Source organism: Enterobacter sp. DC4 (genome assembly GCF_000568095.1).
Taxonomy (GTDB): domain Bacteria; phylum Pseudomonadota; class Gammaproteobacteria; order Enterobacterales; family Enterobacteriaceae; genus Enterobacter; species Enterobacter pseudoroggenkampii.
Genome location: NZ_AZUB01000001.1, coordinates 914,092 through 970,995, shown reverse-complemented (window position 1 = coordinate 970,995; position 56,904 = coordinate 914,092). Strand labels below are relative to the sequence as shown.

The 56,904-nt window shown below is 56.4% G+C and carries 54 protein-coding genes and 1 pseudogene (1 of these 55 only partly in view); 34 read left to right on the top strand and 21 right to left on the bottom strand.

Annotation, left to right across the window (positions count from 1 at the left end):
• Positions 1–345: 345 nt before the first annotated feature.
• Positions 346–894, top strand: coding sequence for a hypothetical protein (locus tag P349_RS25180; RefSeq protein WP_238550758.1), 549 nt, complete (start codon positions 346–348; stop codon positions 892–894).
• 112 nt (positions 895–1,006) lie between these two features.
• Here P349_RS25180 and P349_RS19400 read toward each other — a convergent pair whose 3' ends face one another.
• A complete protein-coding gene (locus P349_RS19400; RefSeq protein WP_032651132.1) occupies positions 1,007–1,843 on the bottom strand; it encodes a MipA/OmpV family protein in 837 nt (278 codons plus the stop codon).
• 203 nt (positions 1,844–2,046) lie between these two features.
• Here P349_RS19400 and P349_RS19405 point away from each other — a divergent pair, with 203 nt between their 5' ends.
• The 3 genes from P349_RS19405 to P349_RS19415 all read left to right on the top strand — a co-directional run bounded on the left by P349_RS19405 (position 2,047) and on the right by P349_RS19415 (position 4,729).
• Entirely contained in the window at positions 2,047–2,724 is a 678-nt protein-coding gene (locus P349_RS19405; protein ID WP_032651131.1) for a response regulator, read from the top strand.
• Positions 2,724–4,112, top strand: coding sequence for a sensor histidine kinase (locus tag P349_RS19410; RefSeq protein WP_032651130.1), 1,389 nt, complete (start codon positions 2,724–2,726; stop codon positions 4,110–4,112). Before P349_RS19405 ends, P349_RS19410 begins: the two co-directional genes overlap by 1 nt.
• A gap of 137 nt (positions 4,113–4,249) precedes the next feature.
• Positions 4,250–4,729 (top strand): RrF2 family transcriptional regulator, encoded by a 480-nt coding sequence (locus tag P349_RS19415; RefSeq protein ID WP_032651129.1) that lies wholly within the window; start codon positions 4,250–4,252, stop codon positions 4,727–4,729.
• A 67-nt stretch (positions 4,730–4,796) separates the two neighbouring features.
• Here P349_RS19415 and oqxB read toward each other — a convergent pair whose 3' ends face one another.
• Both oqxB and P349_RS19425 read right to left on the bottom strand, forming a co-directional pair.
• Positions 4,797–7,949, bottom strand: a complete 3,153-nt coding sequence (gene oqxB, locus P349_RS19420) for a multidrug efflux RND transporter permease subunit OqxB (protein WP_032651128.1) — start codon at positions 7,947–7,949, stop codon at positions 4,797–4,799.
• Positions 7,950–7,972: 23 nt separating this feature from the next.
• A complete protein-coding gene (locus P349_RS19425) occupies positions 7,973–9,148 on the bottom strand; it encodes an efflux RND transporter periplasmic adaptor subunit (RefSeq protein WP_032651126.1) in 1,176 nt (391 codons plus the stop codon).
• Between the two features lie 336 nt (positions 9,149–9,484).
• Here P349_RS19425 and P349_RS19430 point away from each other — a divergent pair, with 336 nt between their 5' ends.
• Complete coding sequence (locus P349_RS19430) at positions 9,485–9,835, top strand: helix-turn-helix domain-containing protein (protein ID WP_032651124.1); 351 nt, start codon at positions 9,485–9,487, stop codon at positions 9,833–9,835.
• Here P349_RS19430 and P349_RS19435 read toward each other — a convergent pair.
• Complete coding sequence (locus P349_RS19435; protein ID WP_202963022.1) at positions 9,759–10,673, bottom strand: LysR family transcriptional regulator; 915 nt, start codon at positions 10,671–10,673, stop codon at positions 9,759–9,761. The two genes, P349_RS19430 and P349_RS19435, sit on opposite strands and share 77 nt — an antisense overlap.
• A gap of 100 nt (positions 10,674–10,773) precedes the next feature.
• Here P349_RS19435 and P349_RS19440 point away from each other — a divergent pair, with 100 nt between their 5' ends.
• The gene (locus P349_RS19440; RefSeq protein WP_032651123.1) at positions 10,774–11,754 is read left to right on the top strand and encodes a nitrilase family protein; all 981 of its coding nucleotides are present in this window, start codon (positions 10,774–10,776) and stop codon (positions 11,752–11,754) included.
• A 76-nt stretch (positions 11,755–11,830) separates the two neighbouring features.
• Positions 11,831–12,148 (top strand): YebG family protein, encoded by a 318-nt coding sequence (locus P349_RS19445; RefSeq protein WP_032651121.1) that lies wholly within the window; start codon positions 11,831–11,833, stop codon positions 12,146–12,148.
• A gap of 358 nt (positions 12,149–12,506) precedes the next feature.
• On the opposite strand, the gene P349_RS26200 is transcribed toward P349_RS19445, so the two are convergent.
• A complete protein-coding gene (locus P349_RS26200; RefSeq protein WP_152540100.1) occupies positions 12,507–13,460 on the bottom strand; it encodes a hypothetical protein in 954 nt (317 codons plus the stop codon).
• A gap of 3 nt (positions 13,461–13,463) precedes the next feature.
• Positions 13,464–14,084 (bottom strand): TauD/TfdA family dioxygenase, encoded by a 621-nt coding sequence (locus P349_RS26195; RefSeq protein WP_071995272.1) that lies wholly within the window; start codon positions 14,082–14,084, stop codon positions 13,464–13,466.
• Positions 14,085–14,399: 315 nt separating this feature from the next.
• Here P349_RS26195 and P349_RS19450 point away from each other — a divergent pair, with 315 nt between their 5' ends.
• Positions 14,400–14,801, top strand: coding sequence for a YybH family protein (locus P349_RS19450; protein ID WP_032651119.1), 402 nt, complete (start codon positions 14,400–14,402; stop codon positions 14,799–14,801).
• Between the two features lie 53 nt (positions 14,802–14,854).
• On the opposite strand, the pseudogene P349_RS19455 reads toward P349_RS19450, so the two are convergent.
• Positions 14,855–15,309: pseudogene (locus P349_RS19455) on the bottom strand (hypothetical protein).
• A 329-nt stretch (positions 15,310–15,638) separates the two neighbouring features.
• Positions 15,639–16,523 (bottom strand): LysR family transcriptional regulator, encoded by an 885-nt coding sequence (locus P349_RS19460; protein WP_032638201.1) that lies wholly within the window; start codon positions 16,521–16,523, stop codon positions 15,639–15,641.
• Between the two features lie 113 nt (positions 16,524–16,636).
• Here P349_RS19460 and P349_RS19465 point away from each other — a divergent pair, with 113 nt between their 5' ends.
• The 4 genes from P349_RS19465 to P349_RS19480 all read left to right on the top strand — a co-directional run bounded on the left by P349_RS19465 (position 16,637) and on the right by P349_RS19480 (position 20,599).
• The gene (locus P349_RS19465) at positions 16,637–17,764 is read left to right on the top strand and encodes an alpha/beta hydrolase (RefSeq protein WP_050597466.1); all 1,128 of its coding nucleotides are present in this window, start codon (positions 16,637–16,639) and stop codon (positions 17,762–17,764) included.
• Positions 17,765–17,813: 49 nt separating this feature from the next.
• Positions 17,814–19,010, top strand: coding sequence for an MFS transporter (locus P349_RS19470; RefSeq protein ID WP_032651118.1), 1,197 nt, complete (start codon positions 17,814–17,816; stop codon positions 19,008–19,010).
• Positions 19,011–19,082: 72 nt separating this feature from the next.
• Positions 19,083–19,706: a glutathione S-transferase family protein gene (locus tag P349_RS19475; protein WP_032651116.1), complete on the top strand. Its 624-nt coding sequence runs from the start codon at positions 19,083–19,085 to the stop codon at positions 19,704–19,706.
• A gap of 101 nt (positions 19,707–19,807) precedes the next feature.
• The gene (locus P349_RS19480; protein WP_238550757.1) at positions 19,808–20,599 is read left to right on the top strand and encodes a YoaK family protein; all 792 of its coding nucleotides are present in this window, start codon (positions 19,808–19,810) and stop codon (positions 20,597–20,599) included.
• Here the strand turns inward: P349_RS19480 and P349_RS19485 are convergent.
• On the bottom strand, positions 20,549–20,998 hold the full coding sequence (locus P349_RS19485) for a MerR family transcriptional regulator (protein ID WP_032651115.1): 450 nt from the start codon (positions 20,996–20,998) through the stop codon (positions 20,549–20,551). The two genes, P349_RS19480 and P349_RS19485, sit on opposite strands and share 51 nt — an antisense overlap.
• Before the next feature lie 92 nt (positions 20,999–21,090).
• Here P349_RS19485 and P349_RS19490 point away from each other — a divergent pair, with 92 nt between their 5' ends.
• From P349_RS19490 to clcB, 6 genes are all read left to right on the top strand, one after another.
• Positions 21,091–22,038, top strand: a complete 948-nt coding sequence (locus P349_RS19490) for an NAD-dependent epimerase/dehydratase family protein (RefSeq protein WP_032651114.1) — start codon at positions 21,091–21,093, stop codon at positions 22,036–22,038.
• A gap of 275 nt (positions 22,039–22,313) precedes the next feature.
• Positions 22,314–23,024 carry an osmoprotectant ABC transporter permease OsmY gene (gene osmY / locus P349_RS19495; RefSeq protein WP_032651113.1) on the top strand — a complete coding sequence of 237 codons (711 nt, stop codon included), beginning with the start codon at positions 22,314–22,316 and terminating at the stop codon, positions 23,022–23,024.
• Positions 23,025–23,042: 18 nt separating this feature from the next.
• Positions 23,043–23,942: an osmoprotectant ABC transporter substrate-binding protein OsmX gene (gene osmX, locus P349_RS19500; RefSeq protein ID WP_032651112.1), complete on the top strand. Its 900-nt coding sequence runs from the start codon at positions 23,043–23,045 to the stop codon at positions 23,940–23,942.
• A gap of 8 nt (positions 23,943–23,950) precedes the next feature.
• Entirely contained in the window at positions 23,951–24,598 is a 648-nt protein-coding gene (gene osmW, locus P349_RS19505) for an osmoprotectant ABC transporter permease OsmW (protein ID WP_023311514.1), read from the top strand.
• The gene (osmV, locus tag P349_RS19510) at positions 24,598–25,746 is read left to right on the top strand and encodes an osmoprotectant ABC transporter ATP-binding protein OsmV (RefSeq protein ID WP_032651111.1); all 1,149 of its coding nucleotides are present in this window, start codon (positions 24,598–24,600) and stop codon (positions 25,744–25,746) included. The genes osmW and osmV overlap by 1 nt, the downstream gene beginning before the upstream one ends.
• A gap of 102 nt (positions 25,747–25,848) precedes the next feature.
• Positions 25,849–27,159 carry a voltage-gated ClC-type chloride channel ClcB gene (gene clcB, locus P349_RS19515; protein WP_071995271.1) on the top strand — a complete coding sequence of 437 codons (1,311 nt, stop codon included), beginning with the start codon at positions 25,849–25,851 and terminating at the stop codon, positions 27,157–27,159.
• On the opposite strand, the gene bioD is transcribed toward clcB, so the two are convergent.
• The 3 genes from bioD to P349_RS19530 all read right to left on the bottom strand — a co-directional run bounded on the left by bioD (position 27,094) and on the right by P349_RS19530 (position 30,167).
• Positions 27,094–27,789 carry a dethiobiotin synthase gene (bioD, locus tag P349_RS19520; RefSeq protein WP_024909130.1) on the bottom strand — a complete coding sequence of 232 codons (696 nt, stop codon included), beginning with the start codon at positions 27,787–27,789 and terminating at the stop codon, positions 27,094–27,096. The genes clcB and bioD overlap by 66 nt on opposite strands.
• A 130-nt stretch (positions 27,790–27,919) precedes the next feature.
• A complete protein-coding gene (mlc, locus tag P349_RS19525; protein ID WP_024909131.1) occupies positions 27,920–29,140 on the bottom strand; it encodes a sugar metabolism global transcriptional regulator Mlc in 1,221 nt (406 codons plus the stop codon).
• A 94-nt stretch (positions 29,141–29,234) separates the two neighbouring features.
• Positions 29,235–30,167, bottom strand: coding sequence for a LysR family transcriptional regulator (locus P349_RS19530; RefSeq protein WP_024909132.1), 933 nt, complete (start codon positions 30,165–30,167; stop codon positions 29,235–29,237).
• 121 nt (positions 30,168–30,288) lie between these two features.
• On the opposite strand from P349_RS19530, the gene P349_RS19535 reads away from it, so the two are divergent.
• Positions 30,289–31,542: an MFS transporter gene (locus P349_RS19535; protein WP_032651109.1), complete on the top strand. Its 1,254-nt coding sequence runs from the start codon at positions 30,289–30,291 to the stop codon at positions 31,540–31,542.
• Between the two features lie 64 nt (positions 31,543–31,606).
• Here P349_RS19535 and P349_RS19540 read toward each other — a convergent pair whose 3' ends face one another.
• Positions 31,607–32,998, bottom strand: coding sequence for an APC family permease (locus P349_RS19540; RefSeq protein WP_032651108.1), 1,392 nt, complete (start codon positions 32,996–32,998; stop codon positions 31,607–31,609).
• A 354-nt stretch (positions 32,999–33,352) separates the two neighbouring features.
• Complete coding sequence (locus tag P349_RS19550; protein ID WP_024909135.1) at positions 33,353–34,771, bottom strand: glutamine synthetase family protein; 1,419 nt, start codon at positions 34,769–34,771, stop codon at positions 33,353–33,355.
• A 214-nt stretch (positions 34,772–34,985) separates the two neighbouring features.
• On the opposite strand from P349_RS19550, the gene puuD reads away from it, so the two are divergent.
• The 9 genes from puuD to P349_RS19590 all read left to right on the top strand — a co-directional run bounded on the left by puuD (position 34,986) and on the right by P349_RS19590 (position 44,581).
• Complete coding sequence (gene puuD, locus P349_RS19555; RefSeq protein ID WP_032651105.1) at positions 34,986–35,750, top strand: gamma-glutamyl-gamma-aminobutyrate hydrolase; 765 nt, start codon at positions 34,986–34,988, stop codon at positions 35,748–35,750.
• A 25-nt stretch (positions 35,751–35,775) separates the two neighbouring features.
• Positions 35,776–36,333, top strand: a complete 558-nt coding sequence (gene puuR / locus P349_RS19560; RefSeq protein ID WP_008502454.1) for an HTH-type transcriptional regulator PuuR — start codon at positions 35,776–35,778, stop codon at positions 36,331–36,333.
• 157 nt (positions 36,334–36,490) lie between these two features.
• Positions 36,491–37,984, top strand: coding sequence for an aldehyde dehydrogenase PuuC (gene puuC / locus P349_RS19565; protein WP_032651103.1), 1,494 nt, complete (start codon positions 36,491–36,493; stop codon positions 37,982–37,984).
• Positions 37,981–39,261 carry an NAD(P)/FAD-dependent oxidoreductase gene (locus P349_RS19570; RefSeq protein WP_032651101.1) on the top strand — a complete coding sequence of 427 codons (1,281 nt, stop codon included), beginning with the start codon at positions 37,981–37,983 and terminating at the stop codon, positions 39,259–39,261. The genes puuC and P349_RS19570 overlap by 4 nt, the downstream gene beginning before the upstream one ends.
• Before the next feature lie 25 nt (positions 39,262–39,286).
• Positions 39,287–40,558, top strand: coding sequence for a 4-aminobutyrate transaminase (gene puuE / locus P349_RS19575; RefSeq protein WP_032651100.1), 1,272 nt, complete (start codon positions 39,287–39,289; stop codon positions 40,556–40,558).
• Between the two features lie 150 nt (positions 40,559–40,708).
• The gene (locus P349_RS19580; RefSeq protein WP_032651098.1) at positions 40,709–42,196 is read left to right on the top strand and encodes a carboxypeptidase M32; all 1,488 of its coding nucleotides are present in this window, start codon (positions 40,709–40,711) and stop codon (positions 42,194–42,196) included.
• Positions 42,197–42,367: 171 nt separating this feature from the next.
• Complete coding sequence (locus P349_RS19585) at positions 42,368–42,892, top strand: thioredoxin fold domain-containing protein (RefSeq protein ID WP_238550756.1); 525 nt, start codon at positions 42,368–42,370, stop codon at positions 42,890–42,892.
• A gap of 174 nt (positions 42,893–43,066) precedes the next feature.
• A complete protein-coding gene (gene asr, locus P349_RS0124090; protein WP_032651095.1) occupies positions 43,067–43,480 on the top strand; it encodes an acid resistance repetitive basic protein Asr in 414 nt (137 codons plus the stop codon).
• 279 nt (positions 43,481–43,759) lie between these two features.
• Complete coding sequence (locus P349_RS19590; protein ID WP_032651094.1) at positions 43,760–44,581, top strand: trypsin-like serine peptidase; 822 nt, start codon at positions 43,760–43,762, stop codon at positions 44,579–44,581.
• Position 44,582: 1 nt separating this feature from the next.
• Here P349_RS19590 and P349_RS19595 read toward each other — a convergent pair whose 3' ends face one another.
• The 4 genes from P349_RS19595 to P349_RS27000 form a co-directional block, all read right to left on the bottom strand.
• A complete protein-coding gene (locus P349_RS19595) occupies positions 44,583–46,745 on the bottom strand; it encodes a bifunctional diguanylate cyclase/phosphodiesterase (RefSeq protein ID WP_032651093.1) in 2,163 nt (720 codons plus the stop codon).
• An 83-nt stretch (positions 46,746–46,828) separates the two neighbouring features.
• Positions 46,829–47,158, bottom strand: a complete 330-nt coding sequence (mdtI, locus tag P349_RS19600; protein WP_024909144.1) for a multidrug/spermidine efflux SMR transporter subunit MdtI — start codon at positions 47,156–47,158, stop codon at positions 46,829–46,831.
• Positions 47,145–47,507: a multidrug/spermidine efflux SMR transporter subunit MdtJ gene (gene mdtJ, locus P349_RS19605; RefSeq protein WP_029739354.1), complete on the bottom strand. Its 363-nt coding sequence runs from the start codon at positions 47,505–47,507 to the stop codon at positions 47,145–47,147. Before mdtJ ends, mdtI begins: the two co-directional genes overlap by 14 nt.
• Before the next feature lie 117 nt (positions 47,508–47,624).
• Complete coding sequence (locus P349_RS27000; protein ID WP_085930315.1) at positions 47,625–47,795, bottom strand: protein YdgV; 171 nt, start codon at positions 47,793–47,795, stop codon at positions 47,625–47,627.
• Between the two features lie 133 nt (positions 47,796–47,928).
• On the opposite strand from P349_RS27000, the gene P349_RS19610 reads away from it, so the two are divergent.
• Positions 47,929–48,963 carry an AI-2E family transporter gene (locus P349_RS19610; protein WP_032651092.1) on the top strand — a complete coding sequence of 345 codons (1,035 nt, stop codon included), beginning with the start codon at positions 47,929–47,931 and terminating at the stop codon, positions 48,961–48,963.
• A gap of 3 nt (positions 48,964–48,966) precedes the next feature.
• Here the strand turns inward: P349_RS19610 and P349_RS19615 are convergent, their stop codons facing one another.
• Positions 48,967–49,914, bottom strand: a complete 948-nt coding sequence (locus P349_RS19615; RefSeq protein WP_032651090.1) for a zinc-dependent alcohol dehydrogenase family protein — start codon at positions 49,912–49,914, stop codon at positions 48,967–48,969.
• Between the two features lie 25 nt (positions 49,915–49,939).
• Entirely contained in the window at positions 49,940–50,965 is a 1,026-nt protein-coding gene (locus tag P349_RS19620) for an LLM class flavin-dependent oxidoreductase (RefSeq protein ID WP_032651088.1), read from the bottom strand.
• 178 nt (positions 50,966–51,143) lie between these two features.
• Between P349_RS19620 and yajD the strand changes: the two genes are divergently transcribed.
• The gene (gene yajD / locus P349_RS19625) at positions 51,144–51,491 is read left to right on the top strand and encodes an HNH nuclease YajD (RefSeq protein ID WP_003857471.1); all 348 of its coding nucleotides are present in this window, start codon (positions 51,144–51,146) and stop codon (positions 51,489–51,491) included.
• 35 nt (positions 51,492–51,526) lie between these two features.
• Here yajD and P349_RS19630 read toward each other — a convergent pair whose 3' ends face one another.
• On the bottom strand, positions 51,527–52,312 hold the full coding sequence (locus P349_RS19630) for a MipA/OmpV family protein (RefSeq protein ID WP_032651087.1): 786 nt from the start codon (positions 52,310–52,312) through the stop codon (positions 51,527–51,529).
• A 124-nt stretch (positions 52,313–52,436) separates the two neighbouring features.
• On the opposite strand from P349_RS19630, the gene P349_RS19635 reads away from it, so the two are divergent.
• The 4 genes from P349_RS19635 to P349_RS19650 all read left to right on the top strand — a co-directional run.
• On the top strand, positions 52,437–53,132 hold the full coding sequence (locus tag P349_RS19635) for a response regulator (RefSeq protein ID WP_032651085.1): 696 nt from the start codon (positions 52,437–52,439) through the stop codon (positions 53,130–53,132).
• Positions 53,129–54,325 (top strand): sensor histidine kinase, encoded by a 1,197-nt coding sequence (locus P349_RS19640; RefSeq protein WP_032651084.1) that lies wholly within the window; start codon positions 53,129–53,131, stop codon positions 54,323–54,325. Before P349_RS19635 ends, P349_RS19640 begins: the two co-directional genes overlap by 4 nt.
• A gap of 78 nt (positions 54,326–54,403) precedes the next feature.
• Positions 54,404–55,552, top strand: a complete 1,149-nt coding sequence (locus P349_RS19645) for an efflux RND transporter periplasmic adaptor subunit (RefSeq protein ID WP_032651082.1) — start codon at positions 54,404–54,406, stop codon at positions 55,550–55,552.
• Positions 55,549–56,904 carry the 5' end (the start) of an efflux RND transporter permease subunit gene (locus tag P349_RS19650; RefSeq protein WP_032651080.1) on the top strand. The gene runs 1,722 nt beyond the window's last position, so the window shows 1,356 of its 3,078 coding nt (coding positions 1–1,356); the start codon lies at positions 55,549–55,551; the stop codon falls past the right edge of the window. Before P349_RS19645 ends, P349_RS19650 begins: the two co-directional genes overlap by 4 nt.

The window sequence follows — 56,904 nt, the reverse complement described above, 5'->3', positions numbered from 1 at the left end:
AACAAGGAAAGTGACAATTTTTCGTCTGTAAACGTAACGGCTTCAGGAGAATAATGCTGGCAAACGTATGCCAGTTTATGCTCGTCAGGATCGCGCAGATAGGCAATATAAAAATCGGGACCGTACGCGGCTCGTGTCCCTGGGGCACCTTCGCTTTCCCCTCCCGCAAGGAGGTCTGCTGCATGGAACCGTCTGACAAGGTCCGCATTATCTGCACTGAAAGCAAACATTGTTCCGTTTCCGTGACGTAAGATCTCAACTTTCCGTATGTATGCTAAAATTTGTACAGCTACAGGCCGAAAATTACTTCTTATAAATTCAGTACGTTAGCCAAAGTGAGCGAATATGGATAATATTCCACGTAAGCAGACAGCCCGTAAAAGATATCCCGCATGGCTGTGGTGCGGAAGTTTTTATCTGGTTACATTACATTGCTCTGCAGATGAAATAAATCTGTATTCAATAAACACTGGCTCATACGTTTATCATCTGACGCATAATCACGGACAATACACGGAGAACTTTGAAAATAAATTTGTTTCCGTGGAGAGGAAATTCTCGGATACGTCGAAATATAGTGTTGTGCTGGGCACAATGAAAAACAGCTTTAATGACAGATGTCTGGCTGCCGGCGTTAGACGAGACTGGGTTGGGTGGGATAACGGTTGGGTTTTTAAAGGAATCTATGGATATGTAGGTGAATTTTTCTTTGATACTTTCGATGACTGTGGCGACCATGGTTCATACCATGATTTTAAAAAAGCAACCGGGATAGGATTTTCGCCCTACATCTATCATGGATTCCAGTATAATTTTACGTCTTATTTTGGAATGGATGTGGGTCTTATCATACCCTCCGTGTTTGTCATCACAGCACAATGGAGCTTTAGATAAATCCGTCAACCACGTGTGCAGTGCTGTAACTGTCAGCACGGGGAACCGCCCCGCCATCTAAACCGGAGCGGCTTATATACGGCTCAAGACCACCAGCCGCCGTAACCCACAATCAAAAACTGTACGTCACCTTTAAACTCCCGGAGGGTGACGTTTTGCGTTGCACAATGGGACTATCACCCGCATCCCCCGTCAGCTGCGTCACCCCCGCTGAGGCAAGCACGCTCCAGCGCGAGGTGAGCTTGTGGGTCCAGTCCAGATTCATCGACCAGGCATAAATCCCGGCCCCGGCGTCATGTCGGGCAAAGCCTGATGCGGCCGACTGGGCGGCGTTGACCCCGTAATACGTCTGCATATACTTGTCGGATCCCCAACTGCCGGTCACCGCCAGCGTCACCGCATTTGTTGGTGAGGTGTAGAACGGGCTGGAAATGCCGAAATGTACCGCTTCACCGTTGTCCCTTTCAGAAACCGGTACCTCAGCCTGCAGCTGTAGATGAAGCCAGTCGGTCACCTTGTACTCCAGCCCAGGCACAACAATAGCCGAGCCTTTTATCTCGCCCATCCCTCGCAGCTCGTCGCTGCCGGAGCTGATCGAATCGCTGCTCACGTCTTTATCTTTACGACCAACTCGATAGCTCAGCGCTGCGCTGTAATCCAGGTTACCAATGTTGTTGCCGTAACCGATCCCTCGCGTGGTGCCGATAAAGAAGCCATTTGCCATGGAATAATCCACTACCTGAGCCGCTGAGACGCGAGTTTTATCTGAACCCGAGTAGCGTGGCGCGACGTCCACGCCGCCCCCCAGGGTTAAGACGTTTTCGTGACTCTGTTCTGCCGCCAGTAAGGGCGTGGCCAGTAACGCCAGAACGACGCCCGGCGCGATGTTTTTCAGGCTGCGGCCCGAAAGTAAATGGGGGAACGTATGACGCAGTTCGATGTTTCTCATTACAGAAGCCCTTTTGGATTCAAATGATGACGATGCATGCGGTTAACCGCCAGAACGCCCATTTTGAATACTGACCCTAAGGTTCTGATGAGCCGAAAATGAAGAAACACTGAAGCGTGAGCAGATGCTGTAACCCGGACAGATTTCCTGATACCGTTTTTTTCTTAAGATGTTCTTCATTCACGGTTGATACAGTTACCAGTGTGAAAATTCTACTAATCGAAGACGACCTCGATCTCGGCAATGGCGTACGTATCGCCCTCTCAGATCAAGGATTTGACGTCATATGGGTACGCCGTAAAGAGGATGCGCTGCATCAGCTGGACGTCTGCGTGCCGGAACTTATTTTGCTCGACCTGGGACTGCCCGACGGCGATGGCATGAGCCTGATGACGCGTTTGCGTCAGCAGCTCAAGGGGATCCCGGTCATCATCCTGACGGCGCGAGGCACGTTGCAGGATCGGCTGAGCGGGCTGGATGCCGGTGCGGATGACTATCTCGTCAAACCCTTCATTCTCGCTGAGCTGCTGGCGCGAGTCAGAGCCCTGGCGCGGCGCAGCTACGGTTTCGAGAATGAGGCGATAGAAATTCGAGGCTTATCTCTTCATGTCCCGACGCGTCGCGTGAAGGTAAGTGCACGCCATATCGATCTGACGGCCAGTGAATACGCGCTACTGGAAACGCTGATGCTGCGCGCTGACCGCGTGATTACGCGACGGTTTCTGGAAGAACGAATATTCGGCAACAAAGAGAACCTCAGTAATGCGCTCGACGTGCATATGGGGAATTTGCGGCGAAAGATCGGCGACGGCTATGTGCGAACGGTGCGGGGCGTCGGGTACGTCATTGATACCGTATCCATTCAGAAGGTGACCGGTTGATGCAAAACGTCTGGTATCACCTGAGACGCCCAACGCTGGTACGGCGAATTATTATCGCCCAGCTGCTGCTGCTTACCCTGCTGTGGTGTCTTTTTGTCACCTTCATTCTGTGGGAGGACCTGCGCAGTCCTCCTATCCTCACGGGCAGTAATACCTACGAAACCCTTTTTACCCTGGTCGAGCGTATGGACGGACGCCCGCAGGATCGCACCGCAGTGCTGGAATCCTTCAGTAAGGCGCTACGTGAGGGCTATGGCGGCGGGGACGATCCCGTGCTGTCGATTAACCTCATCGTTCGCAAGAATAATGCCGTTATATTTTCATCAAAAGGGGCACCTGGCGGAGTAGCAAACACCCGGCCCGGAGAACTGGAACACGTTCAGAGTGGAGGTCGCGTCTGGACCAGCCGCACCCTCAAATCCCCTCACTCCGATGTGGAGGTTACCCTTTTCACCCCAGCCAGCGGCTGGAACTTCTTTATCTATCTGAACTCACGTGGCTACTACATCCTGCCGCTGCTGGTCTGCTTCCCTTTTCTACTGTTTCCCGCATGGCTGTCAATACGCATTGCGATGCGCCCCTGGAATAAGGTGGTCAATGAAATTACGTTACGCACGCCTGACGATCTCTCCCCCTTAAAAGCCGTTCCCAGGCACAGGGAGCTTCGTCAGATGGTGGACGCGATCAATGACTTCCTTGCCAGAGTCCGTGAAAGCGCGGAAAGGGAACGGGTTTTCATTGCGGATGCCGCGCACGAGCTGCGTACCCCCCTCGCGGCGATGCGCATCAACGTGGAAGCGCTGCAGTCCTGGGTCATCAGCGAGAACCAGCAGGAGCTGCTTGCGGGAGTGATTCGCAGCAACAGCCGCGCCGCGCGTCTCGTCAACCAACTGCTGCTGATGATGCACAGTGAAGCGCGTATTGATACGGCTATGGAGCCCGTGCCGCTGACAACGCTTATTCAGGAACGAATGGCCGAGCTGGAGCCGCTAGCGTCTGCGCGCGACATTGAGCTGGAATTCTTCGCCGAGGATGAAATCTTGATCTCAGGCGTCAGGGAACGTCTGGTGTCACTCATTGATAATCTTATTGAGAACGCCGTGAAGTACAGCCCCGAGGGCGGGCGGATTCAGGTCGATGTCCGTGTAGTAGATAGCTTCGCGCGGCTTCGCGTTTCAGATGCAGGACCCGGCATTCCGACCGAGCTGCGGGAGCGCGTGTTCGACCGCTTCTTCCGCGATCCCAATCAGGTGCAAAGCGGCAGCGGGCTAGGGCTTGCCATCGTCAAAGCGGTGGCGCAGCAACACAGCAGCAGCGTAAACCTGAGCACTTCCGCTGAAGGAGGCCTCATGGTGACGGTTGACTTCCCGAACCGCACGTTTAGCTAAAGCAGAACAGGGGGTTTGATCGCAAATGCCGCAGATTGCTTCAAAATAATTACCGTATTTGTTATATTGTTGTTTATTGCTTATTCACCTCTGCGGTGCCAAAAAGAACAAGATTCACCGCAACCCAGGACAGAGAAATGTTAGATTACCGCTTCCCGACAGCTTTGCAGATGGTTCTCAGCGTAGCGATGGCGGAGCAATTGGGTGAACGTTCGACGAGTGCGATTCTGGCCTACGGTCTGGAAGCGAACCCGAGCTTCATCCGTAAATTGATGGTTCCGCTGACGCGTGACGGCATTATCGTCTCAACGCTTGGCCGTAACGGCTCAATTCACCTTGGTCGCCCGCCGGAAGAGATCTCCCTGCGCGACATCTACCTTTCGGTCATCGAAGATAAAAAGCTGTGGGCGTCGCGCCCTGACGTACCGGCCCGCTGCGTTGTCAGCGCGAACGCCTGCTGGTATTTCAAATCGATTTCCGAAGAAGCTGAGCAGGCGTCGTTAGCAATACTGGCCCGCCATACCGTGGCAAGCGCCCTGGAGGCGGTCAAAAACGCCGACAGCAGCGGATGGGATCCGCTCCCCGACCTCATTGCCCAGTATCAAAAAACGTCATAACGTTTTATCTGATGCGAAAAAAAACCGCCTTCACTATGAAGGCGGTTTTTTATTATCTGCAATATCCCTAGGCAGGCAGAACTTCCCTTTCCTCTTTACCACGCGTCACTAACTTACGCAGCGTCACGTAAAACACCGGCGTCAGGAACAGACCAAACAGCGTCACGCCCAGCATCCCGGAGAAGACCGTGATCCCGGTGACGCCGCGCACTTCTGCACCCGCGCCGTGACCAAGGATCAGCGGAATGGTCCCGGCAATAAAGGCGATGGAGGTCATCACAATCGGGCGTAAACGCAGGCGACACGCCTCCAGCGCGGCCTCCATGATGCCTTTGCCCTGAATTTCCAGCTCGCGGGCAAACTCCACGATAAGAATGGCGTTTTTACAGGCCAGCCCCATCAGCACCACCAGCCCTACCTGCACGAAGACGTTGTTATCGCCCCCGGTCAGCCAGACGCCAAACAGCGCGGAAAGCATCGTCATCGGCACGATGAGGATCACCGCCAGCGGCAGCGTCCAGCTTTCATACAGCGCCGCCAGGACCAGGAACGCCAGCAGCACCGCGACCGGGAAGACGATCAGCGCCGTATTCCCCTGGGTGGCCTGCTGGAAGCTCAGGTCCGTCCATTCAATGTTCATCCCGTTCGGCAGGATCTGCTTAGACATCGCGTCCAGCTGCGTCATCGCCTGCGCAGATGAAAGCACGCGCGGGTCGGCATCGCCAATCAGGTCCGCCGCCGGGTAACCGTTGTAGCGGATCACCGGATCCGGCCCGTAGGTGGTCGTGATGTTCACCATGCTGCCAATCGGCACCATTTCGCCCTGGCTGTTGCGGGTGCGCAGATTCGCAATATCTTCCACGCTGTCGCGGAACTGCCCGTCGGCCTGCGCCATCACGCGCCAGGTGCGCCCGAACTGGTTGAAGTCGTTCACGTACGACGAGCCCAGATAGGTTTGCAGCGTCCCGAAAAGATCGGTCAGCGATACGCCCTGCGCTTTCGCCTTGTCGCGATCAACCTGCACGTCCAGCTGCGGCACGTTAGCCTGGTAGGTTGAGATCGGGAAATGCATTCCCGGCGTCTGCATAATCGCACCGGACATGGTGTTCACCGCGTTTTGCAGCGCGCCATAGCCCAGACCACCGCGGTCCTGAATGTACAGGGAATAGCCCGACCCCTGACCCAGTCCTAAAATCGGCGGCGGCAGAATGGAGAAGCCAAAGCCCTGCTGAATTTGGGCGATTTTCGCGTTAATCTCCGCATTAATTTCCGCCGCAGTATGTTTACGCTGGTCGAACGGCTTCAGGCCGAAGAACACCGTCCCGGTATTCGGCGTGTTGGTGAACTGCAGCGCATTCAGCCCCGGAAACGCGACCGCGTAGTCCACGCCTTCGGTATTCATCCCGATTTCGCTCATTTTGCGGATCACCGCGTCGGTGCGGGCCAGCGAAGAGCCTTCCGGCATTTTCACGCCGCCGATCAGGTAAAGCTTGTCCTGGGTTGGAATAAACCCGCCGGGCACCGCTTTAAACATGACGCCTGCGGCACAGAGCAGCAGCAGATAAACCACAAACACCGCCCCGCGTCGTCCCAGCGTTTTGCCCACCAGCCCCTGATAGCCGTTCGAGCTGCGGAGGAAGAAACGGTTAAACGGACGGAAAATCCAGCCGAACAGACGATCGATAAGCCGGGTCGGGAAATCTTTCGGCGCGCCGTGCGGTTTTAACAGCAGTGCCGCCAGCGCCGGAGAGAGCGTCAGCGAGTTAATCGCTGAAATCACCGTAGATATCGCGATCGTCACCGCAAACTGCTTGTAGAACTGGCCGGTAACGCCCGACAGAAACGCCATCGGCACAAACACCGCGCACAGCACTAGCGCGATAGCGATAATCGGCCCGGACACTTCGCGCATCGCCTGATGCGCCGCCGGAAGTGGAGCAAGTCCCTCTTCAATGTTTCGCTCGACGTTTTCCACTACCACGATGGCGTCGTCCACCACGATACCGATGGCCAGCACCAGCCCGAACAGGCTGAGGGTATTCAGCGAGAAGCCCAGCAGGTAGAGAATGCTGAAGGTACCCACCACCGACACCGGCACCGCGATCAGCGGAATGATCGACGCGCGCCAGGTTTGCAGGAACAGAATGACTACCAGCACCACCAGCACCACCGCTTCCAGCAGCGTTTGCACCACCGCACGGATCGAATCGCGCACAAAGACCGTCGGATCGTAAGGTGCCGCCCACTTCATGTCCGCCGGGAAGCGCGTGGACAGTTCGTCCATTTTCGCGCGCACCGCGTTAGACAGATCGATGGCGTTCGCCCCCGGCGACTGGAAGATACCAATCCCGACCGCGTCTTTATTGTTCAGCTGGGAACGCAGCGCATAACTGCCGGACCCCATTTCGATACGCGCCACGTCGCGCAGGCGGACGACCGTACCGTCCTGCGTCGTTTTCAGGACAATATTGCCGAACTCTTCTTCGGTATGCAGACGCCCCTGGGCGTTAATGGAGATCAGGAAATCGCTCTCTTTCGGCAGCGGCTCGGCGCCAAGCTGTCCGGCGGAGACCTGCACGTTCTGCTCCTGCATCGCCGTGACCACGTCCGAAGCGGTCAGCCCGCGGGCCGCCACCTTGTTGGGATCCAGCCAGACGCGCATCGCGTATTCACCCGAGCCGAAAATCTGGATCTGGCCGACGCCGGGCAGACGCGCCAGTTCGTCCTTCACCTTCAGCGTGGCGTAGTTACGCATATACAGGGAGTCGTACTTACCGTTAGGCGAAAACAGATGCACCACCAGCGTCAGCGTCGGGGACTGTTTCTGGGTGGTGATGCCCAGACGCCGCACGTCTTCCGGCAGACGCGCTTCGGCCTGCGCGACGCGGTTTTGTACCTGAACCTGCGCCTGATCCGGATCGGTGCCCGGACGGAAGGTGACGGTAGTGACCAGCACGCCATCGGAACCCGCGACGGACTTCATGTACATCATGTTCTCAACGCCGTTGATCGCCTCTTCCAGCGGCGTCGCCACGGTCTCGGCAATCACTTTCGGGTTGGCGCCCGGGTACTCCGCACGCACCTGCACGCTTGGCGGCACGACGTCAGGATATTCGCTCACCGGCAGCAGCGGGATGGCGATTAACCCTGTGATAAAAATCAGAATCGACAGCACCGCGGCAAAAATCGGCCTGTCGATGAAAAAGCGGGAAAAGTCCATGGGTGGATTCTCAGGTCAAGGGATCAGTTGAGGGCGGCGCTGGCGGTCATGGCAACGGTTTTCGCGTTAACCGGCATGCCCGGCATAAACACTTTCTGTAAACCCTCGACGATGACTTTATCGCCAGGGTTCAGCCCCTGCCGCACGATGCGTAAACCGTCTGCCAGACGTCCCGGCGTGATGTCACGACGCTGCGCTTTCCCCTCTTTATCCACGATATAGACGTATTTACGATCCTGATCGGTCAGCACCGCTTTGTCGTCGACAAGCGTAGCTTTGAACTCGGCGCTGCCCGGCAGGCGTACGCGGGCAAACAGTCCCGGCGTGAACTGACGCTGCGCGTTATCCAGCAGCGCGCGCATACGGATGGTGCCGGTACCTGGCGACAGTTGGTTATCAAGGAAGTCCACTTTGCCCTGATGGGGATAGCCCTCCTCGCCCGTCAGGCCAATCTCAACCGGCAGCGCCGTATGATTGCTGGACGCCCCCTGCCCGCTGCGGGCCAGGTTTTGGTAGTGAAGGTAGGTTGACTCGTCCACGTCAAAGTAGACGTAAACGGTTTTCTGCGAGACCAGCGTGGTGAGAACGCTGGCGGTGTCGCCCGCAGTCACCAGGTTCCCGCTGGTGATCAGCGCCCGGCTGGCGCGACCATCGATAGGCGCGGTGACTTTGGTGAAGTCCAGGTTGAGCTGCGCGGCGTCCACTGCCGCCTGCGCGGCGCGAATATCGGCCTGCGCCTGAGTGGCGGCCGAACGACGCTGCTCCCACTCTTCACGGGAGACAACGTTGGTGTTGACCAGCTTATCGGTACGGTTAGCCTCACTTTGCGCCAGGCTGGCCTGCGTTTTGGCTCTCGCCAGGTTCGCCTGCGCCTGTTCCAGCGCGGCGCGATAGGTTCGGTCATCAATCGTGAACAGCACCTCGCCCTTCTTCACTTCCTGACCGTCGGTGTAATTCACTTTATCAATGTAGCCGGAAACGCGCGGGCGCAGCTGAACGCTCTCCACCGCTTCAATCCGTCCGTTAAAGCTATCCCACTGGCTAATAGATTTCACCACCACGTCAGCAGCGCTGACGGCGGGCGCAGGCGGCGCGGCATTTTGCGCGACGCTGTTATCGCATCCGACGAGCAGCACGGAGAGCAACATTGCCCCCAGCGCGTTCAGATGAAAGTTACCCCAGGTTTTTTGCAGGCTCATTATTTTTATTCCAGTCATTATCGCCGCCGGGCAAGACGCAGCAGGAGGCACCGCGCCACTTCCTTTGTCCGGTGGCTGTCTCAAGGCCATTTGTGTCGTTCATCGCCACAAAACTGTAACAGTTGCGAGTACACTATCGCGGCGATTGTAGGAAGGCGCCTAACTAAGTGCAAGAATAATTGTTGCACTTTATGTGCTATTTGAGCGGATGTGAAAAGACCCGTTTCGCTCAGGGTTTTAAATGCAACAATAAAACTTGCAATTACTACAAAAACGCGCCACCTTTTAATGCAACAGACAAAGATACTTTTATACAAGCAGCGTGAGGGCAACCAGATGAACACTGGCGCATTTATGCATGATTTACTCGACTGGATCGACAACAACCTGGATAGCCGTCTGGACATTGAGTCCGTCGCCAGGCGTTCCGGCTACTCAAAATGGCACCTCCAGCGCCTGTTCAAAGAGCATACGGGCTATCCCCTCGCCGGGTATATTCGCGCGCAAAAGCTGCAAAAATCAGTTGAGCGATTATCACATAGCGACGAACCGATTCTGAACGTGGCGATAGCACTTGGCTTTGACTCCCAGCAGTCTTTCAACCGCAGCTTTAAGCGTCAGTATGGTCAGGCGCCTGGGGCATGGCGGCGGAGCATGGGTGGCCCGGAAACGCAGCAGCTACGCTAGCAATGAAATTGTCACGGATGACATCCTCCCTGCTTGCGTCCCAGGCAATACCCACCTCCCAGCTGATTGACTCCCCCGTTAGCGTAATAATCGCCAGCTCCGGCGGCGCGATATGCGTCACGCTGGTGGGCAAAATGGCCACGCCGATACCCGCAACCACCATCGCGACGATAGTTTGGATATCGTCAGTCAGCTGAGTCGAAGAGATGAAAAGACCGTTGTCATGCAGGAAGCGGTCAATCTGCGCGTTTAAACCCCGCCCTCGCTCATCATACAGCCGCAACAGAGGGCGTTTCGTGAGCCACTCTGCAGCAGACATTGCTGGCGACGCGGCGGGCGTAACCAGAACCAGCCGATCGGTAAATAACGGCAGGTATTCGAGCTCCACGGGAGGAGGAACCCTGACAAAACCGACCTGTAGCTCATCATTTTGCAATCGCTCGTACTGCTGGAAGGAAGGCAGATCCGTCAATGACATCTCTACTTCCGGATAGTCTCGACGAAAGTCAGCGATACAGCGTGGCGCCAGATAAAAGCTTGAGAGTCCGAACCCGACGGCGATATGCCCCTCCACACCTTTTGATACCCGCTCAGCATGCTGCATAAATTGCCGGGTCTGCCTGACCACTTTTTCAGCTTCTGGCAGCAAACGTCTGCCGCTGGCCGTCAGTATTGCGCCGTGACGACCTCGTGAAAAAAGCGACATCTTCACCAGGGATTCGAGGAGATTGATCTGTTTGGTCAATGCCGGCTGCGAGATAAACAGCGCCCGCGCCGCATCGGCATAATTTCCCTTTTCAGCCAGTATCAAAAAGGCCTTTAGCAACCGGGTGTTCATTTTTGCATTCCAGATGGTTATCGAATTCGGAAATGATTTGATTATACAGTTATCGGCAATCGTTATGTAATTCAGTCTCAATGACTACCGGAGACGCATCATGAACGAACTGACATCCTTAAAGGCGGCAACCGTACAGTTTCAGCATCAGGCCAGTAACAAAAAATACAACCTCCTGATAATGGAGAAATTTATTGAACAGGCGGCGCTTGAGCAGGTGAACATTCTCACTTTCCCTGAAATGTGCATCACCGGTTACTGGCATGTCCCTAAGCTCAGTGCAGCGGAGGTGTCTGCGCTGGCAGAGCCGGTTGCCGACAGCCCTTCCCTGACGCTAATACGCTCCCTGGCGATAAAACATCAAATGCTGATTGGCGCCGGGCTTATTGAACGCGCCAACGATGGTCGCCTCTACAATGCGTATGTTGCCTGTATGCCGGATGGCTCAATCCATACGCATCGTAAACTCCATGCTTTTGAACATCCGGCCATCAGCAGCGGGGACAGTTTTACCGTCTTTGATACGCCGTGGGGCGTGAAGGTCGGTATCCTGATTTGCTGGGACAATAATCTGGTCGAAAACGTGCGCGCGACGGCGCTGCTGGGTGCCGATATTCTTCTCGCACCGCATCAAACTGGCGGTACCGATTCCCGCAGCCCTCACGGGATGAAGCCTATTCCGCTGGCGCTCTGGGAGGAGCGGGAAGCGCGCAAGGAAGAAATTACCGCGGCATTCAAAGGGCCAGGCGGTCGGGAATGGCTAATGCGCTGGCTGCCTGCCCGCGCGCATGACAATGGGTTATTTCTTCTCTTCAGCAACGGTGTCGGTGCCGATGATGACGAAGTGCGCACAGGCAATGCGATGATCCTCGACCCCTATGGCAGGATCGTGAATGAAACCTGGGCGGCTGAAGATGCGATGGTGAGCGCTGAACTCGATTTAAGCCTGCTTGCTATGAGCACCGGACGCCGCTGGATCCACGGTCGCCGCCCTGATTTATACCAGATACTGACGCAGCCGCAGGGCTATGAACGTGATGCGATCAGCGCACGCTTTTCGAATGAGCCCCCTGCTCGCTAAAAGGTGAGCAATTTTTAGCTGCAACATTAATCCGGAACTGTTACACTGTATATAATTACAGTATGAGGTGCGCATAATGGCTGTTGAAACAAAATTTGTTGTCGTTAGAAAAGGTGAAGAGAAAATGACATTTGCCAGTAAGAAAGAGGCTGACGCTCACGACAAGCTGCTCGATATGGCAGACGCGTTCACCGACTGGCTGTTGCAAAGCGGAATGCAGATGGATGAAACGCAGGCTGAAAATCTTGGCCTGTATCTCGCCGAGCAGAAAGAGACCGTGCAGCATATTCTGCGTACCAGCAAGCTTCCCGATCTCAATGCCCCAGCTGCAGCGGATAAAACTGAATCCGACGTGGCTGACACGAAAAACATCAGGGCTGTGAAAGCGGCCTGATTGTCAGAAAAATCATCACCGATCCGTAAGCCGTAAGCAGATAACTGCTTACGGCTTTTTTGGCTATTTGTAGGATTCGCGACTGTTTGATGTTATCACAAGTGTACGCTCTAACACGCATATAACACCTTTATATATCTTAATGGTCAATGCCATGTACAAATGACTCGGAATTGGACGAAACGAAGAAAGTGGTTTGGTGTCGAATAGTGGCTTTTGAAAAAAAGCGCTAAAAATTTTTAGCTTTGGAATAATGAATTAACTAACAACAATTAATATTGCAAACAGATTAGACAATACAAAATTAATTAAAAAATCCTGCCATAATAAGGCAGGATGGATGTAAACAATTGACGAATTAATCATTACTAAAGTGATAAAACCCATGATCTTCTGCATATGATGCAATTGATTCATGATCATTAGGGTCGATTAGTTCATAAAATTCTTGTGGAGTGTGATGTGTTCTGTTTGTATAGTGATCTGCAACTCCAGCAGCAGCTAACTGAGCATAACCATTTAGCTTTAGCCCACACGCTGGGCATGAAAAAGTAGTTGGAATCACTGATCTTCTGGTTACTATTTCATCTTCCCTATTTTCGACTTGTTCTTTTCCATATTCATTTCCATGAACTGTAGCTATACAAGCGCATGCTGGACATTTTACCTTATGATGCTTATTATGGGAAAGGGTTTCCCCTTGTTTTTCAGCAAAACTCCTCAATGCCTCTCGTTCATCCTCCGGTTTATCATTAAAGACTTTTTCATAAGCATTAATTTGACTTTTCACATACTGCATAACTTTTTTGTCAAGCTCAGAAATTATTTCTTGAGCTACAATTGCTTCATCATCACCAAATAAGTCTTCTAAACTTTTACCTTGCGCTTCTGACAAAACCTTACAACATTTATAAAATGGCCCTAACCATTGTTGTGGTTTATATTCAACAAAAGCAGCACTCCCAGTATGTACCTCTTCATTCCTTCGTCCGGCTAAAGCCAAAGCTAAAGCTAGTTCTTCATCATTAAAGTCTGGGATTAAATCTTTACAAAGTTTTAGTACTTGTGCAGTAGATATAGACTTAGCCTGAGATAGGTTAGCATTAAATCCAAGTGCTGTTAGAAGATGTTTTTGATCCTTATCTGGCTCGGCTAAAAGGCATGGGCTAAAATGTGAAACGGTTGAACGCGATAGTAATTCGAGTCCCATTGCACACCATAAGCCAAAAACGTCTGATGTTCTATCTTCACTAAAAGCACGTTGAAAAAAAACTTTACTCTTTGACCATAAAGAATCGTTATCCCAACTCATTTTTTACCTCACGTAAATTCTAAAGATTGTTCTGGGCTCATGCATATTCTCTATACCTTTTCTGCCATGTAGCATATTCCAATTATTTAAAACCAAAGCATTCGAACCATACCAATGAAACTCAGTTAACTTTACGTAATTAATGATCTCATTATAAACCTTTACAAATTCATCTGCTGGTCCATTTGCAGGGACCATTATATTAGGATCATATCTGAAACCTCGACTACCTGCAGAAATAAAATTAAGACCAGAGTACTTTATGCGTTCGTATGTATGCACTGTGAATATAGCGTTCTGAATATTCTTTTTGTCACATTCGGAAAAAAAGGCTAATATATTTCTCCATGACAACATGGTTGTTGGTGTATTGCTGGCTTTAGGTGACCACATTATTAATAATCTTGCAGGTATTCCCCAAAAAGCAGTGTCAGTGTGTAAGGGAAATTCTTGAAAGCCAAACCGTTGACTAAAAGAACCTCTTTTAGCACTGGTACCATCATTTGCAGTCACTATATCATATAACTCACCATTTGGATGATGTAATATTTCACCTAAACTTCTAGCTAGCGCTAAGAAGCCTTCAAGTGAAGTGCAACCCTCCACTCTACAATATTCTTGCATATATAACACTCGTGATGGTATTTGTTAAATCAAATAACGACAAACCTTTTGTGGCAATTAACCCAATAAAAACAAATACATTTAAAATGTGTCAAAGCTTGTTATTGATTTTACATTTTTCATCCTATCATGATTGTAAAGTTGGTCAATCTCAAAAACATATCATTTTTGCAAAACCAAAGTCTGTTTCACACTCTTGGCAGGCGTACCTTCAATTGATCGCTCCCACCGGTTAACCCTATAAAACCTGGCAGCTTTACAGTTACAGCTGACTGTTATGCAATTACCCATTCCCCCATCAACGAGGAATCGCACATGACCCCACATCCACTACGCCAGATCATCGAATCCTGTGACCACGCCATCACCACCAAAAACTATGACGCCCTGATGGAGTATTACGCCGACGACGCGGCTCTGGTGGTCAAGCCTGGCATGACGGTTAAAGGCAAAGAAAACATCCGCAGCGCATTTATTGCCATCTCTGATTATTTTCAGGACCAGTTGATCGTTGAACAAGGCGAGATGCAGGTAATTGAAGGAGGTGGTAATGCCCTCGTTATCATGGAAACCGTTCTGCGTTTTCCTGATGGTCAGGGTGGGATAACGGAATTGTCGCGCCGCGCGACCTATGTTTTTCGGCAGGAAAGCGACGGTCGCTGGCTTTGTACCATCGACAACTCCTACGGTACCTCGCTTCTGGATACCGTGAACTGAACACGCTAATCACGGCTTCAAAGGGGCGCTACCGCCCCTCCACACCAGCGCCCTTAATGTGTAGTGATGCGCGGTTCCCTCACAAACTCAGCCAGCAGCCACACCTATCGTGCAGCAGGCCCGTCAGCTCTTTCGCGACGTGAGCGGGCAGCGTTCCACCCAAAACCGCCTGCGTCAGCGCCAGAACATAGTCCACCTGAGTCAGGGTATCCTGCCAGCAGTCCGGCACGCAGGAGTTCAGTTTCTCACCCATGATCAATTGCGCGATCAGGTCAGGCGGCAGATCGACATCGCAGAGTTCTCTTAGCTTACGCAGGGCGTGCAGCAGACGCTCGCAGAGTGCCGTAAACATCTTCGCATCTTCGATTTCGACCAGCACGCTCACCAGCGCGGCGCAGTTGTCGGCGACGACAAACAGATCGGCATCAGCCGGAAGCGGACGGGAGATAAGTTGCAGAATGACGTTTTCGTCAGACGGGAGATAAGTCAGGGTTGGGATAGTAGCCATAGTAAGGCATCCTCAGTGTGTAAATTGGGTGAACCACCCGATGAGTTCCTACGCTCGAGGGGGTAGCGCTGACAGAGGTAGGAATGCCGCCCACAGAGAAAACGGCCAGCCTTGCGGCTGCTCCGCCAGCGCCACCGCAATTTTAACGAGTTCGGCGCTGCCGCGACATATAAATATCGCTCTGTAGATGCGGGTTCCTACGCCCGATTGCGGATGTGCCGCAACGCAGGCACTTTACGACCCCGATCGGTCGAAGAAAAGACATAACCCTGAATTTCACGCGGTTAATTTGCGGTTTGCGAGGCGCCTTCCAGAATGTCAACGCCGCCCTAAATTTTAAGCGTATCAATCACCGCTCTAAGCGCAGGCGACACGTTACGGTGCGGATAATAGAGGTACAGCCCGTCCATGCGCAGGCTATAGCGCTGCAACACCCGGATAAGCGTTCCGCGCTCCAGATCGTCAGCCACCAGCTCCACCGGGACATAGGCCAGCCCAAGCCCCAGCCTGGCGGCTTCGGCTTCCATGTAGCTGTCAGACAGCGCCCATTGCCCCTCTGGCCGATGGGTGATTTTTTTCCCGTCCTGCACCAGCTCCCACTGATAGTCACTACCGTCGGCAAGCTGGTAGGCAATGCACGGATGCGCCACTAAATCCGCAGGCGTCTGGGGAAAACCGTAGCGTCTGAAGTGTTCCGGGGCAGCCACTGCGGCCATTTCCATATCAGGCGTGATACGCACTGCAATCATTCCCTGCCCCACTTCCGGCCCCAGTCTGACACCCGCATCGAACCGCTCGGCGATAATGTCGACGAAGCGGCTTTCATTCATCAGTTCCAGCCTGATGTCCGGGTAACGCTGTTTAAAAATGGCGAGCTTTGGCAGCAGACATTTGTCGATAGCGTGCTGGCTGGCATTAATACGCACCGTGCCGGACGGCGTCTGACGATAGTGTGCCAGGGTCGCCAGGCCCGTATCGAGCGTATCGAACGCGGACTCGGCGGTCCGGTAAAGCTGTTCCCCGGCGTGGGTTAGCGACAGCTTGCGCGTGGTGCGGACCAGAAGCTGAACGCCCAACCGCTCCTCCAGCTCGCGAACCGAGCGGCTGATCCCGGATTGCGCCAGCCCAAGCCGCTGCGCAGCCGCCGTGAAGCTCCCCTCCCGTACCACCTGCATAAACAGGTACAGCTCATTGTAGTTTTCCCGCTTCGCCATCACGCCCCCAATTTATAACAATATGATATGAATCCTAGCAGCTTTCGGCCTCTAATCAGCACTATTTCTGCTAACTATAATGTCCGCAACACAACACCACAGGGTCTATTTTCATGAAAACATTCACCCAAAAACTGTCCGTTGCGATGCTGCTATGCGCATCATTAAGTGGAGTGACAACAATGAGTTATGCAGAAACCACCAACCCAAACGCACCCGTTTCGATGGTGACCACATGGGATAAAACCTTCGCCGAAAGTGACAAAGTCGATCACCGTAAGGTGTCCTTCCAGAACCGGTACGGAATCACCCTGGTAGGCGATCTGTATCTTCCTAAAAGCCGCGGTGACCGCAAGCTGGCGGCGATTGCGGTCAGCGGGCCGTTTGGCGCGGTCAAAGAGCAGTCCAGCGGCCTGTATGCGCAGACCCTGGCGGAGAATGGGTTTGTGACCCTGGCGTTCGATCCGTCCTATACGGGCGAAAGCGGTGGCCAGCCGCGCAACGTTGCGTCTCCGGATATCAACACCGAAGACTTTAGCGCGGCGGTGGATTTTCTGGGGTTACAGAAAGAGGTTGATCGTAACCGCATCGGTATTCTCGGCATCTGCGGCTGGGGCGGTATGGCGCTGAATGCGGCCTCCATGGACACCCGCGTGAAAGCGGTCGCCACCAGCGTGATGTACGACATGAGCCGGGCGATGGGCCACGGCGTGGGCGACGGGAAAGATCGCTATTCAACGTCTGACCGCCGTGCCGTTCTGCAGTATCTGAACGCACAGCGCTGGAAAGATGCTGAGAACGGTACCTTCGCGCACGGCGGCCATGACATTTATGTCGATGAGAACGGCAAGGTGACGGCGGCTGAACGTATTCTGCCAGAGACGCTGCCAGCAGACCCGCATCCGGTACTGAAGGAGTTCTATGACTACTACCGCATGCCGCGTGGCTTCCACGCGCGTTCCGTCAACTCCACCGGCGCGTGGACCGCAACCACGCCATTATCCTTTATGAATATGCCGCTGCTGAGCTACGCCGGGGAAATTACTATCCCGACGCTTATCGTCACCGGTGAAAAAGCGCACTCCCGCTACTTTGCGGAAGATGCGTTTAAAGCGGTCGGCAGCAAGCAGAAGGAACTGGTGATTGTTCCGGGCGCAAACCATGTCGATCTCTACGACAATGCTGCCGGGAAGATCCCGTTCGGCCAGTTTGAACAGTTCTTCAAAACCAGCCTGAAATAAACCTCTCCGCCGCCCGTGTTGAGCGGGCGGCCCTTCGTGAAAGATGACTATGTCCACTCTGAACCCTGCCACCTCACAGAATGATGAACGCGCGCACTGGGGCGGTATTTTTGCCATGACCCTGTGCGTATTCGTCCTGATTGCTTCGGAATTTATGCCCGTCAGCCTGCTTACCCCTCTTGCCAGAGATCTGGGCGTTACGGAGGGGCTCGCTGGCCAGGGGATCGCCATCTCCGGCGCGCTGGCGGTTCTGACCAGCCTCTTCCTTTCCCGGCTTGCCGGGAATATGAACCGCAAACACCTTCTGCTGGGCATGACGCTCCTGATGGCGCTCTCGGGGATGATTATCGCTTTCGCCCAAAACTATCTGGTTTACATGACCGGCCGCGCGCTGATCGGTATCGCTATAGGCGGGTTCTGGTCCATGTCTGCCGCAACGGCCATTCGCCTCGTTCCGCAGCATCAGGTCTCTCGCGCGCTGGCGATATTCAACGGGGGGAATGCGCTGGCGACGGTAGTCGCCGCCCCGCTCGGGAGCTATCTCGGCGCCACAATTGGCTGGCGCGGCGCCTTCCTGTGCCTGGTTCCCGTGGCGATAGTGGCGTTCCTCTGGCAATGCTTTAACCTGCCCGATATGAACGGCAATAAAAATACAGCGTCACGTGCATCCGTCTTTGGGTTATTCCGCCAGCCGGTGGTTTCCATCGGTCTGCTGGCCTGCGGCCTGTTCTTTATGGGACAGTTTGCGCTGTTTACCTATGTGCGTCCGTTTCTCGAAACCGTCACGCAGGTCAGCCCCTCCGGCCTATCGCTGATTTTACTCACCATCGGCGTCGCGGGTTTTGTTGGCACACTGTTCGTTGCTCTGGTCCTGAACGCCGCGTTTTACCTGACGTTAATCGCTATTCCCCTGCTGATGGCCGTCATTGCAGGCGTATTGATACTGACCGGTCACAGCGTGTGGATCGTTGCCCTGCTGTTAGGCTTCTGGGGGATGCTGGCGACGGCGGCGCCAACGGGATGGTGGACATGGATTGCGCGAACGCTGCCGCAAGATGCCGAAGCCGGTGGCGGGTTAATGGTCGCCGTGATCCAGCTTTCTATTGCGCTGGGTTCAACGGCCGGTGGCCTCGTATTCGACCATCTCGGCTGGCAGAGCACGTTTGCATTGAGCGGCATGTTGCTCCTGGGCGCGGTTGTATTGACGCTTCTGCTTTCGCGTCGTCACAAATCACTCGCCGGATGATTTGTTGACGCTTTTCTTCACCGCTGGTGTATTGTTTTTAAACGATTCATCACTCTGAAGAGAAGCGGCGGCATGATTAACATCCTCGGCAAAACCACCTCCATAAACGTTCGAAAAGTACTCTGGACCTGCGAAGAAGCAGGCATAGCCTATCAACAGGAAGATTACGGCAGTGGTTTTGCCTCAACGGAAACGGATGCCTTCCGCGCCCTGAACCCCAACGCCATGGTGCCGGTGCTGATTGATGGCGATTTCGTGCTGTGGGAGTCCAATTCCATCTGCCGTTATCTGGCGCGCAAGGCCGAACGTCACGATCTGCTGCCCGCAGAACCGCAGGCCTGCGCCAACGTTGAGCGCTGGATGGACTGGCAGGCAACCGAGTTTAACAACGCCTGGCGCTATGTCTTCCCGGCGCTGGGGCGTAAAAATCCGGACTTTAACGACCCTGAGCGCATTGCGGCGGGAATAAAAGAGTGGAACCACTGCATCACCATTCTGGAAAACCAGCTGCAGCGCACCGGCGCCTTTGCGGCAGGCGAGACGTTTACCCTTGCGGACGTGGTGCTTGGGCTGTCGGTGAATCGCTGGAAGATGACGCCGTTTGATAAGCCAGACGTGCCCGCCATTGAGGCCTGGTTCGAGCGTCTTAACCAGCGCCCGGCGTTTTTGCGTCACGGCAATAACGGCATGGTGTAAAGTCTTCACGCCCCTGGCTTGAGCAAGGATATTTTATTTAATTACTTAACCCTGAAAGCCGTCAGAGGGAATAATAATTAAGCCATATCCTGGACTGCCCGATGCACCGCTTTGCTAGCCTGACTATTCAGGCAAAGCTCAACCCGGAGGTATTCTTGCTGATTAGACTCAAGAAAGAACGAACGCATAAGGAGGATCGCCGGCTTGCTCTCTGGCTGGCGACCTCGGCAGGTTTGCTGAATGCCATCGCCCTCGGGGCATTCGGTTTTTTCCCCTCACACATGACCGGCAACACCTCACAGTTATCCAGCGAAGTCTCTTCCACTGACCTGAGCGATATCATTTTCTTCGGCTCGATTATTCTCTCCTTTGTCGCAGGCGCCATTCTTGCCCGCATGATTGTAATATGGGGCATTATCCATAACGTCAGGCTGGTTTTTTGTCAGATCCTGTTTGTCGAGGGGATATTGCTGACCGGCGTCTCCTTCTACGAGATGTATTTTCATGCCCTCACCAGCAACCGCGAGATTATTCTTTTCCTGTGCGGCCTGATGGGCATTCACAACTCCACCTCCACGCAGCTTTCCGGCGGACGGGTGAGATCGACGCACATTACCGGCACGCTAACGGACGCGGGGATTTCCCTGGCCTCCGTAATGGTGGCGATGCTGCGCAGGGATTACTCCAAAGATACGGCGGCGCAAAAAAGTCAGCTGAAAACCCACTTAACCACCCTGTTTTCGTTTATTACGGGCGGTATCGCGGGGCTGCTGCTTTTCCGATGGATTGGCTTTAACGCCATGCTGGCGCTCGGACTGATGCTCGCCGTGGTCGCTATCGTTTCAATTATCACCGTCTCGACGCGCGTTCGACGGGTTCGCGCTACCGTCTGAGCGTTGCAGCTGCCCCAGCAGGCGCTGCATGTTGTCGTCGCAGGAGATCCCCTCCGGCCGGTTGGTGATACTCGCGACCAGCGTCAGCAATTCCCTGCGGTTTTCCTCAAGCTGCTTTTGCATCGCTTCTATTTCGGCAATACGCGTCTTCAGGGACTGGATCAGTCCCTCATGATCCCAGCGTTGTTGCGGCTGCGGCAGAAAGCGGCGTATTTGCTCGAGTGAGAACCCGGTACGTTGCGCGCTGTCGATGATGTTCAGCAGCGCTGCCGTCTCTTGAGAATACGACCGGTAGCCGTTCCCCTGCCTGACAGGGCGCGGCAGTAAACCTTCCGCCTCATAAAACCGAATACGCGACGGGGAAATACCCGTCATTTTCGACAGCTCGCCAATTTTCATTTCATCTGCTCTTACGCCTTGACCTTAAAGTTAACTTTAAGCTTAAACTTTTTATACGGTCAACCGGATCGTCATTTCATCAGGGAGCTCATATGCAAACTATTCTGGGTGCCAGCGGGCAAATCGCCCGTGAACTGACCCGCGAATTAAAACGCGCCTATACCGACGATATCAGGCTGGTCAGCCGCCATCCGCAGAAAGTCCACACCAGCGATATCACGGTTGCGGCCAATCTTCTGGATGCGCAGCAGACGCAGGAGGCGGTTAAAGGCAGCGACACAGTCTATTTTACCGCCGGTCTGCCGCCTGATTCCGCGCTGTGGGAGCGTCAGTTCCCAACCATGCTGGACAATGCCCTGGAGGCCACGCGAAAGGCTGGCGCAAGATTCGTCTATTTTGACAATACTTACATGTACCCCCAGAGCGACGTGCCACAAACTGAAGAGACGCGCTTTGCGCCCCGGGGACGAAAAGGCAACGTTCGTGCGATGATGGCCAACCGGGTGCTTGCCGAAATGCAGCGGGCCGACATTCCCATCCTCATCGGTCGGGCCCCGGAGTTCTACGGGCCTGAGAGAACGCAGAGCTTCACGAACACGCTCATTATCGACAGGCTGAAGCAGCACAAACGTCCGCGCGTTCCGGTACGTGACGATACGCTTCGCACCCTCATCTGGACGCCGGATGCCAGTCGCGCGCTTGCCCGGCTGGGCAATACGCCTGAGGCCTACGGGCAGACGTGGCATTTGCCCTGCTGTGACGAAAGGCTGACGTATCAACAGTTTGTCACTCACGCCTGCGATATCTTCGGCCAGAAGGCGGACTACGCCGTGCTGGGCAAGCTGGCCTTCGCCGCGACGGCGCTGTTTTCGCAGGGCGCGCGCGAAATGCGGGAGCTGTTGCCCAGATACGACGTTGACAACCTGTTTGATTCGACGAAGTTTAAGCGGCATTTTCCCGACTTTCCCGTCACTTCATACCGGCAGGGTCTTGAAAACATCTGGCAGGAATGGAGATCAAAAGCGCACAAAACAGCGTAAATGCACTGCCGCACCGACAGAGGTGCGGCCATTACTCGTGACAACGTCACTTTCACTTCTCGTCTTTAGGACTATTCTGTCTGCCCCTCAATCAGCCCTTACGCCATAAGGCTTAACCCGAGGTTGTCACTGTTTTCATAGGGTTACTGATTTTTCCCCTTCGCTGGAACCCTTCCCAAACGCTTGCTATAGGTCATCTACCCCTGCCGAAACATGGCATAACAACAGGCAACCGGTGGTTGCTATAACGCATGCGCACAGGGAGACACACCGCAATGCACCCATTACTCAAACGCTCGCTGCTGTTTGTCGGCGCCATTATTGTGGTTCTCGCCCTCCTCGTCTGGGGTATCGGGATGGAGACGATAAAGGCGCGTCAGGTTGACCTGATCTATCTCGGGCAACAGCATATGATTCTGGTTTTCTCGTCGATGTTTTTTGCCCTGCTGGTGGGTATTCCAGCCGGTATTCTGCTGAGCCGCCCGGCAGCGCGGGGTATCGCCGAATATGTGATGCAGCTCTTCAACGTCGGCAACACGCTGCCGCCGCTGGCCGTTCTGGCGCTGGCGATGGTGGTGATTGGCATTGGCGATACGCCCGCCATCATCGCCCTGTTCCTCGCCTCGCTGCTGCCGATCGTGCGTAACACCTACGCCGGGCTGTGCTCAGTCCCGCCGTCGTTGCTGGAAGCGGCAAACGGCATCGGGATGACCAAATGGCAGCGTCTGCGTCAGGTTGAGCTGCCTGCCGCCTGGCCGGTCATGCTCTCGGGGATCCGCATCGCCACCGCCATTAACGTCGGTACCGCGCCGCTGGCGTTCCTGATTGGCGCCAGCAGCTACGGCGAGCTGATTTTCCCCGGCATTTACCTGAACGATTTCCCGACCCTGATCCTCGGCGCGGCGGCCACCGCCCTGTTCGCCCTGATCCTCGATACCCTGCTGGCGGCGCTGGGTCGCGTGATGAGTCCACATCTCGCTCAATAACAATAACAAGGAGCTTTTATGAGACTGTTTTCCGGCCTGACGGCGCTGTGCGCCGCGGCGCTGTTCACCAGCCAGGCGATGGCGGCCCCGCTGATTCTGGCGACCAAGAGCTTTACCGAGCAGCATATTCTCTCGGCGATGACCGTGCAGTACCTGCAAAAGAAAGGATTCCAGGTGCAGCCGCAAACCAACATTGCCACGGTGATTTCCCGTAACGCGATGATCAACAAGCAGATTGATATGACCTGGGAGTACACCGGCACGTCGCTGATCATCTTTAACCACATCAACAAGCGCATGTCGCCGCAGGAGTCTTACGAGACGGTAAAACGCCTGGACGCGAAGCACGGTCTGGTCTGGCTCAAACCCGCCGACATGAACAATACCTACGCTTTCGCCATGCAGCGCAAGCGCGCCGAGGCGGAACATATCAACACCATGTCGGAGATGGTGGCGAAGATTGAGCAGGTCCGTAAAACCAATCCGGACAAAAACTGGCTGCTGGGCTTGGACCTGGAGTTTGCCGGGCGCAGCGACGGCATGAAGCCGCTTCAGGCGGCCTATAAGATGGAGCTGGACCGCCCGCAGATCCGTCAGATGGACCCCGGTCTGGTCTATAACGCGGTGCGCGACGGCTTCGTTGACGCCGGGCTGATTTATACCACCGATGGTCGCGTGAAGGGCTTCGACCTCAAGGTGCTGGAAGACGATAAAGGCTTCTTCCCAAGCTATGCGGTCACCCCGGTGGTGCGTAAGGACACGCTGGAGGCCAACCCCGGTCTGGAAGAGGCGCTCAACACCCTCTCGACCCAGCTCAACAACGACGTTATCACCGAGCTGAACAAGAAGGTGGATATCGACCATCAGTCACCGCAGCAGGTCGCCCGCGATTTCCTGCGTAGCAAACAGCTGCTGTAGGAGGCGCTATGGAGACGATTCACTACATTCTGGACAACTGGGATTACCTCTTAACCCTGACGCTGCAGCACCTGTGGCTGGTGGCGCTGGCCGTAGGCTTAGCCATCATCATCGGCGTACCGCTGGGCATTCTGATTGTCCGCCACAGGTGGCTGGCAACGCCGGTGCTGGGGATAGCCACCATCGTGCTGACCATTCCGTCTATCGCCCTGTTTGGCCTGATGATCCCGCTGTTTTCGCTGATCGGTCAGGGGATTGGTGCCCTGCCCGCGATCACGGCAGTGTTTCTCTACTCGCTGCTGCCGATTGTGCGTAACACCCATACCGCGCTCGACAGCCTGCCGCCGGGCCTGCGTGAAGCCGGACGCGGCATCGGCATGACCTTCTGGCAGCGGCTGCGCTGGGTCGAAATCCCGATGGCGCTGCCGGTGATTTTCGGCGGGATCCGCACCGCCGTGGTGATGAACATCGGCGTGATGGCGATTGCCGCGGTGATCGGCGCGGGCGGTCTGGGCCTGCTGCTGCTCAACGGCATCGGCGGAAGCGATATTCGCATGTTGATTGCGGGCGCGCTAATGATTTGTCTTTTAGCGATTGTGCTCGACTGGCTGCTGCATCGTCTGCAGGTGGTTCTGACTCCAAAGGGGATTCGATAATGATAAAACTGGAAAACCTCACCAAACAATTTTCACAGAAGCACGGCCAGACCTTTAAGGCCGTGGACAACGTCAACCTGAACGTGCCCGAAGGGGAAATGTGCGTCCTGCTCGGCCCGTCCGGTTGCGAGAAGACCACCACCCTGAAGATGATTAACCGCCTCATTACCCCCAGCAGCGGGACAATCCTGATTAACGGCGAAGACACCAGCGGGATGGACACCGTCACCCTGCGCCGCAACATCGGCTACGTGATCCAGCAGATTGGCCTGTTCCCGAACATGACCATCGAAGAGAACATTACCGTCGTGCCGCGCATGCTGGGCTGGGATAAAGCACGCTGTAAAACCCGTGCCGAAGAGCTGATGGATATGGTGGCGCTGGATCCGCATAAGTTCCTCAACCGCTACCCGCGCGAGATGTCCGGCGGCCAGCAGCAGCGTATCGGCGTGATCCGCGCCCTGGCGGCGGATCCTCCGGTACTGCTGATGGATGAACCCTTCGGCGCGGTGGACCCGATCAACCGCGAGGTGATCCAGAACCAGTTCCTGGAGATGCAGCGCAAGCTGAAAAAAACCGTCATGCTGGTGAGCCACGATATCGACGAAGCCCTGAAGCTCGGCGACCGTATCGCGGTATTCCGTCAGGGGAAAATCGTGCAGTGCGCCAGTCCGGATGAACTGCTGGCGAAACCGGCGAACGAGTTTGTCGGCTCGTTTGTCGGTCAGGACCGCACCCTGAAGCGCCTGCTGCTGGTCTCGGCGGGCGACGTCACCGACCAGCAGCCGACCATTACGGTGCGGGGCTCTACGCCGCTCCCTGAAGCCTTTGCGACCATGGATGATAATGACATTCGTGCCGTTACGGTGGTCGACGAGCACGGCAAACCGCTGGGCTTTGTGAAGCGTCGCGAAGCGCGTAACGCCAGCGGGACCTGCGCCGACATCCTGCATCCGTTCCGCATGACCGGCAAAGCGGAAGACAATCTGCGCGTGGTGCTGTCACGCCTGTATGAGAGTAATACCAGCTGGATGCCGATCGTGGATGAGGACGGGCGCTACAACGGTGAGATTTCACAGGACTATATTGCCGAGTACCTGAGTTCAGGGCGTACGCGCCGGGCGCTGAATATTCATAGCGACAGTTAACCTTTCAGGCCGGGCATTGCCCGGCTTTTCCGCACGCATACCTTTTGCTAACCCCACGATTTGCCGCCACAATATTGTATCTTTCCCGTTGACTCGCGACTCATGCAACGTCTTCATACGTACCCCGACATCCGCGCGATGTTTCGCCGACTGCTGATTGCCACCGTTACCGGCGTGCTGGCCGCGCTGGCCGTGGCGGTATTCCGCCACAGCATGTACCTGCTGGAGTGGCTGCTTCTCAGCAACGACAGCGGCAGCCTGGTGAATGCCGCCGCCTCGCTCTCACCCTGGCGGCGCGCGTTGACGCCAGCGCTGGGTGGTCTGGCCGCCGGGCTGCTGCTCTGGGGATGGCAGCGTCTGACTGCGCAACGGCCTCATGCCCCCACCGACTACATGGAAGCGCTGGAGACCGGTGACGGCCAGTTTGACTACGGTGCCAGCCTGGTTAAATCCCTTGCGTCGCTGCTGGTCGTTGCCAGCGGAAGCGCCATCGGGCGTGAAGGGGCGATGATCCTGCTTGCCGCCCTCGCCGCCTCCCTTTTCGCCCGGCGCTTTACCCCTAAATCAGAATGGAAATTGTGGATTGCCTGCGGGGCCGCCGCCGGGATGGCCAGCGCTTACCATGCTCCCTTGGCCGGAAGCCTGTTCATCGCTGAGATTCTGTTTGGCACCCTGATGCTGGCCTCGCTCGGGCCCGTGGTTATCGCGGCGGTGGTGGCGCTTCTCACCACGCAGCTTCTGGCGCCGGGTACCGGCACGCTCTACGCGGTCCATCTGAGCGGCATCCTCACCGCGGTCGATTATGCCCTGCTGGTCGCGATGGGGCTGGTGGCGGGTCTCTGCGGGCCGCTGCTGATGTGGCTGATGGCGTTCAGCCACGGTCTTTTCCTGCGCCTCAAGCTTTCGCCGCCGTGGCAGCTGGCGCTAGGCGGTGCGATCGTCGGGCTGCTGTCTCTTCTGACGCCGAAGGTGTGGGGAAATGGCTACAGCGTGGTTCAGGCTTTTCTGCTCGTGCCGCCGCTGCTGTCGGTGATTGCCGGGGTGTTTATCTGCAAACTGCTGGCGGTACTGGCGAGCAGCGGATCGGGCGCGCCGGGCGGGGTGTTTACGCCCACGCTGTTTGTCGGTATGGCAACGGGGATGCTGTTCGCGCAGCTGTTCGCGCTGTGGCTGCCGGGTTCTGAAACGGCGATTCTGCTGGGGCTGGCAGGAATGGCAACCCTACTTGCCGCGACCACGCATGCGCCCATTATGTCGGCGCTGATGGTCTGTGAAATGACCGGACAGTATTTTTTACTGCCCGGCCTGCTGGTCGCCTGCGTGCTGGCGTCCGTATTGTCGCGGACGTTACGCCACGACTCTGTCTACGGTCAACACGCCACCGAGGGCAGAGAGATCGATGTACTGCGCTAGCTCGCGCTGCTCGGCCCGTGGCAGATAAGGCAGCTCGCCCACCAGCGGTCCGGGCAGTTTGGTGCTCAGCACGTCGATGATCTCCGCGTAGTGCGCCAGGCCCGGGTTAATGCGGTTTGCTACCCAGCCAACCAGCGGCAGGCCGTCATTGGCAATCGCCTGCGCCGTCAGCAGCGCGTGGTTGATGCACCCTTCCTGGATACCCACCACCATCACCACCGGAAGCTGCTCCTGCACAACCCATTCAGACAGCGGGCGCAAATCATTCATCAGGCTGCGCCAGCCGCCCGTCCCTTCAACAACCACGTGGTCAACCTTCTCACTCAGGTTCGCCAGGCCGTCGGACAACAGGGGATAATTAATCAGGCCGCTGTGCGCTACGCTGCTCTCCTCTTCGCTTAACGCAATGGGATTGACCGCGTGATAGGGCAACTCCAGTGACGAGACGCTTTGCAGCACCAGGGCGTCTTTATTGCGCAATCCCTCTGGCGTCTCTTTACTCCCTTTTGCGACCGGTTTGTACCCTGCCACGCGTTTACCGCTTGCTGCCAGCGCCTGCAGCAATGCGCGGGATACGACGGTCTTGCCGACAGAGGTATCTGTACCAGTAACAAAGAAACGCTTAAGCATGACTCACTCCACCTCTTGGGTATGCTTCGAAAATATAAACCAGGTAAATAATTCAGTGGAGGAAGTCTACGGGATGCATGCGCTACCCGGCTTGAGATAGCGCAATTTTTCTTACATCTGCGGAAAAGAGTTAACCCTGTAACAGGCGGATCAACAGCGAGCCGTTATACATGGCATCTTTGACCAGCGCCGCGCCAGCCATCGTACCCTGGTTGGAAAACTGGGTGCTTTCTACCGCAATGTTTCGGCTGTAGGCGGGAAGTGACTGCTGCTGAATACAGGCCGTAATCGCCGGGAAGAGGATCTCCGCCGCCTGGCTGAGCGGTGAGCCAATGAGGATTTTTTGCGGGTTGAAGAGGTTCACCATGATCGCCAGAATGCGGCCAACGTTATTCCCCACCCCGGTAATGATGTCCTTCGCCAGCAGATCCCCCTGGCGCGCGGCGGCGCAGAGTGAATCCACCGTTAAGGGTTGTCCGTGCAGCGAGGAGCTCATGGACTGGCTGAGCCTGACCTGCGCCAGCTCCAGCACACTTTCCACGCTGGCAATGGTCTCCAGACAGCCGTGGTTGCCGCAGTAGCAGCGCTTACCGTACGGGTCGACCTGGGTGTGGCCAATTTCCACCAGGCTGCTGCTTCCGGCGTGGAGAAGACGTCCGTCGGTAATCACGCCCGCCCCGACGTTATGGTCGATGACCACCTGAATCACATCCCGCGCGCCGCGGGACGCGCCGAACAGCGCCTCCGCCATCGTCCAGGCGCTGATGTCATGCTGAATATAGACCGGCACGCCGGTATGGTTTTTCAGCACTTCGCCCAGCGGCATCTCTTTGACATCGTCGTAAAACGGCATGCGGTGAACAATACCATTTTCGGTATCAATAATGCCCGGCATGGTGATGGCAATCGCCGTTAAGCGTTCAAGCCGCTGCTGATGGCGAATAAAGAAGCGATCGATGTGCGAGACAATCGCGTCGAGGAGCGGTTCCTCCGCGTTGAGCGGCAGTTCAAGGCGGTCTTCCACCACCAGCTTGCTGCTCAGGTCGCGCAGCGCAAGGAAGATCTCGCCGCGGCTGATGCGCAGTGACAGGTAGTGCCATGCTTCCGTCTCAACCACCAGCCCGACTGCCGGACGGCCACGGCTGCCCGGCTCCTGAATTTCCGTCTCCTGAACCAGGTGCGCTTCCAGCATCTCGCGGACAATCTTGGTGATACTGGCAGGTGCCAGTTGTGCCAGGCGCGAAAGATCGATACGCGAAACCGGACCAAGCTGATCAATCAGGCGATACACCGCGCCAGCGTTGGTCTGCTTAATCTGATCAATATGCCCTGGCTGACTATCAGCAACCACCTCGTACTCCCTTATTTTCGAGCTTCGAAATAAACTGTTTGCTATGGTGAAGCACTTGCATGGCTGCCGTCAAATATTTACTTAGCCATGTGATTTACCGCACATTTTTGCCCCCTTTCCCCTGGAAATGCCGCCCGGCAGAGGCGCTTATTAACTGCTGCTTGAAGCGCTGTGCGGCATGGCTCTGCTCGCGGTGTTTTGACCAGACCAGCCACATTTCGGAAACGGCATCCTCTTCGGCAATGGTCACCCAGCGCATTTCGCGCAACTGGACCCGTTTAAAGGAGGCCGGAAGAATAGACACGCCCAGCCCGGCGGCGACCAGACCGATAATGGTCATCGCTTCCCCGACTTCCTGGGTGATGACCGGGGCAAGATCGTAGCGGCGCATCAGCCCCAGGATATCGTCATACAGACCCGTTCCGACCTGCGGGTCAAAAAAGACAAACGGCTCTTTTGCCAGCTCTGCCAGCGAAACCGCCGGACGCGACGCCAGCGGGTGATCGTGTGGGATCATGGCCATCAGCGGCTCGCGCAGGATCACCTCCCACGCGAGCGTATCCGGCAGCTGGGTGTTACGCATCAGTCCCAGATCCAGGGAACCTTCATTCAGCGGCGCAATCTGCTCGCGGGTGTTGATTTCGCGCGTCTGAATATGAACATCCGGGAAATGGCGGCGGAATGACGACAGCGTTTCCGAGACGGCGCTGATAAACGGTGCCGACGAGGTAAACCCGATCCGCAGCTCTCCGGCTTCCCCGAGATAGAGCCGTTCTGCCCGGGCGGCGGCGTCCTCGACCATACTCAGAATTTGTCGGCTGTCGTTCAGGAACTGCTTGCCCGCTGCCGTCAGGCTCACGCTGCGGTTGGTACGGGCCAGAAGGCGCGCCCCAACCTGCTGCTCCAGGATCTGAATCTGCTGGCTTAACGGGGGCTGAGAGATATTCAGCCGTGCCGCCGCGCGGCCAAAATGCAGCTCTTCGGCGACGGCGACAAAGTAGCGGAGGTGACGCAGCTCGATATTCATATTTTTAAAGTATCATTTGAGATTATTAATATATTAGACAGAATATTTACATTTTCCTACCCTGAAGAGGTGGTCATACCCGTCACCAGAAATCACGGGGATGTTTAAGCAAGGAAACTGTGTGAGTCGTACAACTACTATTGATATCGATCCGGCTAGAGATATCAATGATTTACCTGCATCATCGCAGCCGGTCCAGTTCATTAAACGTGGTACCCCCCAATTTATGCGCGTCACGCTGGCGCTCTTTTCCGCCGGTCTGGCGACCTTCGCCCTGCTCTATTGCGTTCAGCCGATCCTGCCCGTCCTCTCCCATGAGTTTGGCGTATCGCCTGCCAGCAGCAGCGTTTCACTCTCTATTTCTACCGGCATGCTGGCGATTGGCCTGCTCTTTACCGGGCCGCTGTCCGACGCCATTGGCCGTAAACAGGTGATGGTGACCGCACTGATGCTGGCATCGGTCTGCACGTTGCTCTCGACGATGATGACCAGCTGGCACGGTATTCTGGTGATGCGCGCGCTGATTGGGCTCTCGCTCAGCGGCGTGGCGGCGGTCGGGATGACCTACCTCAGCGAGGAGATCCACCCGAGCTTTGTTGCCTTCTCTATGGGGCTTTACATCAGCGGGAACTCGATTGGCGGGATGAGCGGACGCCTGCTTAGCGGGGTCTTTACGGACTTCTTTAACTGGCGTATTGCGCTGGCGGTCATCGGGTGTTTTGCGCTGGCATCAGCCCTGATGTTCTGGAAAATTCTGCCGGAATCGCGCCATTTCCGCCCGACCTCTTTGCGCCCAAAAACGCTGTTTATCAACTTCCGCCTGCACTGGCGTGACAAAGGGCTGCCGCGCCTGTTTCTGGTCGGCTTCCTGCTGATGGGCTCCTTCGTCACGCTGTTCAACTATATTGGCTACCGCCTGATGCTCTCGCCGTGGCATCTGAGCCAGGCGATTGTCGGTTTACTCTCGGTTGCTTATTTGACCGGTACGTGGAGTTCACCGAAGGCCGGGGCGATGACCGCACGCTATGGACGCGGCCCGGTCATGCTGTTCTTCACGGCGGTGATGCTGGTCGGCCTGCTGCTGACGCTCTTCTCCTCCCTGTGGCTGATTTTTGCCGGCATGTTGCTCTTCTCCGCGGGGTTCTTCGCCGCCCACTCGGTCGCCAGCAGCTGGATTGGTCCGCGCGCGCGTCGCGCCAAAGGTCAGGCATCGTCTCTTTATCTGTTTAGCTATTACCTGGGGTCCAGCATCGCCGGGACGCTCGGCGGCGTCTTCTGGCATAACTACGGCTGGAACGGCGTGGGCGGGTTTATCGCGCTGATGCTCTGTGCCGCACTGCTGGTGGGCGCAAGTCTTCATAAACGTCTGAGATAATATGCTTGCGGGCGGATGTCCGTTTCCCGAAAAACGGCACCAGCGTACTGGTGCCGTTTTTCGTTCAGGAATCCCAGGCCTGCTCTATCTTACCGGCTTCAAACTGCGGAGGCGGTTTTCGGAAACGGCGCGTGAGCCATGTCAGGTAAAGGATCCCCAGTGCCGCCCAGATGAGGCCAAGCGTCAGGGACGTCGCTTCGAGGTTTATCCACAGCACGCCGACCGTGACGGCACCAATGAGCGGCAGCAGGAGATAGTGGAACCGATCTTTCCACGTTTTGTTCATCCCCTTACGCCGCCAGAAATGGTTGTACACCGAGAGATTAACAAACGTAAACGCCACCAGCGCGCCGAAGTTGATCAGCGCCGTCGCGGTCACGAGATCGAAGTACAGAGCCGACAGCGCCACTATCCCAACCATAATGACGTTCAGGGCCGGCGTACGCCATTTCGGATGTACGTAGCCAAACACGCGCTCCGGAAAGACGTTGTCACGCCCCATCACATACAGTAAGCGTGAGACGCTGGCGTGCGAGGCCAGGCCTGAAGCGAGCGTATTCACAAACGTGGTACACAGAAACACCGACTGGAAGAGCTTGCCGCCCACGTACAGCGCGATTTCCGGCAGCGCGGCGTCCGGGTTCTTGAAGCGGGCGATCGTCGGGAAAAAGAGCTGCATGAAAAACGAGGCAACAATGAATATCAGCCCGCCATACAAAGCGGTGAGGAAAATGGCTTTGGGGATTACCCGCGCCGCGTTTGGCGTCTCTTCCGACAGCGTGGTGACCGCGTCAAAGCCGAGGAAAGAGAAGCAGACGATAGTCGCGCCGGTAATAATCGGGATCAGGTGCGCGTTCTCGCTGATAAACGGCTGGAGCGACCAGACCGTGCCGACGCCCTCCCCCTTGTGCAGGCCATGCACCACGAGAATGACAAACACCACCATGATGGCGACCTGCACCAGCACAAACAGGGTGTTAAAGTTGGCGACCAGATTCACGCTCTTCAGGTTCGCCAGCGTCAGGATCGTCACAAACCCCACCACCCAGACCCACGGCGGGACTTCAGGGAACAACGCGGAAAGGTAGATCTTCGCCAGCAGCACGTTAATCATCGGCAGGAAGAGATAGTCCAGCAGCGATGACCAGCCGACCATAAAGCCTAAGTGGGGGCCGATCGATTTCTGCGTGTAGGTATACGCGGAGCCCGCTTCCGGGAACTGCCGTACCAGTTTGCCGTAGCTGATGGCGGTAAACATGACGCCAGCCAGCGCCAGGAGATACGAGGCGGGCACGTGGCCGTTGCTGATACCGGACACAATGCCGAAGGTATCAAACACGGTCATGGGGGTGAGGTAAGCCAGCCCCATCATGACCACCTGCCAGAGCTTGAGGGAACTGCGCAGCCGGGTTCTTCCGGCCACACGCGGCGAGTCAAGAGAGGTGTTAGTCGCCATAAACCGTCCCCCCCATGCTTACCGTGGTTTGCAATCGCGCTGTCCTTAACGCAAACCTGCTTAGCAAAGGGGGAAGTTGTAAAGAACACACGCGATCGTACCAGCGCACCGTCTCTTTCTCGCACTCACAGCAGGCGCCTGACTGGCCCCCTTCGCCCTGCGGATAGTTGAACATCTGCATCATTTCCTACCTCGTCACACAGTGTCGTTAAGAAAATCCCTGCCGCCTGCGCTCCATAACGCGACTCCCGGGAGATAGCTGGCGTGCCAGCGAACAGTTAGGCCAGGCTCCGCGCAGGCCGTTGGGTGATACGTATGCGATAAAACAAAGCGGCCCCTTACCGGGGCACGTTATCAGGCGTTTTTCAGCATCCACTCAATTTCAGTTTCGGTAATCAGGCGTTCAAACTGCAGCAATTCATCATTTTTGCAGGCGTGATAGACGTGGCAGAAACGCTCGCCCAGCCGCTCGCGAAGATGATCGTTTTGCATAAATTCCCACAGCGCATCGCTCTGACGGATCGGGAACGGCAGTCCGTCCTGCTCCAGACCATTGCCTTCAACTTCTTCCTGCAGGGGTAAATCGTTATCCAGCCCATGTAGAATGCCGGCAAAAATCGCCGCCATCACCAGATATGGATTCGCGTCTGCTCCCGCCACCCGGTACTCGACCCGATGGTTATGGCGATCGCCGCAGGGGATGCGCAGGGCAACCGTGCGATTATTGTGTCCCCATGACGCCTGCGTCGGCACGTACATTCCCGGCTGGAAACGGCGGTAGGAGTTGACGTTCGGTGCCAGCAGCGCCATGGACGCCGGCATCAGATCGATCATCCCGGCCAGCGCGCGTTTCAGCAGCGCGGAATCCTCGCCGCTGGCGTCAGCGAGCACGTTTTCGCCTCTGTTGTTTTGCATGCTGATGTGGATATGCATCCCGCTGCCCGCATGCTCTTCATACGGCTTTGCCATAAACGTGGCGTGCATCTTATGTTTTTCCGCCATCTGCCTGACGAGACGTTTTAGCGCCAGTGCATCGTCGCAGGCATCGAGCACGTTTTCCGTATGGTGCAGGTTAATCTCAAACTGGCCCGGGGAGGCCTCGGCCACAGCCCCGTCGGCGGGGATCAGCTGCAGCTGCGCCAGCTCGTCAATATCGTTCAGCACGTCAGCAAAGTGGTTCAGGTTATCAACCGAGTAGACCTGACTCTGCGTGTTACGCACGTCGGTGCCCGGCGCACAGGGTGGCTGCAGATAGCCGTCGGCATCGCGTTTACGGTCAAGTAAATAGAACTCCAGCTCTACCGCTACCACGGGGAACAGACCGCGCTGGCGCAGCTGCTGCCAGAGTCGGTTGAGTACGTTCCGCGGCTCAACGTCAAAGGGAGCGCCATCTTCATCGACCATGGTGAGCTGCACCTGACCAATGTATTCCGGGTCGGCGGCGGACGGTGTCAGGGTGCCCGGTACCGGCACGCAGATACAGTCCGGCTCGCCGAGCTCCTGCCCCAGTCCCGCCTCTTCCACGACGTTACCCAAAATGTCCATGGCGAAAACCGATGCCGGGAAATAGCAGCCTTTTTCAAGTTTGCTCAGTCCGGCAACCGGGATGCGTTTGCCGCGAAAACAGCCGTTCAGGTCGGTCAGGAGGACGTCAATAAACTGGGTGTCAGGATACTTTTCTAAATAGCGCTTCACTTCCTGCGTAAAGGCGCTGCCCCGCCTCTCATCCGTGTGCTGCACAAAGTTCTCAACTTCTACGATATTGGTTTCCATGATTTACCACCGTTTTTGGGTTTTGCGTTCGCTGCTCAGGACTGTCAAATATAATGTCCACCCTATCGAATCTGTATGCAAACAAATTGTTTGTCAAATGTTAAATTAAGTTTGCAAAAGGCAGATCCCGTTGCTAGATTGAGAAAATATTGAACGAAAAGGCCGTTTCAGAGGTGAGAATGGCCTAAATTTAGTCCACTTTGTGAGGGCGATCATGGAAAATATAATGAACAAGCCAGTTATTGGCGTGGTGATGTGCAGAAACAGGCTTAAGGGTCATGAGACCCAAACCCTGCAAGAAAAGTACCTGAATGCCGTTATTAACGCAGGGGGCTTACCTATTGCCTTACCGCATGCGCTGGCAGAGCCAGAGCTAATGAACGCTCTGCTGCCAACCCTGGACGGGATTTACCTGCCGGGCAGCCCAAGTAACGTGCAGCCGCACCTTTATGGTGAAAACGGCGATGAGCCTAACGCCGATCCCGGGCGAGATCTTCTGAGTATGGCGCTGATTGCCGCCGCGCTCGAAAGGCGCATCCCCATTTTCGCCATCTGCCGGGGGCTGCAGGAACTGGTTGTTGCGACGGGAGGAACGCTGTATCGCCGCCTGTTCGAGCAGAACGACCTGCTTGAACACCGGGAGGATGCTGAACTGCCGGTTGAGCTACAATACGCCCCTTCTCATGAAGTTCAGGTTCAGGAAGGAGGACTGCTGTCTCAAATAATACCAGGCTGTAACAAATTTTGGGTAAACTCGTTACACGGGCAAGGCGCACGAACGTTAGGACCACGGCTCCGCGTGGAGGCCCGCTCGACGGACGGACTGGTCGAAGCGGTTAGCGTTCATGACCACCCTTTTGCCCTCGGCGTGCAATGGCACCCCGAATGGAACAGCAGCGAGTACGCCCTGTCACGCATGTTGTTTGAAGGTTTTATCACCGCCTGTCAAAGCCACGTTGCCGAGAAGCAACGGCTTTGACCACTATCGTAAAGGAAATGCAACTATGAGCGATGACGGACTGGCGCCAGGGAAACGTCTGTCAGAGATCCGCCAGCAGCTGGGTCTCTCGCAGCGGCGTGCCGCCGAACTGTCTGGGTTAACACACAGTGCCATCAGCACCATTGAGCAGGATAAAGTCAGTCCTGCCATCAGTACGCTGCAAAAGCTACTGAAAGTCTATGGGCTGTCGCTCTCGGAATTCTTTTCGGAACCGGAAAAACCTGATGAACCGCAGGTGGTTATTAATCAGGAAGACCTTATCGAAATAGGCAGTCAGGGGGTTTCGATGAAGCTGGTTCATAACGGAAATCCGAACCGTACGCTGGCGATGATTTTTGAAACTTACCAGCCTGGAACCACGACCGGAGAGAGGATCAAACACCAGGGTGAGGAGATCGGTACGATACTGGAAGGTGAAATATTGTTGACCATTAATGGCCAGCAATATCACCTGGTTGCGGGGCAAAGCTATGCCATCAATACCGGCATACCGCACAGCTTCAGCAACACCTCGGCAGGCATCTGCCGCATTATCAGTGCCCACACCCCCACCACGTTCTAATTACCACTCAGTCCCGGCGTAAGCACGCTTACGCCGGGAAATATAAAAACGATCGATGTCGGCATTCAACGGGTTAATTCCCGGGATGCCTCACGGCTTCGTATTGCCTGAAACGGCCATGCCTTTATTTATCTGATTGCGAAAGAAAGGAGTGAATATGCATTTTAAGCACCTGACTTACTGGCAGGATAAAGCAAAAAACAGCGCCATTGAGGCCCGGTTATTTATTAACGGTGCCTATTGTGACGCCGCCGATAATGCCACGTTTGAAACCGTCAATCCCGCTACCCGGCAGACGCTGGCGAACGTGGCCCGGGGCAAGCAGGCGGACGTGGACCGTGCAGTTCAGGCCGCGCGTGAGGTATTTGAGCGCGGTGACTGGTCACAGGCGTCTCCGGCACAGCGCAAGGCCGTGCTAAATAAGCTCGCCGATTTGATGGAACGCCACGGCGAAGAGCTGGCGTTACTGGAAACACTGGACACCGGTAAACCCATCCGCCACAGCTTGCGCGACGATATTCCCGGCGCGGCTCGCGCTATTCGCTGGTACGCCGAAGCGGCGGATAAAGTCTACGGCGAAGTGGCGCCTACGGGGCCGGGCGAGCTGGCGATGATCGTGCGCGAGCCCATCGGGGTTGTTGCGGCCATCGTCCCCTGGAACTTCCCGCTGCTGCTGGCCTGCTGGAAGCTGGGCCCGGCGCTGATCGCGGGCAACAGCGTGGTACTGAAACCGTCGGAGAAATCGCCGCTCTCCGCCCTGCGGCTGGCCGGGCTGGCGAAAGAGGCGGGCCTGCCGGACGGCGTGCTGAATGTGATAAGCGGTTACGGCCACGAAGCGGGCCAGGCGCTGGCGCTGCATCCGGAGGTTGAGGTGCTGACGTTTACCGGCTCTACCCGTACCGGCAAGCAGCTGTTGAAGGACGCGGGTGAAAGCAACATGAAGCGCGTCTGGCTGGAGGCAGGCGGCAAGAGCGCCAACATTATCTTTGCCGACTGTCCGGACCTGGACAAGGCCGTGAGCGCGACAGCCGCCGGGATTTTTTATAACCAGGGACAAGTCTGTATCGCCGGTACCCGCCTGCTGCTCGAAGACAGCATCGCCGATGCGTTCCTGGCAGAGCTGAAAGCGCAGGCCCGTCACTGGCAGCCAGGCGATCCGCTCGACCCCGACAGCACGATGGGCATGCTCATCGACGCTGCACACGCCGATACCGTCCACACGTTTATTCGCGAGGGAACCCGGAAAGGCTCGCTGCTACTGGACGGGCGGGAACAATCATGGCCTTCCGCAGTCGGTCCAACCATTTTTGTCGACCTCGAGCCCGACTCCCCGCTGTGCCGGGAAGAGATTTTCGGGCCGGTGCTGGTCGTTACCCGATTTAAAACCGAAGAGGAAGCCTTAACGCTGGCCAACGACAGTGAATACGGGCTTGGCGCGGCGGTATGGACCCGCGATCTCTCCCGCGCGCACCGCATGAGCCGCCGCCTGAAAGCAGGCTCGGTCTTCGTCAATAACTATAACGACGGCGATATGACCGTCCCCTTTGGCGGCTATAAGCAGAGCGGCAACGGTCGCGATAAGTCCCTGCACGCGCTGGAAAAATTTACCGAACTGAAAACCATCTGGATTGCCCTGGAGCCTCAATCATGACCGAACATACCACCAGCTACTACGCGGCCAGCGCGAACGCTTATAAACCTTTCCCGACGCTTAACGAGTCGATCAGCTGTGACGTATGCGTGGTGGGCGGCGGCTATACCGGCCTCTCCTCCGCGCTGCACCTCGCCGAAATGGGCTACGACGTGGTGCTCCTTGAAGGGGCGCGCATCGGCTTCGGCGCCAGCGGACGCAACGGCGGCCAGCTGGTTAACTCCTACAGCCGCGATATCGACGTGATCGAGAAAAACTACGGGCCCGATGCCGCCAGAATGCTCGGGAGCATGATGTTTGAAGGCGGGGAAATCATCCGGGAGCGTATCCAGCGCTATCAGATCCAGTGCGACTATCGTCCCGGCGGGCTGTTTGTGGCGCTAAACCATAAGCAGCTGGAGACGCTGGAGGAGCAAAAAGCCAACTGGGAACGCTACGGCAACACGCAGCTCGAGTTGCTGGACGCCAGCGCCATCCGCCGGGAGGTCGACAGCGAACGCTATACCGGCGCGCTGCTGGACCGCAGCGGGGGGCATATTCATCCGCTGAACCTGGCGATCGGCGAAGCGGACGCCATTCGCCTGAACGGTGGCCGGGTGTATGAGCAGTCCCCGGTGACCGCCATTCAGCACACCAGCCCGGCCGTGGTGAGCACGCAGCATGGCCAGGTGACGGCCCGCTACGTGATCGTCGCCGGGAATGCCTATCTGGGCAATAAGATCGAACCGGAACTGGCAAAACGCAGCATGCCCTGCGGCACTCAGGTGGTGACCACCGCCCCGCTGCCGGAAGAGGTCGTCCGCACGCTGATCCCCAATAACTACTGCGTGGAAGATTGTAACTACCTGCTGGATTACTACCGTCTCACCGCCGACAACCGCCTGCTGTACGGTGGTGGCGTCGTCTATGGCGCGCGCGATCCGGACGATGTCGAGCGCCTGGTGATGCCAAAGCTGCTCAAGACCTTCCCTCAGCTGGCAGGCGTCAAAATCGACTACCGCTGGACGGGCAACTTCCTGCTGACCCTGTCGCGTATGCCGCAGTTTGGTCGTCTGGATAAAAACATCTATTACATGCAGGGCTACAGCGGCCACGGCGTGACCTGCACCCACCTGGCCGGACGGCTGATCTCGGAACTGTTGCGCGGTGACGCTGAGCGCTTTGATGCGTTTGCCAACCTTCCGCACTACCCCTTCCCGGGCGGCCGCAGCCTGCGGATTCCATTCACGGCGATGGGCGCGGCGTACTACAGCCTGCGCGATCGTCTTGGCGTATGATCGTTTCGACAAAAGGGTATCTGACATGAGTAACCAGGAATTTCATCAGCGCAGACTTTCTGCCACCCCGCGCGGCGTAGGCGTAATGTGTGATTTCTTTGCCCGCTCGGCGGAGAATGCCACGCTTACCGACGTGGAAGGCAACGACTATATTGATTTCGCCGCCGGGATCGCGGTACTGAATACCGGCCATCGACATCCTGAACTGGTGGCCGCGGTGGAAAAACAGCTTCACCAGTTCACCCACACGGCCTACCAGATTGTGCCGTATGAAAGCTACGTTTCATTGGCCGAAAAACTTAACGAGCTGGCCCCGGTGCAGAGCCCGGCCAAAACGGCGTTCTTCACCACGGGCGCGGAGGCGGTGGAAAATGCCATTAAAATCGCCCGGGCCCACACCGGCAGACCGGGTGTGATTGCCTTCGGGGGAGGTTTTCACGGCCGAACCTATATGACCATGGCGTTAACCGGCAAGGTCGCACCTTACAAGCTGGGATTTGGCCCCTTCCCGGGGTCGGTTTATCACGTGCCGTATCCCTCCGAGCTGCACGGCATCACGACGCAGGATGCCATCACGGCGATAGAACGCCTGTTCAAAGCAGATATTGAGGCGAAACAGGTGGCGGCGATTATTTTTGAACCCATTCAGGGTGAAGGCGGATTCAACGTCGCCCCGCCAGAGCTGGTGGCCGCCATCCGCCGCATCTGTGATGAGCACGGGATTGTGATGATTGCCGACGAAGTGCAGAGCGGCTTCGCCCGTACGGGTAAACTGTTTGCCATGGAACACTACGCGGACAAACCCGACCTGATGACGATGGCTAAAAGCCTGGCAGGCGGAATGCCGCTGTCCGGCGTGGTGGGCCGCGCCGAAATCATGGACGCGCCGGCGCCCGGCGGTCTGGGGGGTACCTATGCAGGCAACCCGCTGGCGGTGGCCGCCGCGCACGCGGTGCTGAATATCATCGACAACGAGTCACTGTGCGCCCGCGCCCGTCAGCTGGGCGATCGGCTGAAAGCCACGCTGGAGGAGATTCAGGGCGCCTCCCCTGCACTCGTGGCGATAAGGGGAAGAGGCTCGATGATTGCGGCGGAGTTTTTCGATCCCGAGAGCCGAGAGCCTTCGGCCGCCATCGCGCAGGCGATCCAGCAAAAGGCGCTCGCCCAGGGCCTGCTGTTGTTGATCTGCGGCCAGTACGGCAACGTGATCCGCTTCCTTTATCCGCTAACCATTCCGGATGCCCAGTTCACCCAGGCGCTGGCGATCCTGCAACAGGTTATGCGCGATAAGTCCTGAGTGCCCACCGAAAACCGTCTCCCGGAATTCCGGCGACGGTTTCAACGGAGGAAATCGGCACAGATTTCCTCCGTGTGGGAAATGTTGGGGAAATGGGTCCGTTTCATTGTATGCTCCCTGAAACACATCCCTGGCATGAGGAAATAAGAATTGCAAAAAACATCAGCCTATCAGTCACTTGCGAAAACCTTCCAGCGTCTCTCCCGCTTCTCGCACCTCTCCTCCATCGCCAGCTGGGACATGTTCACCATGATGCCGCCAGGCGGCAGCGCCGCGCGCGGCGAGGCGCTGGCGGAGATGAGCGTCCTGCAGCACCAGATCCTGACCGATAAAAAAGTCGGCGACCTGTTAGCGGCAGCGGCAGGAGAAGATCTGAATGACGTCGAGCAGGCCAACCTGCGCGAAATGACGCGCCACTACCAGCAGGCGACCCTGCTGCCCGAATCGCTGGTGGAAGCCAAATCGCTGGCGGGCAGTAAATGTGAACACGCCTGGCGTACCCAGCGTCCCGCCAACGACTGGAAAGGTTTTTCCGCCAACCTGAAAGAGGTAGTCAAACTCAGCCGCGAAGAGGCTCGCCTGCGGGCGGAAGCCAAAGGCTGTACGCCTTACGACGCGCTGCTGGATATTTTTGAACCCGACATGACCAGCGCGCGTCTGGACATTCTGTTCGGCGATATGAAGTCCTGGCTACCGGACCTGCTGGCAAACGTGGTGGAAAAACAGGCTCAGCGCTCGTTCGTTCCCCCTCAGGGCCCCTTCCCGACGGCAACACAGCGTGAGCTGGGCCTGGAAGCCATGAAGATGCTTGGCTTCGATTTTAACGGCGGCCGCCTGGACGTGAGTGCGCACCCGTTCTGCGGCGGCGTCCCGGAAGACGTGCGTATCACCACGCGCTATGACGAAGATGAACTGCTCAGCGCGCTGTTTGGGGTGATCCACGAAACCGGACATGCCCGCTACGAACAAAACCTGCCGCGCGCGTGGGCAGGACAGCCAATTGCTCTGGCGCGTTCAACCGCGATCCATGAATCACAGAGCCTGTTCTTTGAAATGCAGCTGGGACGCAGTGAGGCCTTCCTCAAACATCTCCTCCCTGCGGTGCACGCCCGTTTTGGCAGCCAGGCGGCATTCAGCGAAGAGAACTTTATTGCCTGGAACCAGCGCGTGAAGCCGGGTTATATCCGCGTCGATGCGGACGAAGTGAGCTATCCGGCACACGTGGTGCTGCGCTATGAGATTGAACGTGCGCTGATCAACGGCGAGATCGAGGTGGACGATATTCCCGCCCTGTGGGACGAGAAAATGCAGGCCTGGCTCGGGTTATCCACCAAAGACAACTACCGCAACGGCTGTATGCAGGATATCCACTGGACCGACGGCGGTTTTGGTTACTTCCCATCCTATACGCTGGGAGCCATGTATGCCGCGCAGCTGTTCCATGCCGCGAAAACGGCGCTTCCGGGTCTGCAGACATCGATCGCTGAAGGTGATTTTTCGGCGCTGTTTGACTGGCTGCGCCAGAACATCTGGCAGCACGGTAGCCGCTTCAGCACGTCGCAATTAATCACCCAGGCAACGGGGGAAGATCTGAATATCCGTTACTTCCGCGAGCATCTGACCTCCCGTTATCTTTAATCCCTCTGCCGGAGCCTGCTCCGGCACTCTTCTCACCCTTTTCAATAAGAATATGATTTAGCACATATTGCCATGATTGCGCCGGGTGTATGAATGCGTGTCCTTCCGACACAATTAGACTGCTATCAGGCCAGGATTAAAAAAATAAAGGGATCAATGATGAAAGGCATAATGAAAACGATGTTAGCGATTCTGTGTGCGACCAGTTTAAGTACTTTCGCAGCCACGGATAATACCCCGCAAGACGCGTTCAACGATATTACCCGCTCTCTTGCAGACCTCCAGCCCATCACGTTTCAGGCTCCCGCTGAAAAATATAAGCTGCTGGTGTTTATTGATAATCAGTGCATTTACTGCAGCAATGTAGTGAAAAACGTTAAGCAATATACGGATGCCGGTTTGACGATGTCGTTTCTGACCGTTGCGCCCAGCGCCATTCGCGACTCGGTAATTGAAGATATGGGGCGCGTCTGGTGTTCAGCCGATAAGGTCAAAAGCCTGCAACAAGCGATGGCGGGATTTTTACCGAATAACGACACCACGACAGCGTGCTCCGATCTTATCGCGCGGCAATCTGCACTGGCAGAACGTTTGGGCATTAGCATCACCCCGGTAATGGTGGTTATTGAGCCTGAATCACGATCGATTATAGGCAGTCAGTCACCTGCGGCTATTCTGGCGACACTGAACAAATAACAGAGGCCTGTACGAGCAGCGGCGTTAGGCCTGTTCGTACATTCTTCTCCCCTCTGTACATTCCGTTACACGCCGATACCAATCACTCACGGAAACCTCGAATTTACAGGGATATAGTTATTTCAACGGCCCCGCAGTGGGGTTAAATGAAAAACCAAATTCGAGGGTATGAGAATGAATAAAGTATTAGCTCTGGTTGTTGCCGCTGCTATGGGTCTGTCTTCTGCTGCATTTGCTGCTGACACTACCGCAACTGCTGCACCGGCTGCCGCACCTGCTGCAACCACCACCGCTGCCCCAGCAAAAGCGGTTCACCATAAGAAACATCACAAAGCTGCAGCGAAAAAAGAAGCCGCTGCACCTGCAACCGCAGCACCAACCGAGCAGAAAGCTCAGGCTGCCAAAAAGCACCACCACAAAAAAGCCGCTAAACCGGCTGTAGAGCAGAAAGCTCAGGCTGCTAAAAAACACCACCACAAAAAAGCCGCTAAACCGGCTGTAGAGCAGAAAGCTCAGGCTGCTAAAAAGCATCACAAAAAAGCAGTAAAACACGAAGCTGCTAAACCAGCTGCACAGCCAGCTGCGTAAGAGTACAAGCTAAACCGTGCCCTTCGGGGCACGTTGGTAAACCGGCGCCGAACCGGAACAGGTTCCGCGCCGTTTTTTTTATCCGGAGGGCGTATGCTGCGACGCTATCGGTTTGAGCTGATTCTGATCCTGCTTATTTTATGCGCGCTCATCGCCAGCCATTTTTATCTTTCCTGATTGTAGCACGCTGATTTTACTCCCACTTTAGCGCTGTCCCGTCTATAGTATTTTCATAGGGTTCACTTTTAATAATCATAATTACCCCCACCAGAGTGTGATATGCGTAAATCTGTTGTGTTGTTACTGGGAACGTTTGGTCTTTTTTCTGGATTTTCACATGCGGATGATGGCGGTGATGACACCATTAGCGCGAAAGAGCTAAAGACGCTTTTTTTCGGTCATGACGATCGCACGCGCGTCGCCGATCCCACTCAGGCCCCCTGGGATGCTATAGGTCAACTGGAAACCGCCAGCGGTAACTTATGTACTGCGACGTTGATCACCCCGCAGCTTGCCCTGACGGCAGGCCACTGTCTGTTAACCCCACCAAACGGCAAGCCGGATAAAGCGGTTGCCCTGCGGTTTGTGTCGCAAAAAGGGACCTGGCGCTATGAAATCCACGGCATTGAAGGTCGGGTTGATCCCTCTCTTGGCAAACGTCTGAAACCGGATGGTGATGGCTGGATCGTGCCGCCGGGGGCTGCCTCATGGGACTTTGGCCTGATCGTTTTACGCTACCCGCCTTCAGGCATTACGCCGCTGCCGTTATTTGAGGGCGACAAAGCCGCACTCACCGCCGCGCTGAAAGCCGCTGACCGGAAGGTGACGCAATCGGGCTATCCTGTCGATCATCTGGATACGCTTTATACGCATACCGACTGTATTGTGACGGGCTGGGCGCAAACCAGCGTACTCTCCCATCAGTGCGATACGTTACCGGGCGATAGCGGCTCACCGCTGATGCTGAAAACAGATAACGGCTGGCAGCTGATCGGTGTGCAGAGCTCTGCCCCGGCGGCGAAAGACCGCTGGCGCGCCGATAACCGGGCCTTGTCCGTGACCGGTTTTCGCGACAAGCTGGAAGCGCTGGCGCAGCAGTAAATCAGCAGCGTCTGACCTTACGTAACGCTCTGATTGACTCAATCGGCATCGGCTGGCTGAACCAAAAACCCTGCAGTTGATCGCAGCCAGCCAGCCGCAGCAGTTTCATTTGCTTCTCGGTTTCCACCCCTTCTGCCACCACCGCCATGCCCAGCGCATTGGCGATCCGCACCGTGCCGCTCACCAGCGCGGCCGCCTGTTCATCGTGGTCCACCAGCCCGGCCAGGGATTTATCGATCTTGATGGTGTCGAAGTTAAAACGCCGCAAATAGCCAATGCTGGAATAACCAGTACCAAAATCATCCAGCGCCACCGCGGTGCCCAACGCTTTAAGATTGGCTATCGCCATGCGGGCACGCTCCGGGTTTTCCAGCACGTAGGACTCCGTGACCTCAAGCTGCAGTCGGTGGGCCGGAAAACGGGTGGTCTCCAGCACGCTGGCCACTTTTTCTTCAAAGGCGGGATCGCGAAATTGCGCGGGGGAGATATTTACGGAGAGCTTTAAGTCGCCGTACGGCTGCAGATCCTGGCAGGCCCGCTGCAACACAAACTGGCCCAGCTTGTAAATCAGACCGCTGGTCTCCGCAATGGTGATAAAAATATCCGGCCCAAGCGGCCCGTCCGGACGACGCGGCCAGCGGACCAGCGCCTCGACACTGCTCATTGTCTGGCTGTGGGCGTCAATAATCGGCTGATACCAGACATCAAACTCATCGCGTGCCAGACCGTCACGAATCTGATTTTCAATCGCCAGCTTGCGTTCCCGGACGCTGTTCAACTCCGCATCATAGTGGGTAATACGCCCTTTCCCGCTCATTTTGGCGTGATACATGGCAATATCGGCGCGGCGAAACAGTTCTGAGCTATTGCATTCAGTCAGGGTTCCGCTGGCGATACCGATACTGGCCCCGATATGGATGGTGCGTTCCCCCAGTTGAACCGGGGTGGTGAGAAAATCCAGCACCGAAACGGCAAAGGCGGTAGCCTGCGCCTCTGCATCATCACCGCCGATGGTCATGGCAAATTCATCCCCGCCCATCCGCGCCAGCATCCCGCCCGGCGGCACGCGTTCACTCAGCGTTTTCGCAATCGCCACGATGAGATCGTCCCCCACGCTGTGACCATAGATATCATTCACATCCTTAAAACCATCGAGATCGATAAACACCACGCTTTTGACGTCGGTATCACCGCGTAAACGCACCCGATCCAGCGCCTCGATGAGCGCACGCCGGTTAGGCAAGTGGCTTAGCCAGTCCGTTCTGGCAACCAGACGCGCCTGGCTTTCTCCTCGCGCAAGCTTGTACAGCCCCACGCTGCTCACCAGAATAAAGAGCAGGATCAGGGCCGACGCCAGCACCACAATCTGCCTGATATCAGAAGATGCCGCCTGGGCGGCCTGCGCCCCCGGAAGCCGCGCCTGCCAGTTAAGATAGCCCAGCAGCTCCCCAGCCGAACTGCGCAGCGGCATACTCAGCTCGTTAATTTTTTCCGGCGTAAAGTGAAGGTTATCGATCTGAAAGGTCGCTCCCAGGTCGGATAAGATTCTGGCGTTCAGATGACGGGTGATCACCAGATAGCGGCGTGTTCCGTCGGTAACCTGTAATCTTCCGACCATCGGGCGAATCAATCCAATGCCCACAAAAGCGACGCCGCTGCGTGTTTTGCTGATCCCGGCATAGATATTTTTATCGCTTGATAAGTCGCGCGCGTGCTGAGTAATAAGGGCTTTCAGCCCCTTACCGAAAAAATCGAGATTCGTCTCCTGAAAGGGCTGACTTTTAAACGATCCCCAGATGACATTGAAATGCTCATCCAGCACGAAGGTCCCGTCATAGAGGTTATTGATTTTAAAGCCAGCACCCCAGGTGTTATACAACCAGTCGGTATCGAGCGTGGGACGGTAGGCCTCCCGCACCGCATCGTCCCAGACGGCGTTATCCAGCACCAGCGAGGAGACGCGATTAACCGAGGTCTGAATAGCCCCCTGCACGGAAAGCGCCGTACGGTGTTCATCAATTTCGTTGGTTTTGGTGCTGATAAGATGCAGGGAAAGATAGAGCAGTGCGACGATGGAGATGATTAAGCCGATCCCCGCCATGAAGACCATGGCAAACAACGTTCTCGCATTGGGAATATTGCGCCAGCTTAATGTGCGATACATCAGCCATCCTCTTCATGTTTTGCTTTTCTAAGCGTAATACAGGCAGCGAATTTCGCTGCCTGTAAATCATGGTTTGAGGTCTGTCAGGCAAGTTTTATCATGATCATGCCGGCAAGCAGCAAGATGAGCCCCATCCAGCCCTTGTTATTTAAACGCTGGCCGAAGAGCACCCAGCCTGCGGCCAGCGTGGCGGCGATACCAAAACCACCCCACAGCGCATAGGCCACCGAAAGATCGATCCCTTTTACCGCCTGGGACAGGGCGCTGAACGCCCCGAGAACCGCGGCAATCGACATCAGGCCGTAGAGTTTACGGCGAAAACCATCGGAGAATTTCAGCAGAACGTTCGCCAGGATTTCCAGCACAATGGCGAGCCCCAGCCAGGCCGCATGAACCCATTCAAACTGTTGCATGGTTCTGCTCCTTCTGCTGTTTGCCAGGTTTTCGGGTACCGGATTTAATCAGCACAATACCCGCGACCAGCGTCGTTAACCCGGCGACCTTCATTGTTGTTAATGTTTCGTCAAATATCAGCACGCTGAACAGCGTAATCAACAAAATACCGATCCCTTCCCACAGGGCATACGCGACGCCCAGCGCAATTTTTTTCACCGCAAACGAGAGGAAAATATACGAAAGCGAAATCATCACCAGCATCAAAATAAAACCGGTGTTGCCATCGCTGACGCTAGCCCACTTCATCGACAGCGTGCCGGTAATTTCAGCGATAATAGCCAGGGCTAATAAAATCCAGTAAAACATGTTTTTCTCCTGCTTGAGAATATAATCCATCGTGGCCCGCTGCGTGCAGCAAACCCAAAAATACGAATTGAAATCAGTCAGCTAAGCGCTTAGCGCCAGCTCAGGCAGAAGAAATGACTATAGTGCGGTGCGCCAGTGTTGCTCACCAGAAAGCAGGCAGAAAGAGGTGGAGTATACAGCAGTATTGTTTGAAGAGTACGTCCTGAACATATTGTCCATAAAATTACAATTATCCGCGTTGTTGCTTCTCGTCTTTGCGGATGAAAATTGTCCTCGGTAGTTAAACACACCGAATTTGTACCATAAGCCAGGATTTTACTCAAAGTCTTTGCAATTCTTTACCCACTCCGTTTGATTTTGGTTAGTTTATTGCAATGCCTTTCACCTTTATTATAAATATAAAGAAAATTTCGGAGTCACCATGGCTAAACCCATCATTACCCTGAACGGGTTAAAAATTGTCATCATGCTGGGCATGCTGGTGATCATATTGACAGGCGTGCGCTTTGCCGCCGACATTATTGTGCCCTTTATTCTGGCCCTGTTTATTGCGGTGATCCTCAACCCGCTGGTTCAGCGCATGACGCGGCTACGCATTCCACGCGTGCTGGCTATCACGCTGCTTATCAGCATCATTATTGTGGCGATGGTACTGCTGGTGGCTTATCTGGGGACCTCGCTCAATGAACTGGCGCGAACGCTGCCGAAATACCGCTCTTCGCTGGCAATACCGCTGCTGCAGCTGGAGCCCTGGCTGCAACGCGCGGGTATCGAAGTCTCGGTTGAAGAACTGCTGAAATATATCGACCCCAATGCGGCGATGACGATCGTCACCAGCCTGCTGGCTCAGCTTTCCAATGCCATGACCTCCATTTTCCTGCTGTTTTTAACGGTGGTGTTTATGCTGCTGGAGGTGCCGCAGCTTCCTGCAAAGCTGCAGCAGATAATGGTCCGTCCGGTCGAAGGAATGGGGGCGATTCAACGCGCGCTGGACAGCGTCTCCCGCTATCTGGTGCTGAAAACGGCCATTAGCCTGGTGACAGGCGTTGTCGTCTGGGTGATGCTTCTGGCGCTGGACGTCCGCTTTGCGTTCGTCTGGGGGTTACTGGCGTTTGCGCTTAACTACATTCCCAACATCGGCTCCGTGCTGGCGGCGATCCCCCCTATTCTTCAGGTGCTGGTTTTCAGCGGGCTTTATGACGCGCTGATCCTGCTGGCCGGATACCTGGTCATCAATCTGGTGTTCGGTAACATACTGGAACCCCGCATGATGGGCCGGGGCCTGGGGCTGTCCACGCTGGTGGTCTTTTTGTCCCTGATATTCTGGGGCTGGCTGCTCGGGCCCGTTGGGATGCTGCTCTCCGTTCCGCTCACCATCATCGTCAAGATTGGTCTGGAGCAGACGGCGGGCGGGCAAAGTATCGCCGTGCTGCTGAGCGATATGAGCCATCACTAGCCGTCATTCCGCCATCGACAGGAGGGGCTTGCGGGTCCTTCCACCTTCACGATAAGCGCTGAGCGCCCTTCGCCACTCTGCCAGCGGGTACACCATAACGTCGCTGTACTCACTGTCGGGCAACCTCAGCCAGATGCGATCGAACTCCGCGCGCCACGCCTCAACGCTGAGCGCATCCAGACCGTTTCGGATATGGAACCACGCCACGCGCGGCGCAGGCCGCCGCTGTGTGAAGGTTTGCCCGGAGAGCAGCCCGTAGCAGACAAACATGCCCTGCTCGGGCATCACGCTGAGGATCGTTTCCGCAAGCGGCCCGCCGGTGGCATCGTAGACGATATCGCTACGGGCAGCGACGGTGCCGATTCTGTTTGCGTCATGCTGTGCGACAGGCGTGATGCCCATCGCCTCCAGTCGTTCAGCATGCACGGCAGAACGGTGAATGCCATACACCGCTTCCGCCCCCGCCTGACGCGCCCACTGTCCCAGCAGAATGGCGCAATCCGATCCGGCAGCCGTGAGCAAGACTCGCTTTCCACGCGGCGGGTAGCGGGTCAGCATCATCTGCGCCGCCAGCGGGTTAATATAGGCCCGCGCGGCCAGATGTGCGTCGACGGTGTCAGGAACGGGTATAGCATACTCTGCCGGGCATTCCACATAGCGCTGCCAGGTGCCCTGACCGCGCAGCGGCAGAACGCGCTTGCCCACCAGATGCTTAAACGAGGCGGGCGCCTCGGTGACAACACCGACACCTTCATACCCCGCAACCGCCGGTAACGGGGTTCTGTGGCGATAGGCACCGGTGATGGGGATAAGATCGGACGCGTTGACCGGAGAAAACAGCATCCGCACGCGGAGCTGTCCCGGCGCAAGCGCGCCCGGCGGCGCGGTTTCAGGTTGCAGAACAGATTCTGGCTCGCCAAACCGGCGATACCAGAGGGCCAGATTTTCCATTACGATCTCAAGGCTGCTAGCGGAACTACTCGCGCCAGCCCATTGCCGGTGCGACATGTTTGAGAATAGACTCAATCACGTGCGCATTATAATCCACACCCAGCTGGTTCGGTACGGTCAGTAAAAGCGTGTCCGCCTCGGCAATCGCCTCGTCCTTTTTCAGCTGTTCAACCAGCTTGTCCGGCTCCGCGGCATAGCTGCGGCCGAAGATGGCGCGCGTTTTCTCATCAAGATACCCCACGCTATCGCTGTCGTTGCGGCTGGCACCGAAATACATCCGGTCGCGGTCGTCCATCAGCGCAAAAATACTGCGGCTGACCGACACCCGCGGCTCGCGCGTGTGCCCTGCCTCTTTCCAGGCCTGACGGTACGCGCGGATCTGTTTTGCCTGCTGAATATGGAACGGCTCACCGGTTTCATCGTCCTTCAGGGTTGAGCTTTGCAGGTTCATTCCCAGCTTTGCGGCCCATACGGCCGTCGCATTTGAACCGGCGCCCCACCAGATACGCTCGCGCAGCCCTTCAGAATACGGCTCCAGGCGCAGCAGCCCCGGCGGATTCGGGAACATTGGCTGCGGGTTCGGTTTGGCAAACCCTTCCCCACGCAGCACCTCAAGCAGTACCTCGGTATGACGACGCGCCATATCCGACTCGTTTTCCCCTTCCTGCGGGACATAACCGAAATGACGCCAGCCATCAATAACCTGCTCCGGGGAACCACGGCTGATGCCAAGCTGCAGGCGACCGCCGGAAATCAGATCCGCAGCCCCCGCATCTTCGGCCATGTACATCGGATTTTCATAGCGCATGTCGATCACGCCGGTACCGATTTCGATGGTCTTCGTTTTTGCGCCAATGGCGGCCAGCAGAGGGAACGGCGAGCTAAGCTGTCGGGCAAAGTGGTGCACGCGGAAATACGCGCCGTCTGCACCCAGCTCTTCAGCCGCCACGGCTAAATCGATGGACTGCAGCAGCGTGTCTGCCGCCGAGCGCGTGCCGGACTGCGGTGAAGGCGTCCAGTGGCCAAAGGATAAAAACCCGATCTTTTTCATAACCATGTGTCCTGATAATGCGTTGCGTTCTGTCCACTTTACGCATTACCCGGTGAGAATAAATGCCGTTTATTTAACGGAGTGATTCAAATAAATTGACAGAATTGAGCGGGGCGTCATTACGCGCCATAATGGGATATAATATCCCCCACTTTTTTCATGGCAGGTAAAACCGGCAATGGCTCTGATCCCTAAAAACTACGCGCGGCTGGAAAGCGGCTATCGCGAAAAAGCATTAAAAATCTATCCATGGGTGTGTGGACGCTGCTCGCGCGAGTTTGTCTATTCCAATCTGCGTGAACTCACGGTTCACCATATCGATCACGACCATACCAATAACCCGGAAGATGGCAGCAACTGGGAGCTGTTGTGCCTGTTTTGCCACGATCACGAGCATTCGAAATACACCGAAGCGGATCAGTACGGCACCACCGTGGTCGCCGGGGAAGACGCGCAAAAAGACGTGGGCGTCGCCACGTTTAACCCGTTTGCCGATTTAAAAGCGATGATGGATAAGAAGAAGTAATCCTCTTCCCCTCGCTCACATCGTGCTCTGCGAATTTAAAATGTCCAGGTGATAGCGGCGGTTGCAGACCCCTCGTTGCGCCGCATCACGATCGGGCTGTCATTCGCACGATCGCTAAGCCAGGTATAGTCCGCGCTCAGGACCGTCCCCCAGTGAGCAGCGAACTGATGGCTCCAGGTCAGGCTGGTGTCGACGCCATAAAATCCACCCGGCGCTGAATAGCGGCGATATCCAGTGCGGCGGCTCCGCTGCTCGCTGACCCCATACCACGTATTCAGATAACGGCTGTCGCCAAACAGGGCCGCAGACTGCAAGGCGACCGTGTCCTGGTTATTTTGTAAAGGGATTAGCGTCACGGAGGCCTGATAGCTTACCCCCTGGCTGTCCGTTAACGGCAGCGTCGCTTTGCCTTCCATACTCAGCCATGGCTCGGTCTGCCAGCCTACGGCAAGGCCGGTATTCAGGGTGGCATCAATGTCCCCCATCCCTTTCAGATTGTTTGCCCCCTCACGCCAGCCAGAATTTTTCTCAGCCCTTCCAAAGTCGTAGCCCAGCGTGTGTTCGAAATACCAACCGCTGTCGTTTTGCAGGTCATATCCCACCCCTTTTTGCGCATCAATAAAGAAAGCGCCTTTACGACCCTGCAGCACCGGAACCACCTGCCACACCTGCTTGTCTGAGCCTGAGTAACGCGGGGCATACTGCCCTCCCAGCCCGACGGTTAAGGAATCGGACGCGGTGCCATCATCCGCCTGCACGCCAGACGTCACGACCATCAGAAGCGGGACGGACATATACAGGACTTTTTTTATCGCTATCATACTGCTCTCCATACAGACGCTGGCGTCTCCTGAGACAGGGACAGCCACACAATGTTGGCGCAGTATGATTTGGCTGAATCAATGAATCGTCGGGATAGTGTTAAGAAATGGTCAAGGTGAACGGATGTTATCCAGAAGAGTGCTGATTATTGAAGATGACGCCGACGCGGCTGGCGTGCTCGAAGCCTATTTACGGCGTGAAAATTACGACGTGACCATTACCGGGGACGGTCTTTCCGGGCTGGATATGGCGCAGCGGTGGAAGCCCGACCTCATCCTGCTGGACGTGATGCTGCCGGGACTTAACGGCACCGAGGTGCTGGCGGGCCTGCGTCGTAAAAGCGATGTGCCTGTGATTATGGTTACGGCCATGGGGGATACTCCCGATCGCATTGGCGCCCTGCGTTACGGTGCCGATGATTACGTTGTGAAGCCTTATCATCCGGGCGAAGTGGTGGCGCGGGTGCAGGCGGTGCTGCGGCGCAGCAGTAAAAAAGAGACAGACGAAGCGATCCTTCGCTGGCAAACGCTGGAGGTGGATGTCGCCGCCATTGTGGCGAGCGTGGATAACGGCGACGACGCCCCCGTGATGCTCGATCTTACGCCAACGGAATTCTCGCTTCTGGCAACGCTGCTGCGTTCTCCTGCGCACCCGTTCTCCCGCCAGTATTTACTGGAACACTGCTTGCCGGAAAGCGAGGCGCTGGAGCGCGTGGTGGACACCCATGTTTATAACCTGCGTAAAAAACTCGAAGCGGCGGGTATTTCCGGCGTGCTGATCAACGTTCGCGGCGTGGGTTACAGGTTCAGACAGCCATGATAAAAAACCGGCACTCCTCTCTGTGGCGCTGGATTTGCGCACGCATCTTAGCGCTGGCTATCGGCAGCGTGATCGTCATTGCCACCTGCATGTGGCTACGTTATGCGGTGCAGAACTACTGGATCATGGGCAGGATGCCGTCGGCGGTCCGGCAGGAGTTTCTTACGCTCAGCCAGAATCCGCAGGCCAATCCGGCCCGCTTCCACACGATTGTGGACACATGGTGGGGCCTGAGCTATTCCACGCCGTCTATCGCCTCAGCCGACTGGGTCACGGTAGCCCTGCTGGTGCTGGTAATGATCCCGTTTATTGTGGTAATGGGGCTAAAACACGCCCGCCCGCTGGCGCTACAGTTCAGCCGCCTTCGCGATGCGGCAAAGGATGTGGCCGACGGGCAGTTTGGCCGTCAGGCGGAACTTATCAAGGATGCACCGGCAGAAATGGTCAGCTTTGCGACCGACTTTAACTCTATGACGGGACAACTCGCCCGCTATGAGAAAGAGCTCCGCGCCTCGCACGTCGCGATGGCGCATGAGCTGCGCTCGCCCCTGACGGCCGCCATCGGGCGTCTGCAGGGCATGCTAGACGGCGTGTTTGATGCCAGCCCGGCGCAACTGGGCATGGTGATGAAACAGCTCCAGCACCTCAACCGCCTCACCGATGAGCTCCACCTTCTCTCTCTGGCAGACGCGGGTAACCTTGTGCTGGAGGACCAGCCGTTCTGTCTGGATGAGCTGATTCAGGAGCGGGCTGCCTGGATCATGCCCCAGGCGGATGCGCATCATTTCAGGATAACGCTGCGTAACCCGCACACCAGCCCCTTCCGGGGCGATGCGTTCCGTATGGGACAGGTCGTTACCATCCTCATGGAAAATGCGCTACGTTACGGACGCGAAGGCGGCCACCTTGAGGTGGCACTGCACTACGCCAGCGGGCATTACACCCTCGAATTTACCGATGACGGGCCGGGCGTATCGCCCCAGTTTTTACCGGAAATGTTTAAACGCTTTAGCCGCGAGGAGCAGTCCCGCGCGCGGCATTCCGGCGGCAGCGGCCTCGGATTGTCCATCGCCCGGGCTATTTGCCAGGCGCATGGGGGTGAGATTAGCGCGTCATTACCGGAAACCGGCGGCCTCGCGGTGCGCATTTTGTTGCCCTGGCATCCCTCCGATAATGAAAATTTCCACTCTTGATAAAGCCTTGACAGAACATCGAATCTTTCTCGACGTAGCGCGCATTTAATAACGCCATTCCCTTTATGGAGCGGCGTTATGTCAGACGAATTTTTTCTCTCCCTCCGCCACTGCCTGCATCATTTGTACGGCGTGGCGCGCACCCTTTCCTGGCTGCATTTTCTTCCCCTGGCCCTGCTTGCGCTGGCGATTTTTCCGCTGACCGGCTGCGGTGATAAACACGAAAACAAACCTGACCCTGTGCGAACGGTACGCTACGTCGTCGTTGGCACCGCCCACTCCCTTCCCGCGCTGGAAAGAACCGGTGAGATCCATGCCCACGATGAAACGACCCTGAGCTTTCGTACCGGGGGGCGGATACTGACGCGTAGCGTCGATATTGGTGACAGTGTCACCGCCGGACAGCTGCTGGCCACGCTTGACAATACGACCGGGCAAAACCAGCTCGACGGCGCTGAGGCCGATTATGAAGGCGCCAAAGCCTCAGCGCAGGTCGCCGCGCTTAACGTCAGTCGCATGCAAAAGCTCATGCCAACGGGTGCGATAGCCCGCACGCAGCTCGACAGCGCCCGTGCGGACTGGCTTGTCGCCCGCGCGCGCTTAAAAAGCAGCGAGGCCGCGTGGCGAAATGCCCGCGAAAGCCTCGGCTGGACGCGCCTGAACGCGCCACAAGCGGGCGTCATTACGGCCGTGAACGCCTCTGCGGGACAGGTGGTCAGCGACGGTCAGTCCGTGCTGACGCTGGCAACCGGGGAAGTCCGCGACGTGGTGTTTGATATTGCCGCGCCCGATACGATCCCGCCTCTGGATAAGGCGGTTTTGCAGGTTTCCCTGCTCAGCGCCCCGTCGGTACAGGCGTCTGCCCTACTGCGGGATATCACCCCGCAGGCCGATCCTCAGACCCGCACCTGGCGCGCCAGGGCCACCCTGCAAAACCCGCCGGCGGCCATGGCGCTGGGTGCCAGCGTTACCGTCACGTTGCCATCGTCAGCCCCGCACGGGTACACCCTTCCCGCGTCCGCGCTGACCCGAGCCGGCGACAAACCGGCGGTTTTTGTGATTACCCCGCAGTCGCGGGCGCAACTGCGCGTGGTGGTGCCCGCCAGCTATACGGCCACCTCTGTCATGATTGCCTCCGGCCTTGAGCCCGGCGACAGGGTGATTACAGCGGGCGTGAGCACATTACGATCCGGCGAGCCGGTGATTGCCGAAGAGATTCAGCCATGAACACAGGATCGGAAACCAAATTTAACCTCTCCGCCTGGGCGCTGAAGAACCAGCAGATGGTCAGCTTTTTCATGCTGCTGGTGATTGCGATGGGCGTGTTCTGCTATGAAAAGCTGCCGCGTAACGAAGATCCGGCATTCACCATTAAAACGGCCGTCGTCTCCGCGCAGTGGCCGGGAGCATCCGTGGCGGATACCACCCGCCTGCTGACCGATACGCTTGAAAAAAAGCTGCAGGAAACGCCCTGGCTGGACTATCTCGAAAGTGAAACCCGGGCCGGACGCACCGTTATCCACGTCAACCTCCGTGACGATACGCCCCCGCAAAGCGTGCCGGACATCTGGTATCAGGTTCGCAAAAAAATGCAGGACATCGCGCCGTCCCTGCCTGAAGGGGTGCAGGGTCCTGCCGTGGACGACGAGTTTGACGACACGTTCGGCACAATTTACGCCTTTATTCCCGACGGTTTCACCCTGCGAGAGGTGCGGGATCGCGCAGAGACAATACGGCGCGAGCTGATGTCCCTGCCGGATATGGGTAAAACCACCCTGCTGGGCGAACAGCAGGAGCAATGGGTTCTCGCCTTTTCTCCGGCGCGCCTGGCCGGTATGGGGCTGGATATTCAGGCGGTCGCCGACGCCCTCCGGGCGCAAAACGCCGTTGTCCCGGCAGGAACGATGCGTACCGGGCAGGAGAACATGGCGATAAAGGTCAGCGGGGCGCTCACGACCGAAGAGAGTTTACGCGCCGTCACGCTGCACGTTAACAATCGCTATATCCCGCTGACCGACATTGCCACCGTCACCCGGGAAATCGCCGAGCCACCGGCCCCGGCCTACCGGGTGAACGGCAAACCGGCTATCGGGCTGGCGGTCTCGATGGCGCCAACGGGCAATATGCTGCGTTTCGGTGCTGCGCTGAACGCAAAAATGGCGACCCTCAGCGCCGGGCTGCCGCACGGTATCGAGATGGTGAAAGTCGCCGATCAGTCAGCGGTGGTGAGTGATGCGGTAAGCGGGTTTATCCGGGTGCTTATCGAAGCCGTTGTTATCGTGCTGGCGGTCTCATTTGTCTCGCTGGGTTTACGGGCCGGACTGGTGGTGGCGACGGCCATCCCGCTGGTGCTCGCCATGACGTTTGCCGGCATGATGCTCGCAGGCATCGGCCTTCAGCGTATCTCGCTCGGGGCGCTGATCATTGCCCTGGGCCTGCTGGTGGATGACGCCATGATCGCCGTCGAAACGATGGTCTCCCGGCTGGAAGCCGGGGATTCCCGTCGGCATGCGGCCACCCATGCATTCAAAACGACGGCCTTCCCGATGCTCACCGGTACCCTGGTGATGATTGCCGGC

Bases quoted from the DNA above. Each gene is read 5' to 3' on its own strand.
- P349_RS19630 (WP_032651087.1), bottom strand. From the start codon at position 52,312: ATGATAGCGATAAAAAAAGTCCTGTATATGTCCGTCCCGCTTCTGATG.
- P349_RS19620 (WP_032651088.1), bottom strand. From the start codon at position 50,965: ATGAAAAAGATCGGGTTTTTATCCTTTGGCCACTGGACGCCTTCACCG.
- P349_RS25180 (WP_238550758.1), top strand. From the start codon at position 346: ATGGATAATATTCCACGTAAGCAGACAGCCCGTAAAAGATATCCCGCA.
- P349_RS19430 (WP_032651124.1), top strand. From the start codon at position 9,485: ATGAACACTGGCGCATTTATGCATGATTTACTCGACTGGATCGACAAC.
- bioD (WP_024909130.1), bottom strand. From the start codon at position 27,789: ATGCTTAAGCGTTTCTTTGTTACTGGTACAGATACCTCTGTCGGCAAG.
- P349_RS19435 (WP_202963022.1), bottom strand. From the start codon at position 10,673: ATGAACACCCGGTTGCTAAAGGCCTTTTTGATACTGGCTGAAAAGGGA.
- P349_RS19460 (WP_032638201.1), bottom strand. From the start codon at position 16,523: ATGGCGAAGCGGGAAAACTACAATGAGCTGTACCTGTTTATGCAGGTG.
- P349_RS19585 (WP_238550756.1), top strand. From the start codon at position 42,368: ATGAAAACGATGTTAGCGATTCTGTGTGCGACCAGTTTAAGTACTTTC.
- puuD (WP_032651105.1), top strand. From the start codon at position 34,986: ATGGAAAATATAATGAACAAGCCAGTTATTGGCGTGGTGATGTGCAGA.
- asr (WP_032651095.1), top strand. From the start codon at position 43,067: ATGAATAAAGTATTAGCTCTGGTTGTTGCCGCTGCTATGGGTCTGTCT.
- P349_RS19450 (WP_032651119.1), top strand. From the start codon at position 14,400: ATGACCCCACATCCACTACGCCAGATCATCGAATCCTGTGACCACGCC.
- P349_RS19595 (WP_032651093.1), bottom strand. From the start codon at position 46,745: ATGTATCGCACATTAAGCTGGCGCAATATTCCCAATGCGAGAACGTTG.
- P349_RS19645 (WP_032651082.1), top strand. From the start codon at position 54,404: ATGTCAGACGAATTTTTTCTCTCCCTCCGCCACTGCCTGCATCATTTG.
- P349_RS19475 (WP_032651116.1), top strand. From the start codon at position 19,083: ATGATTAACATCCTCGGCAAAACCACCTCCATAAACGTTCGAAAAGTA.
- P349_RS19540 (WP_032651108.1), bottom strand. From the start codon at position 32,998: ATGGCGACTAACACCTCTCTTGACTCGCCGCGTGTGGCCGGAAGAACC.
- P349_RS19415 (WP_032651129.1), top strand. From the start codon at position 4,250: ATGTTAGATTACCGCTTCCCGACAGCTTTGCAGATGGTTCTCAGCGTA.
- P349_RS26195 (WP_071995272.1), bottom strand. From the start codon at position 14,084: ATGCAAGAATATTGTAGAGTGGAGGGTTGCACTTCACTTGAAGGCTTC.
- P349_RS19590 (WP_032651094.1), top strand. From the start codon at position 43,760: ATGCGTAAATCTGTTGTGTTGTTACTGGGAACGTTTGGTCTTTTTTCT.
- P349_RS19440 (WP_032651123.1), top strand. From the start codon at position 10,774: ATGAACGAACTGACATCCTTAAAGGCGGCAACCGTACAGTTTCAGCAT.
- mdtI (WP_024909144.1), bottom strand. From the start codon at position 47,158: ATGCAACAGTTTGAATGGGTTCATGCGGCCTGGCTGGGGCTCGCCATT.
- P349_RS19465 (WP_050597466.1), top strand. From the start codon at position 16,637: ATGAAAACATTCACCCAAAAACTGTCCGTTGCGATGCTGCTATGCGCA.
- puuC (WP_032651103.1), top strand. From the start codon at position 36,491: ATGCATTTTAAGCACCTGACTTACTGGCAGGATAAAGCAAAAAACAGC.
- osmV (WP_032651111.1), top strand. From the start codon at position 24,598: ATGATAAAACTGGAAAACCTCACCAAACAATTTTCACAGAAGCACGGC.
- P349_RS19615 (WP_032651090.1), bottom strand. From the start codon at position 49,914: ATGGAAAATCTGGCCCTCTGGTATCGCCGGTTTGGCGAGCCAGAATCT.
- P349_RS19550 (WP_024909135.1), bottom strand. From the start codon at position 34,771: ATGGAAACCAATATCGTAGAAGTTGAGAACTTTGTGCAGCACACGGAT.
- P349_RS19410 (WP_032651130.1), top strand. From the start codon at position 2,724: ATGCAAAACGTCTGGTATCACCTGAGACGCCCAACGCTGGTACGGCGA.
- P349_RS19470 (WP_032651118.1), top strand. From the start codon at position 17,814: ATGTCCACTCTGAACCCTGCCACCTCACAGAATGATGAACGCGCGCAC.
- osmY (WP_032651113.1), top strand. From the start codon at position 22,314: ATGCACCCATTACTCAAACGCTCGCTGCTGTTTGTCGGCGCCATTATT.
- oqxB (WP_032651128.1), bottom strand. From the start codon at position 7,949: ATGGACTTTTCCCGCTTTTTCATCGACAGGCCGATTTTTGCCGCGGTG.
- puuR (WP_008502454.1), top strand. From the start codon at position 35,776: ATGAGCGATGACGGACTGGCGCCAGGGAAACGTCTGTCAGAGATCCGC.
- P349_RS19640 (WP_032651084.1), top strand. From the start codon at position 53,129: ATGATAAAAAACCGGCACTCCTCTCTGTGGCGCTGGATTTGCGCACGC.
- osmW (WP_023311514.1), top strand. From the start codon at position 23,951: ATGGAGACGATTCACTACATTCTGGACAACTGGGATTACCTCTTAACC.
- P349_RS19570 (WP_032651101.1), top strand. From the start codon at position 37,981: ATGACCGAACATACCACCAGCTACTACGCGGCCAGCGCGAACGCTTAT.
- yajD (WP_003857471.1), top strand. From the start codon at position 51,144: ATGGCTCTGATCCCTAAAAACTACGCGCGGCTGGAAAGCGGCTATCGC.
- P349_RS19635 (WP_032651085.1), top strand. From the start codon at position 52,437: ATGTTATCCAGAAGAGTGCTGATTATTGAAGATGACGCCGACGCGGCT.
- P349_RS19530 (WP_024909132.1), bottom strand. From the start codon at position 30,167: ATGAATATCGAGCTGCGTCACCTCCGCTACTTTGTCGCCGTCGCCGAA.
- P349_RS19610 (WP_032651092.1), top strand. From the start codon at position 47,929: ATGGCTAAACCCATCATTACCCTGAACGGGTTAAAAATTGTCATCATG.
- P349_RS19445 (WP_032651121.1), top strand. From the start codon at position 11,831: ATGGCTGTTGAAACAAAATTTGTTGTCGTTAGAAAAGGTGAAGAGAAA.
- P349_RS19480 (WP_238550757.1), top strand. From the start codon at position 19,808: ATGCACCGCTTTGCTAGCCTGACTATTCAGGCAAAGCTCAACCCGGAG.
- clcB (WP_071995271.1), top strand. From the start codon at position 25,849: ATGCAACGTCTTCATACGTACCCCGACATCCGCGCGATGTTTCGCCGA.
- P349_RS19490 (WP_032651114.1), top strand. From the start codon at position 21,091: ATGCAAACTATTCTGGGTGCCAGCGGGCAAATCGCCCGTGAACTGACC.
- P349_RS19425 (WP_032651126.1), bottom strand. From the start codon at position 9,148: ATGAGCCTGCAAAAAACCTGGGGTAACTTTCATCTGAACGCGCTGGGG.
- P349_RS26200 (WP_152540100.1), bottom strand. From the start codon at position 13,460: ATGAGTTGGGATAACGATTCTTTATGGTCAAAGAGTAAAGTTTTTTTT.
- puuE (WP_032651100.1), top strand. From the start codon at position 39,287: ATGAGTAACCAGGAATTTCATCAGCGCAGACTTTCTGCCACCCCGCGC.
- P349_RS19400 (WP_032651132.1), bottom strand. From the start codon at position 1,843: ATGAGAAACATCGAACTGCGTCATACGTTCCCCCATTTACTTTCGGGC.
- mdtJ (WP_029739354.1), bottom strand. From the start codon at position 47,507: ATGTTTTACTGGATTTTATTAGCCCTGGCTATTATCGCTGAAATTACC.
- P349_RS19485 (WP_032651115.1), bottom strand. From the start codon at position 20,998: ATGAAAATTGGCGAGCTGTCGAAAATGACGGGTATTTCCCCGTCGCGT.
- osmX (WP_032651112.1), top strand. From the start codon at position 23,043: ATGAGACTGTTTTCCGGCCTGACGGCGCTGTGCGCCGCGGCGCTGTTC.